We start from the raw sequence: 56,962 nt of genomic DNA, 5'->3' as shown, positions 1-56,962 counted from the left end.
GTACTCCGACGCCTTCGACCGTCTCGCCCCCGAGCCCGGTCGCGCCAGCCGGACGGGCGCGGCCGACCTGGCCGCCCGGCGGGACCTGGCCAACCAGCTGCTCTACGCCGCGATGGTCTCCCGCGCGGACGGGGAACGGACCGGCGCCGAGGACGACATCCCCGGCTCGGAGGACTGGCTGATCCTCGGCGACTGGCGCACCGCCACCCACCGTGACGCCGACGGTGGCCGTCGACCGGGACTGCCACCACGACCGATCACCCCCGAGGAGATCCTCGGCCTGGTCGACGAGAGCACAGAAGGTTCAGGCGGCGGCGGGCAAGACAGTGGCAGCGAGGATCACGGCCGCGACGGTGGCAAGGATGACCGGGACGGTCGAGGGAGGGGATGGACATGCCCCGACGACACGCCACCGCCGTTCTGAGCGGGACCGTGCGCCTGCCGCGGTGCAGTGAACGCGGCGAGGAACTGGCGGAGCAGCTCGGCCGACTGCTCTCTCGGCAGCGCCTCGATGAGTGCCAGCACCATGGTCAGGTCGAGCTCGCCCCCGGCACGGGCAGCCTCGGCCAGCGCCTGCGGATCGGGTATGCCGTGCGGCCCGGCAGGTGCCGTGGTCCTGGCCGTGGTGTCCTGACCGGCACCCCCGGCCTCCGCCCCTTGTCCGCCGCCCGACGACCGCCCGCGCACCTCGTCGGCGGCCTCCCGCAGCGCCACCACCAGGTCGGGGAGCACGTCCTCGGTCACGGGCGTCATCGTCAGGTGCGTGGAGCGGGGGAGCACGGTCCCGTCGGCCTGCGTCATCCCGGGCTGCCCCTGCAGCACGAAACCACGCCTGGCTACCGCGGCGGCCCACGCGTGCGGGTCCACCCGTCGCTCCGGCGGCAGGGCATCGTCCGCACCGACCGCCAGGAGCGGCCCGACCGGGTCGGCGAGCACGCGCAGGCCCTCGACGTCCTCGACCGCGGCCCGCACGGCGGCGGTCGCCCGGACGGTCCGGCCGGTCAGCTCGACGTACCCGTCGGCACCCAGCGCCCCGACCACCGCCCAGGCGGCGGCGAGCGACGTCGCCGAGCGGGTGCCCAGCAGCGTGGGGTTGACGACCGGGTAGCCGGGCCAGCCGGTGAGGGCGAAGTAGCGGGCCCGGTCCAGCTCGCCGTCGGCGAAGAGCAGGAGCGAGGCACCCTTGGGCGCGAAGCCGTACTTGTGCAGGTCTGCGCTGATGCTGCTCACCCCGGGGACGGCGAAGTCCCACGGCGGGACGGGTCCGCCGCCGGCCGCCTCCCACCAGGGCAGCACCAGGCCACCGATGCAGGCGTCGACGTGGCAGGGGATCCCGCGCTCGGCCGCGGCGCCGGCGACCTCGGCCACGGGGTCGACGACGCCGTGCGGGTAGGACGGCGCCGAGACGACCACGAGCGCCACGTCGGGCTGATCGAGCGCCGCGACCATCCGGGCGGCGCAGGGACGGCCCGTCGCCGGGTCGACGGGGACCACGACGACCTCCAGGCCGAAGACGTGGGCAGCCTTGTGGAACGCCGCGTGCGCGCTCGCCGGCAGCACCAGCCGCGGTCGCGCAGCCGTCGCGTCCTGAGCGTTCCGGGCCCATCTCTGCCGCGCCGCGAGGACCGCGAGCAGGCAGCTCTCCGTGCCGCCGGAGGTGACCGACCCGGTCACCTCCGGCCCGTGCAGCATCTCGCGCCCGAACCGCACCAGGTCACCCTCGAGCAGCGCGACCGAGGGAAAGGTCGTCGGGTCCAGGCCGTTGACCCACAGCATCTGTTGGGCAGCCTCGCCCGCCAACCGGTCCAGGTCGGGCCGCCCGCTGTCGTAGACGTAGGACAGCACGCGCCCGCCGTGGGTCGGTGCGTCGTGCGACCGGTATGCCGTGAGCCGCCCGAGCAGCTCTTCGGCCGACGGGTGCGCAGGGTCTGGGTCGAGACCGGTCACAGGGCCACCTCCGGCTCCTCGTAGCGGCGCAGCAGCACCAGGCTCACGGCGACCAGCACCGCCGGGGCCACCGAGAAGGCGAGCACGACGGCCGAGAGGGCTGCGGGCGGCTGCTCCGCCGGCACGCCGGCGGCGCTGGACACGAACCCGCCCAGCGCCAGCATGAGCAGCACGAGCACCGGCCCGCTGGCCAGTCCGGCCGTCTCGCCGGCGGTCCACAGCCCGCTCATCGCACCGCCCTGCTCCCGGCCCGCACGGCTGATCACGTCGGGCAGCATCGCCAGCGGGAAGAGCTGCATGCCGGCATAGGCGAGGCCGGCGACGGCGACGCACGCGTACGCCCACCAGTCCGGTGCCACCGGCATCGCCACCAGCGCGAGCGCGGCACCGATGAAGAGCACGGAGGCCACGGTGAGGGACCGGGCCTTGCCGCGGCGCGCGGCATACCAGGTCCACAGCGGCATGACCAGGAGCGCCGGACCGACGAGCGCCGCGAACAGGAAGGTCAGCGCGGCCTGCGACCCGAGGGTGTAGGTGGCGACGTACTGCGCGGCGGCGAGCATCATGCCGGTCGCCACCGCCTGGAGCACGAACACCCCGAGGAGCACCCGGTATGCCGTGTGCTCGCGCAGGGCGTGCAGGCCCGCCCGGTAGCCGGTGGCCAAGGTCGGCACGGCCTCGCTCCCCGCGTCGTCGGCGGGTGGGAGGTCGGCCCCTGCGACGTCGGCCCCGGCGACGTCGGTCCCTGCGAGATCGGTCCCGGCGACGTCGGTCGGCGCGGTGAGCCCCCGGGTGCCGAGCACCGTGCCGAGCATGCCCACGAGCAGGAGCGCGGCCACGACGATCCCCATCAGCAGGTAGCCGCGCGGGCCGCCACCGGCGGCGTCCCGCACCGCCGGTCCGCCGGCGCCCACGACGAGGATCGTCAGCGCCAGGGCCGCGATCCGCCAGCCGAGCAGCCGCGTCCGCTCCCGGTAGCCGTCGGTCAGGTCGGCCGGCAGCGCGATGTAGGGCACCTGGAACAGGCTGAACGAGGTCGTCGCCAGCAGGAACGCGACCACCACCCAGGCCGCGGAGGCCCACGGGCCCAGCGTCGTCGGCGCCGCGAAGGTCGCGACGAAGCCCACCGGCAGGGTGAGCGCCCCCAGCGTCATCAGCCGGGTCCGCGTCGACCGGCGGCGCAGCTCGTGGTCCGACCACGACCCGACGACCGGGTCGATCGCCACGTCCCAGACCTTGGGCAGCGCGACGGCGACCGAGGCGAGCAGCGCGGGGACGGCGAGGGTGTCGGTGAGGTAGTAGGCGAGCACCAGGCCCGGAAGCGTGCCGAACCCGCCCGTGCCCACGCTGCCGGCGGCGTAGCCCGCGACCGCGCGGCGCGGGACCCGCTCCCGGCGCAGCCCGACGTCCGTCATGCAGCGACCCTAGTGTGCACGGGCTTCCCGACGTCCCATCCGCCGCGACACCTCCTGCGCCGTGCGCCGTACCTTCCCCACGACCTGCTCCCGCGCCGCCCCCGCCAGGTGCGTGCTCTCGGCGGTCACCGCGACGGCGGCGACGGGGTGACCCGCGGGGTCGAGCACCGCGGTGGCGACCGAGTCCAGACCGGGGGTGACGAGTCCCTCCTCCACGGCATACCCGCGGGTCCTGGTCCGGGACAGGTGGGGGCGCAGCGTCGACAGCGACGTGGGCCCGACCCCGTGGCGCTGCACGAAGGCGTCGGCCGACGGGAAGAGCGCCCGCACCTGCGCGGCGGGCAGGGCGGCCAGGATCGCCAGGCCGGTCGCCGTCAGCGAGGCCGGTAGCCGCACGCCCAGGTCGCTGACCAGGGAGGGGCGTCCGGCGACCCGTTCCTCGACGACGTAGACCACGTCGCGCCCGTGGAGCACCCCGAGGTGGGCGTTCTGGCCGGTCGAGTCGGCCAGCCGGGCCAGGACGGGGCGCGCCAGCCGCTGCAGCGGCGCGTGCCGGGTGTAGGCCGACCCCAGCTCGAAGGCCGTCACCCCCAGCCCGTAGCGCCGCTCCTCCGGCAGGTGCAGCACGAACCCGCGGTCCACGAGCACGGCGAGCAGGTGGTAGGTCGTGGAACGGGGCAGTCCCAGCTCCCGCGCGATGCTCGCCGCCGGCAGCGGCGAGGCGTGCTGCGCCAGCAGCACGAGCACGTCGAGCGCGTGCGCCGCGGCGGGTGCGTTGGCCATCCGGTCAGTATGCCGTCGCGCCCCGGTGCCGCGCCGGGTCCGGCTGCTGCGCCGCCGCGGTCGGCTGCACCACCGCCGCGCGGTCGGGGGCACCTTCCGGGCCGGCTCGGGGCCGCCCTCCTAGGATCGGAGGAGGCGCGGACGGTCCGCGGCGAGGACAGGATGGTGCGGATGGCAGGGCTGTACTGCTCGTGGAGCGGCGGCAAGGACTGTGCGGCGGCGCTGCACGAGGTGTGGCGGCGCGAGGACCCCGCCCTGCTGCTGACGATGCTCACCGAGGACGGCGAGCGCTCGCGCTCGCACGGCCTGCACCGCGACGTGCTGGTCCGGCAGGCGGAGGCGATCGGGGTGCCGATCCGCTTCGCGGCGTCGTCCTGGTCGGAGTATGCCCAGGCCCTCCTCGGCCTCGTGCGCGGCGCCGCGCAGGACGGGTTCACCACCGGCGTCTTCGGGGACCTGGACGTCGAGGGTCACCGTGAGTGGCAGCAGCGGCTGGCCCGCGAGGCGGGCACCACCGCGCTCCTGCCGCTGTGGAAGCGCGACACCACCGGGCACGCCCGGTCGGTGGTGGACCAGGGATTCCGCGCGATGATCGTCGCCGTCAAGGACAAGATGGTCCCGCTCGACCTGCTCGGCCGGGTGATGGACGAGCAGGTCGTCGCCGAGCTGCAGGCGGCCGGGGTCGACCCGTCGGGGGAGTACGGCGAGTTCCACACGGTGGTCGTCGACGGCCCGCTCTTCGGGCGCCCGCTCGTCCTCGAGCAGGGGGAGCGCACGCTGCGCTCGGGGATGTGGTTCCTCGACGTGCGCTGAGCGCTCCTAGAGCAGGCCGGCCCGCCTGGCCGCCCGGCGCGCCCTGGCGGGCACGAGCACCACGAAGCGCTCCAGCACGAGCATCGTCCCGTCGGTGAGCTCGTGGTCCGCCGGCGCGTGCTCGCTGAAGAACCGCCGGTGCTCCGCGCGCCACTGCGCCAACGACCCGAACCCCTCGCGCAGGGCGTGCGCCTCGTCGACCTCGCCGTAGGGCACGAGCTCCACGTGCGTCGTCCGGATCAGCGCCCTGGGCACGTCCTGGCCGTCGACCACGATCGACAACGACCCGGGGGCCGGCAGCGCCAGGTCGAGCCGGGTCCTGGTCAGGGTGTCGCCGCCGTGGCCGCGGGCACCGTCCCCACCGTGGTCCACCTCACCGTGGTCCACCTCACCGTGGTCCACCTCACCGAGGTCCAGCTCACCGCCGTCCGCCTCACCGCCTGGCTCCTCCCGCTCGGCCTCCGCCCGGGCGCGCGCCTCCTCCTCGTAGTCCCACAGCGCGCTCGTCGTCGCAGTCTTGCGCCCGGCGAGCACCTGCGCCAGCAGCCGGTCGGCCTCGAGCGGGGCGGCGCCGAACGACCACGCCGGCGGGGGAAGCGTGTCGGCGGCCGTCGCCCCGAGGTAGCCGGCGACCGGGTTGATCCCGCCCCGCAGCCGTGCGTCCGCCCAGAAGGCGCTGATCAGGGCGTCGTCCATGGCGACCAAGGTAGAGGGTGGCCCTGGGAGCGGCGGCACCGGCCGCTGCCCGTACGCAGGGCGCCGGCGCGCCACGCCCGGCGCCGGCGCGCCACGCCCGGCGCCGCCTCGGACGCCGGTCCTGTCTCGCATCCCAGACGGATAGGCCGTCCCCCGCGTCCTTCCTGCGCGCAGGAGGGTGTGGAGTAGAGCCATGACCCGTCTTCCCGGCCCCGCCACCCCGAGCGACGTCGTGGTCGACGTCGGCCCGCTGAGCCACGAGGACGTCGTCGCCGTCGCCCGGCACGGCGCCCGCGTGCGGATCTCCGGGACGGCCCTCGCAGCGATCACGGCGACCCGCGAGATCATCGAGGGGCTGGCCGGCGACACCCGGGCGCACTACGGCATCTCGACCGGGTTCGGCGCCCTGGCCACCACGAGCATCCCCCCGGAGAAGCGGGACCAGCTGCAGCGCTCCCTCGTCCGCAGCCACGCCGCCGGCTCCGGCCCGGAGGTCGAGCGCGAGGTGGTCCGCGCGACCATGCTGCTGCGCCTGTCGACCCTGGCGACCGGACGCACCGGCGTCAGGGTCCAGACCGCGCAGGCCTACGCGGCGCTGCTCAACGCCGGCATCACCCCGGTCGTGCGCGAGCACGGCTCGCTCGGCTGCTCCGGCGACCTCGCGCCGCTCGCGCACTGCGCGCTCGCCGTCATGGGCGAGGGTATGGTGCGCGTCGGCCCCCCGGCCGGTGCGCCGCAGTGGTCGGACCAGCCGGCGCAGCCCGGCCAGGTCCCCGGCGTGGTGGGCGAGGCCACCCCGGCCGCCGAGGCGCTCGCCGCCGCCGGCCTCACCCCGGTCGTGCTGGAGGAGAAGGAGGGCCTGGCCCTCATCAACGGCACCGACGGGATGCTCGGCATGCTCGTGCTCGCCCTGCACGACCTGGACACCCTGCTCGCCACCGCCGACGTCGCGGCCGCGATGAGCGTCGAGGGCCAGCTGGGCACCGACGACGTCTTCGCCGCCGACCTGCAGGCGCTGCGCCCGCAGCTGGGCCAGGCCGTCTCCGCGCAGAACCTGCGCGCGGTCATGGCCGGCAGCCCGATCCGGGACAGCCACCGCGACCCGGAGGCCTGCACCCGCGTCCAGGACGCCTACTCCCTGCGCTGCTCCCCGCAGGTGCACGGCTCGGCCCGCGACACCTGCGACCACGCCCGGTTGGTGGCCGACCGCGAGCTGGCCTCCGCCGTCGACAACCCGGTCCTCACCCTCGACGGCCGCGTGGAGTCCAACGGCAACTTCCACGGCGCGCCGGTCGCCCACGTCCTCGACTTCCTGGCCGTCGTCACCGCCGACGTCGCGAGCATCTCCGAGCGGCGCACCGACCGCTTCCTCGACGTGGCCCGCAACCGCGGGCTGCCGCCCTTCCTCGCCGACGACCCGGGCACCGACTCGGGCCTGATGATCGCGCAGTACACCCAGGCGGCCGTCGTCTCCGAGCTCAAGCGGCTGGCCGTCCCGGCGAGCGTGGACTCCATCCCCTCCTCGGCGATGCAGGAGGACCACGTGTCGATGGGCTGGGGCGCCGCGCGCAAGCTGCGCCGCAGCGTCGAGGGGCTCGGCCGCGTCCTCGGCATCGAGGTGCTCGCCGCCGCCCGGGCGCTGGACCTCCGCGCGCCGCTGACCCCGGCACCGGCGACCGGCGCGGTGGTCGCGCTGCTCCGCGCGGCCGGGGTGGACGGCCCCGGCCCGGACCGCTGGCTCTCCCCGGAGATCGAGACGACGGTCGGCCTGGTCCTCGACGGGCGCGTCCGCGCCGCAGCCGAGGCGGAGGCCGGTCCGCTGCGCTGAGCCGACCACGCGCCGGCCCGTCTGGCATGCGAGACGCAAGAGACGGCATACCCCTGTCGCCGCCGTCCGGGAGACGATCAGATAGGGACATCCGACCGACCGCCCCCCGTCGAAGGAGACACCATGGAAGGCGCACGCCCCGTCCGCGCAGCCCGCGGCACCACCCTCACCGCGAGGTCCTGGGCCACCGAGGCTCCCCTGCGGATGCTCATGAACAACCTCGACCCCGAGGTCGCCGAGCGGCCCGACGACCTCGTCGTCTACGGCGGCACCGGGCGGGCGGCGCGCGACTGGCGCAGCTTCGAGGCCATGGTCCGCACGCTGACCGACCTGCGCGAGGACGAGACGATGCTCGTCCAGTCCGGGCGACCCGTCGGCGTCTTCCAGACCCACGAGTGGGCCCCTCGCGTGCTCATCGCCAACTCCAACCTCGTGCCCGACTGGGCCACCTGGCCGGAGTTCCGCCGCCTGGAGCACCTCGGCCTGACCATGTACGGCCAGATGACCGCCGGCTCCTGGATCTACATCGGCACCCAGGGCATCCTGCAGGGCACCTACGAGACCTTCGCGGCCGTCGCCGCCAAGAGGTATGGCGGTTCGCTCGCGGGCACCCTCACGCTCACCGGCGGCTGCGGCGGGATGGGCGGCGCCCAGCCGCTCGCCGTCACGCTCAACGGCGGCACCTGCCTCATCGTCGACGTCGACGAGGCGCGCCTGCGCCGCCGGGTGAGGAGCCGCTACCTCGACGAGGTCGCGGACGACCTGGACGCGGCGGTCGAGCGCGTGCTCAGGGCGAAGGCCGACAAGGAAGCGGTCTCCGTCGGCGTCGTCGGCAACGCCGCCGAGGTCTTCCCCGAGCTGCTGCGCCGGGGCGTGCCGATCGACGTCGTCACCGACCAGACCTCCGCGCACGACCCGCTGTCCTACCTGCCGACCGGGATCGACCTGGCCAGCTGGCACGAGTACGCGGAGAAGAAGCCCGAGGAGTTCACCGACCGCGCCGAGGAGTCGATGGCCCGGCACGTGCAGGCGATGGTGGAGTTCCAGGACGCCGGCGCCGAGGTCTTCGACTACGGCAACAGCATCCGGGACGAGGCGCGCAAGGGCGGCTACGAGCGGGCCTTCGAGTTCCCCGGCTTCGTGCCCGCCTACATCCGGCCGCTGTTCTGCGAGGGCAAGGGCCCGTTCCGCTGGGCCGCGCTCTCCGGGGAGGAGAAGGACATCTACGCCACCGACCAGGCCGTGATGGACCTCTTCCCGGACGACGAGCACCTGCACGCGTGGCTGCGCGGCGCGCGTGAGCGGGTCGCCTTCGAGGGCCTGCCGGCGCGGATCTGCTGGCTCGGCTACGGCGAGCGCGACAAGGCGGGGCTGCGCTTCAACGAGATGGTGGCCAGCGGCGAGGTCAGCGCCCCGCTGGTCATCGGTCGCGACCACCTGGACGCCGGCTCGGTCGCCAGCCCCTACCGCGAGACCGAGGACATGATCGACGGCTCCGACGCCATCGCCGACTGGCCGCTGCTCAACGCGCTGGTCAACACCGCCTCCGGCGCCTCGTGGGTGTCGCTGCACCACGGCGGCGGCGTCGGCATCGGCCGCTCGATCCACGCCGGGCAGGTGTCCGTCGCCGACGGCACCGACCTGGCCAGGCGCAAGCTCGAGCGGGTGCTGACCAACGACCCGGGCATGGGCGTGATCCGGCACGTCGACGCCGGCTACCCCGAGGCCGAGCAGGTCGCGGCCGAGCGCGGCGTGCGCGTGCCGATGCGCGAGGGCGGCGAGCGATGAGGTCCCCGGCCGTCCTCAGTCCGCGGTGGAGGTCCTGCGCCACCGGCCGAGGGTGAGGAGCACGGCCGCCAGCAGCACCAGGGCGAGGCCGACGAGCAGCCAGGGGACCGGGTCGAGCAGCTCGTGGCCGCCTCCGCCGGCGTCGGTCCGGAAGGTCACGAATCCCGGCCCTCCGCGGTTCTCCCACGCCACCCACAGCAGCGGCAGGGACGTGCCGAGCAGGTAGCCGGGCAGCCACGAACGCCAGCTCAGGACCGCGGCCACGACCGCGGCGAGCGGGAAGCCGACGAGGAGCGCGGACGGCAGCGACAGCCCGAGGAAGGTGAGGACCGCGCCGCCGACGAGCCACCACCAGAAGCCGGCCGGGCCGGTGCGCGGGGTGCTCATGACGGGCCGCCGGCGTCAGGAGCGCCCGCTGCGAGCCGGCCGACGTGCGCCAGGTCGGTGAGGACGTCCTCGGTCCCGGCGCCGTCCTCGCGCAGGTCACGCAGCAGCTCCAGCCCGAGGAAACCGGCCACCACCGCGTGGGCGAGCACCGCCGGGCGGACCGTGCCGCGCAGGGGCGGGGGTATGAAGCGCTGCGCCGCCCGGGCGACGAGGTCCTCCCAGCGGCCGATCCGCCGGGCGACCTGCGCCTTGAGGCCGGGCACGGTCGGGGCGCCGGCCACCAGCTCGACCAGGACCCGCAGGTCGCCGGAGGCGATGTCGTCCGCCGCGATCGTCCGGCCCAGCCGGGCCAGCTGCCGGGGCGTGCGCGCCGCCAGCAGCGGCTCGCGGTAGGCCGCCATCCTGCGGTCGCTCACCTCGTCGAGCACGGCCAGCAGCAGCTCGGGCACGCCCTCGAAGTGGTAGAAGAGGCTCGCCTGCGAGCAGCCGGCCCGCGCCGCGACCGAGCGGGCGCTGGTCCGCGCGAACCCGTCCTGCACCAGCGTCTCGCGCGCGGCCGAGACGAGGGCGGCCCTCGTCGCCGCGCCGGAGCGGTTCGGCCTGCGGGTCTGTGCCGTCGCCACGATGCCTCCTGGAGCTCGGTCCTCCTCCTACTATAGTGCAGAACCTGAGCAGTCGCTCAGATAGGACGTGGACCTGCGAGGACCGCCGGGAGGGGCGAGGATCGGGGCATGGACATCACCGAGGTCATCCTTCACCAGCACGCGGAGCAGCGCCGGATGTTCGGCATGCTCCAGGAGTTCCCCCGGGACGACACCGAGGGCCTGGCCGCCGTCTGGGAGCGGCTGCAGATCCTCCTGGAGACCCACGCCGAGGCCGAGGAGCGCTACTTCTACCCCGAGCTGCTCCGGCTCGGCACCGGCGCCGGGGACGCCGCCTCCGCCGAGGAGGAGGTGCAGGACGCGGTCAAGGACCACAACGACATCCGCGAGGCGATCCGTCAGGTCACCGACGCCGAGCCGGGCTCGGACGCGTGGTGGACCGCGGTCACCGACTGCGACCTGCACAACAGCGAGCACATGGCCGAGGAGGAGCGCCAGGACCTCGCCGACTTCCGCCAGCGCACCAGCCTGCAGCTGCGTCACGAGATCGCCGTCGCCTTCCTGCGCTACGAGTCCCTCAAGGCCGCGACCGGCATCGCGCCGAAGGACAAGGATCCGCAGGGCTACGTCGCCAGGCATGCGGACGAGGGCCCCGGCCCGCTGGCGGAGCGGGCCGCGCAGCAGGCCGAGAGGGCCGAGGGGACCGGGCCGGCCCGGTCGGACAGCTCGAAGAAGGCCTCGAAGGAGGCGGTCGAGGAGGGCAGCTGACCCGAGCCTGGGGACGTGCGGCGACGGGACCGCATACCCTCCCTCGTGTGCCGCCCCTCCTCCTGCTCGCGCTCGCGACGCTGTTCTGGGCGGGCAACTTCACGGTGGGCGAGCTGGCGGTGCGTTCGGTCGACCCGCTGTCGCTGACCTGGCTGCGCTGGACGCTGGCCGCGCTGCCGCTGCTGCTCGTCGCGCACGTCGTGGAGCGTCCGGACTGGCGGGCGGTGGCGCGGCGGTGGAAGCCCCTGCTCGCGCTGGGGGTGCTCGGGATGAGCGGCTACCCGATGCTGCTGTACGCGTCGCTGGAGCGCACCTCGGCGGTCAGCGCCTCGGTCATCAACGCGATCAACCCCGCCGTCATGGTGGTCATGGCCGTGCTGGCCGGACTGGCGCGGGCCGGGTGGCGGACCTGGGCCGGCGTCGGCCTCGGGCTGGTCGGCGTGCTGCTCGTCCTCTCCCGGGGCGAGGTGTCGGCACTGCTCGCGCTGCGCCTCAACGGCGGTGACCTGATCATGCTCGTCGCGGTCGTGGTCTGGTCGGCCTACACCCTCGGCAGCCAGCGCCTGGGGCTGCCGGCGCTCAGCGCGACCGCCCTGCAGGTGGTGGTCGCCGCCGTCGTGCTCACCCCCTTCGCGCTCGCGTCCGGCGTGCAGGCGCCTCCGGACGCGCCGACCTGGTGGGCGGTGGCCTACATCGTCCTCTTCCCCTCCATCGGGGCCTACCTGTGCTGGAACCACGCCCTGCCCAGGGTGTCCCCGGGCACGGCCGGCACCTCGATGAACCTGGTCACCGTCTTCGTCATGGTCCTGGCCGCCCTCCTGGGCCGGCCCCCGTCGCCGGTCCAGGTGCTCGGGGCCGCGCTGGTCGTCGGGGGTGTGCTGCTGGCCACGCCGCGGCGGCCGCGCGGGGGCCGACGTGCACGGCATGCCCCTCCCGGTGTGGCAGCGTAAGGACCGTGCCAGCCTCCTTCCGCCTCTACCAGCGCCTGGTGCACGCCGACCGGTCCGACCAGGAGGCCGACGAGCAGCAGCTGGTCGGCCGCAACGGGCTGCGCTACCTCCTCGCCCACGTCCTGCAGGCGACCGGCGACCAGGTCGTCAACGCCAAGACCGTGCTGCCGTGGGCCCTCACGGCGGTCGGCGCGCCGGCGGCCGCGCTGGCCCTGCTGGTTCCCGTGCGCGAGTCCGGCTCGATGCTGCCGCAGGCGGCGTTCTCCCCGGTGCTGCAGCGCTCGCGCGTCCGGAGCAGGTTCTGGCTCTGGGGCTCGGCCGGGCAGGCAGCGGCGAGCGCAGGTATGGCGTTCGCCGTCGCCACGCTCTCCGGCTGGGCCGCGGGCCTGGCCGTGGTGGTGCTGCTGGGGGTCTTCGCGCTGGCCCGCTCGCTCAACTCGCTCGCCGGCAAGGACGTGCTCGGTCGCATCGTCCCCAAGGGCGAACGCGGCCAGATCAGCGGGATCTCGACCATGCTCTCCGGGGCGGTGGCGATCACGCTGGGTCTGGCCATCCGCATCTTCGGCGGCGAGGACGTCTCGGCGCAGGTGATCGCCTGGCTGCTCGGCGCGGCGGCGCTGGCCTGGATGGTGGCCGTCCTGATCTTCAGCGGCATCCGCGAGCCGGAGGCCGAGTTCGTGGACGACGGGGCGGGCGGCTGGCTCCGAAGCTCCTGGGAGCTGCTGCGCGACGACGCGCCGTTCCGGCGCTTCGTGCTGGCCCGCGGGCTGCTCCTGGTCTCCGCGCTCTCGCCCCCGTTCGTCGTCGTGCTGGCCGCCCAGGAGGGAGGCAACAGCCTGCAGGGGCTGGGACCGTTCGTCATCGCCCAGGGGCTGGCGGCGCTGGTCGGCGGCCGGTTGTTCGGACGCCTGGCCGACCGGTCCTCCCAGCGGCTGATGACGTGGGCCGCGGCGGCCGCGAGCACGACCGTCGTCCTCTTCCTCGCCCTGCACCTGCTGCCGGCGACGAACGGGCGCTGGTGGCTCTACCCGGCGGCCTTCCTCCTGCTCTCGCTGGCGCACACCGCGGTGCGGGTGGGCCGCAAGACCTACGTGGTGGACATGGCCGGCGAGGAGCTGCGGACGAGCTACATCGCCGTGTCCAACACCGCCATGGGGGTGCTGCTGCTCGTCGTCGGCGCCGTCTCCGCAGGGCTCGCGGTGCTCGGCGCCGTGGTGGCGCTGGCCTTCCTGGCGGCGCTCGGCCTGGTCGGTGTCGTCGTGTCGCGGACGCTGCCCGAGGTCAGCAAGGGCACGACGGCCTGAGCTAGCGCTTCTGCCCGGCGGGCTCGGTGACGTCGGCGACCGTCGCGCCCCAGTAGGCGAGCACGGCCTCGGCGTTGACCGTGACGGCGACGCCGTGGGCGCCGCCGCCCACCGAGACGGTCCGGGCCGGATCGCCGCGCAGCGAGGCGTCGGCCACGACGGGCCAGGCCGTGGTGGACCCGAACGGCGTGATCGTCCCGCGCTCGTAGCCGGTCACCTCCTTGGCCACCCCGGCGTCCGGCATCGACAGCCGGCTGACCCCGAGCAGCGCCCGCAGCCTGGGCCAGGCGATCTCGCGGTCGCCGGGCACCAGCACGAACAGGAAGTCGCCCTCGCCCCGTCGCACCACGAGCGTCTTGACGACGTCGCGCGGCTCCACGCCGCGGGCCGCGGCCGCCTCCGCCAGGCTGGCGACCCGGCCGTGCCGGGTCACCGTGTGCTCCAGGCCGCTCTCCGCGACCGCCGCCAGCGCGCGCTCCTCGCTCATGGCTCCGACGGTATGCCGTCGCTGCGCGGCGCGCCCCGGATCGGACCCCGCGTGGCTCAGGAGACCGGATTCGTCCTCAGCGAGGGGAGCTCCCCGGCCTGGCGGACCTCGAGCCGGCCGTTGTGCACGCGCACCTCGAAGCGGGGCTGCGGCCGGGTGGCCGGGCCGTGCATGACGGCGCCGTCGGCCAGACGGAACCGGCTGCCGTGCCAGGGGCAGGTGACGCACCCGTCGTCGAGGGTGCCCTCGTGCAAGGGCGCGCCGCGGTGGGTGCACCGGTCGGCCAACGCCACGATCGTCGACCCGTCGCGCACGAGCATGACCGGGATGCCGTGCGCGCGCACCAGGATGGGCATGTCCTCGCGCACCAGGTCCTCGGTGCCCACGTCCGTCCACTCCTGGACGGCGGACTGGAAGACGGTGGTGTCCACGCCCACCCCGCGGGCATAGGCCAGGTGGCCGCCCAACCACCCGCCCGCCGCGGCCAGCGCCATACCGGTCGAGCTCAGCGCGACCCCGACGCCGTGGTGCCCCCGGCCCCGGACCCACCAGCTGGCGGTGAACAGGCCGAGGCCACCGACGTTGAGCAACGCGTGCACCAGCCCCACCCGCTGCTCCGGACCCCGGGTGTCCATCCAGTCGTTGACGCCGGCCAGCGCCGCCGGCACCGCGGCCAGGCTGCCCACGCCGAGCAGGCGGCGGGCCGCCGCGCGACCTTCCCGGCCGCCGAGGACGTCCAGCGTGGTCGCCGACAGCCAGGAACCCAGCGGCACCATGACCAGCGCAGGATGGAGCGGGTGCCCGGCGGGCGTGCCGCTGAGCAGGTCGTTGACCGGTCCGCGCGGGATCACCGTGGAGGCTGCCGTGGCCAACGGCCCGGCCACGGCGTCCAGGGTCTGTGCTTCCTCGACGGCACCGGTCAGCCGGGCCGCTGCTCGGGACAGGAAAGTCAGCATGGGGACGATCTCCTTCGACGTCGAAGGGCGGGTCCGACGACGATGCGTCATCCGCCCTGACACCACTATGCGGGACACCGCCGCCGCCGTCGTCCCGAAGCGTGGCGAGCCCGGGCCGGGCAGCTGTCCGGGGGCGCTCCAGGTGTGCGGGTGCGGCTGCCGGGCGACACTGAGACATGGTGCGCATGGCGGAGCACGACCCACCGTCCGAGCCGTACGGCGCCGACTCGGTCGAGCCGGGCCAGATCCCGCTGCGCGGCTGGCTGGTGATCCTGCGCCGCGTGGCCCGCCGGGTGGTGGCCGACAAGCTCTCGTTGTACAGCGCGGGTGTGGCCTTCTTCGCGGTGCTCTCCGTCGCGCCCGTCCTGCTCACCGCCCTGTCCGTGTACGGCGCCATCAACACCCCGGCCCAGGCCCTCGATCATCTCTCCGGCGTGGCGAGCCTCATGCCGCCGGCGCTGGGCGACCTGGTCGCCGACCAGCTCGTGTCGATCACCGCAGCCTCCTCCCAGCTGCTCACGGTCCGCGGTCTGCTCGCCCTGGCCGTCGCGCTCGGCACCGCCATGACGGCCACGACGTTCCTGATCGACGCGCTGACCGTGGCCTACCGGGAGCAGGAGACCCGAGGCATGCTGCACCGCAGCGTCCTGGCGCTGTCCTTCGTCCTGGGCGGCGCGGTGGTCCTGGGGGCCGTCATCACCCTCAGCACCCTGCTGTCCCGCCTGCTGTCCGACGCCCCGACCTGGGTGCGGGTGCCCGTTCTGCTGGTGGTCTGGATCGGGTTCGCCGCGCTGGTCGCGCTCGGTGTCGCGGTCCTCTACCGGTTCGCGCCGGACCGCCAGGGCCGGGCCCGCTGGCGGTGGATCGGTGGCGGTGCCACGGCGACGACGGCCCTGTGGCTGGCCGCCTCGGCCGGACTCTTCCTGTACGTGGCCAACCTCGGGACCTACGAACGCACCTACGGCTCCCTGGCCGGTGTGGCGATCAGCATGTTCTGGCTCTGGCTCACCATCCTGCTGCTGGTCCTGGGCGCCGTGTTCAACGCCGAGACCGAGCGGCAGACGGCCCGCGACTCCACCGTCGGCACCGAGCGCGCACCCGGGCAGCGCGGTGCCGTCGTGGCCGACGACGTCCCCCCGTACTCGCAGGATCCACCCTAGAGTCGGTGCCGTGAGCACCGCAGCCGGGAGCACGAGCACCGCCGCCTTCGACAGGATGTGGTCCGACCTCGAGCCGGTCGGACGCGTCGCCGGCGGCGGCTACCGGCGCTTCGCCTGGACGGCGCAGGACCACGCGCTGCGTGAGTGGTTCGCCCAGGAAGCCGGTCGTCGGGGGCTGGACCTGGTGCAGGACCGCGTCGGCAACCAGTGGGCCTGGTGGTGGGAGGGCCCCGGCACCGTGGACGACGCGGCGCGGGCGGGGCGCAGGGGCGTCGTCGTCGGCTCGCACCTGGACTCGGTGCCGGACGGCGGCGCCTTCGACGGGCCGCTCGGGGTCGTCTCCTCCCTGGCCGTGGTCGACCGGCTGCGCGAGCTCGGGGTCCGCCCGGCCGTGCCGCTCGCGGTCACCCACTTCGTCGACGAGGAGGGCGCCCGCTTCGGCATCGCCTGCGCCGGCTCCCGGGTGCTGACCGGCCAGCTCGACCGCGACCGGGCGCTGGGGGTGACCGACGCCGACGGGATCACGATGGGCGAGGCGCTGCGGTCGGCCGGGCAGGACGTCGGGGCCTACGGGCCCGACCCGGAGGCGCTCGCCCGGGTCGGGGCCTTCGTCGAGCTGCACGTCGAGCAGGGACGCGCGCTGGTCGACCTCGACGCACCCGTCGCCGTCGCCTCCGACATCTGGCCGCACGGTCGCTGGCGCTTCGACTTCCCCGGCGAGGCCAACCACGCCGGGACCACCCGCCTGGTGGACCGCCGCGACGCGATGCTCGGCTACGCCGACCTGGTCCTCGGCGCGCGGCACACCGCCACCCGGCGCGGGTGCGTGGCCACCGTGGGCAAGGTGCGCGTGGAGCCCGGCGGCGTGAACGCCATACCCTCCCGCGTCACCGGCTGGCTCGACGCGAGAGGCGCCGAGGAGGACCAGGTGGTCGCGATGGTCGAGGAGCTGACCGCCCGCGGCCAGGAGCACGGGGCCACGGTCACCAGGGAGAGCTGGACGCCGACGACCCGGTTCGACCCCGGGCTGAGCGAGCGGCTGCGGCGCGTCCTCGAGCGCGAGGACGAGGTCTCGGTGCCGGTGCTGGGGACGGGCGCCGGCCACGACGCGGGCATCCTGGCGACCGCGGGGGTGCCGAGCGCGATGCTCTTCGTGCGCAACCCGACGGGCGTCTCGCACAGCCCGGCGGAGCACGCCGAGCGCGAGGACTGCCACGCCGGGGTCGAGGCCCTCGCGGCGTGCGTGGCGGACCTCGTCGCCGGGGAGCGGCCATGACGCGCATCCTGCTCACCGGCATGTCGGGGGTCGGCAAGACGACCGTGCTGGCCGGGCTGCGCGAGCGGGGCTGGCGCACCGTGGACGCCGACGAGGACGGGCTCGTCGACGAGCACCCGGACCGCACCGACCTGCGCCTGCCCGAGCTGGTCGCGATCCTGACCCAGCCGCGCCACGACCGTCCGCTCGCGGTCGCCGCGACCGGTGAGGGGCAGGGCCGGCTCTACCCGCTCGTCGACCACGTCGTCGCCCTCGTCGCCCCGTGGCCGGTCCTGCGGGAGCGCCTCGCCACCCGCACGACCAACCACTTCGGCAAGGATCCCTGCGAGCGGGAGCGCGTCCGGGCCGACCTGGAGTCCTACGAGCCGCTCCTGCGCAGCAGCGCCGACGTGGTCCTCGACACCTCGACGCACTGCCTGGACGCGGTGCTGGACCGGCTCGACTCCCTCATCCCCGCACCCTCGGGCACCGGAGGCCGCCGATGAGCACGACCTACCACGCGCGCTACGCCCACCTGCCCGACGGCCTCGCCCGCGACGTGCGGATCACCGTCGACCACGGGCGCATCACCGACGTCACCACCGGGCTGGAGCTCCAGCGCGGCGACCACGCCCTGCCCGGCGTCGTGCTGCCCGGCCTGGCCAACGCCCACAGCCACGCGTTCCACCGCGCGCTGCGGGGGCGCACGCACGCCGACGGCGGCACCTTCTGGACCTGGCGGGAGGCCATGTATGCCGTCTCCGCCCGCCTCGACCCGATCAGCTACCTCACGCTGGCGCGGGCCGCCTACGCCGAGATGGCGCTCGCCGGCGTGACGGCCGTGGGGGAGTTCCACTACCTGCACCACGGGCCGGGCGGCGCCCGCTACGTGGACCCCAACACGATGGGCCACGCGCTCGTCCAGGCCGCCGCCGACGCGGGGATCCGGCTGACCCTGCTCGACACCTGCTACCTCGCCGGCGGCCTGGGTGCGGACGGGTACGCCGACCTCGAGGGCCCGCAGCTGCGCTTCGGCGACGGCGACGCGCAGACCTGGGCGCTGCGCGTCGACGACCTGCAGGACCACCTCACCGGCGGACCTGCGCACCTGCGGGTCGGCGGAGCGATCCACTCGGTGCGTGCGGTCCCGCGCGACCAGCTCGGCGTCGTGGCCGACGCCGTGCGGGCGCGGCCGCGCCCGCAGACCCGGTTCGGCGCGGGCGACGTCCACACCGGGCCGGTCCCGCTCGTCCCGCCGCACGGGGTGAACCGTTCCGGCACCCCGCTGCACGTGCACCTGTCCGAGCAGCCGGCCGAGAACGAGGCCGCCCTGGCCGCGCACGGACTCACCCCGACCGGGCTGCTCGAGGCCGAGGGCGTGCTCGGGCCGGACCTGACCGCCGTGCACGCCACCCACCTGACCGGCGAGGACGTCGCGCTGCTCGGCGGCCACCGCTCGTGGGCGTGCTTCTGCCCGACCACCGAGCGGGACCTGGCCGACGGCATCGGTCCTGCGGTGGCGCTGCGCGACGCGGGTGCGCGCCTCTCGCTCGGCTCGGACCAGCACGCCGTCGTCGACCTCATCGAGGAGGCCCGGGCGCTGGAGATGCACGAGCGCCTCGCCAGCCTGGAGCGCGGCCGGCTCGCGCCGAGCGAGCTGCTCGACGCGGCCACCGCCCACGAGAGCATCGGCTGGCCCGACGCCGGGCGGATCGAGGTCGGCGCCCGCGCCGACCTGGTCGCGGTCCGCGACGACAGCGTGCGCACCGCCGGCGCCGACCCGGCCCAGCTGCTGCTCGCCGCCTCCGCGGCCGACGTCGACACCGTCGTCGTGGACGGCAGGGTCGTCGTCGAGGCCGGCCGGCACCGCCTCGGCGACGTCGGTCGGCTGCTGCACGAGGCGATCACCCCCCTGTGGAAGGACACCTGAAGACATGAGCATGCTCATCACCGGCATCGCCGAGCTCGTCACCTGCGACGACACCCTCGAGGGGGCCCTCGACGAACCGCTGCACGCGGGCCTCGGCGTGCTGCGCGACGCGGCCGTCGTCATCGGGGGCGGCGGCGAGGACAACGCCCCCACCGTCCAGTGGCTCGGACCCGCGTCGCAGGCTCCGCAGGCCGACTGGGCGGTCGACCTGGAGGGCCGCTCGGTCATCCCCGGGCTCGTCGACTCCCACAGCCACCTGGTGTTCGCCGGGGACCGCTCGGCCGAGTTCGCGGCGCGGATGTCCGGCACGCCCTACGACGGCGGCGGGATCGCGGTGACCGTCGAGGCGACGCGGGCGGCCAGCGACGCCGACCTGCGCGCCCTCCTCCAGCAGCGCGTGCAGGAGATGCGCACCCAGGGCACCACGACCGTGGAGATCAAGAGCGGCTACGGGCTCACCGTGGAGGACGAGGTGCGGGCGCTCCGGCTGGCGCGGGAGGTCACCTCCGAGGTCACCTACCTGGGTGCCCACGTCGTCCCCCCGGAGCGGCGCGACGGCGGCGGGCGCGCGGCCTACGTCGACCTGGTGTGCGGCGAGATGCTGGAGGCGTGCGCGCCGCACGCGCGCTGGATCGACGTCTTCTGCGAGCCGGCCAGCCCGCACGCGTTCGACGCTGAGGAGTCGCGGCGGATCCTCGAGGCGGGGCGCGACGCCGGCCTGGAGCTGCGCGTGCACGGCAACCAGCTCAGCGAGGGGCCCGGCGTGCAGCTGGCCGTCGAGCTGGACGCGGCCAGCGTGGACCACTGCACGTTCCTGTCCGACGCGGACGTCGAGGCGCTCTCCGGCAGCCGGACCGTGGCGACGCTGCTGCCGGGGGTGGAGTTCTCCACCCGGCAGCCCTACCCGGACGCCCGCAGGCTGATCGACGCCGGCGTGCAGGTCGCGATCGCCACCGACTGCAACCCGGGCACCTGCTACTCCTCCTCGATGCCGCTGATGATCGCGCTGGCGGTGCGGGAGACGGGCATGACGCCGGCGGAGGCGCTGCGGGCGGCGACGGTCGGCGCGGCGGCCTCGCTGCGACGCACCGACGTCGGGCGGATCGCGGTGGGGCTGCGGGCCGACTTCGCGCTCGTGGACGCGCCGAGCTGGCTGCACATCCCCTACCGGGTGGGCGTGCCGGTGGTGCGGGCCCTGGAGCTCTGAGGAGGAGCCGCGCGCCCCGCCGCCGCACCCGCCTCAGAGGATGTCGCGGCGGCGGAAGCCGACGAAGGCGACGACCAGGAAGAGCGCGAGGGGCAGGGTCAGCCAGGCCAGCCCGGACCACGCCGGGTCGGCCGCGGACACGACCGGGACGTGGCGCAGAGGACTGATGGACAGCGCCCACCCGGGCAGCCGGAAGGTCGGCCCGAGCAGGGTGAGGCCGAAGGTCGCCAGCACGCCGAGCCACCCCACGACCCGCCGGGAGGGCACCGCGCCGACGGCCGCGGTGGCGAGCGCGACGAGCACCCAGACGGCCACCACGGTGACGAGGGCCTGGGACACCACGTCGGTGGGGGACACGGCGGCGTCCTGGCGGTGGGCCATGTACCCCAGGCCGAGCCCGGAGAGCAGCATCGCGCCCGCGGTGGCGACCAGCGCCAGCGCGAGGTTGGTGGCCAGGTAGGCCGGTCGCCGGACGGCCGCGGCCAGGAGGGGCTCGACGCGGTGGTCGACCTCCTCGGCGTGGATGCGCATGATGATCTGGACGCCGAGGACCGCCGCGACGATGCCGATGATCTGCAGCACGGTCGCGACGAACGCGGCGGAGAGGTCGTCGGTCGAGACCCCGCCGGCGGCGAGGATCGCTGCCATGGCGGGGTTCTGCGCCACGAGGTCGCCGACCGAGGTGACCAGGGTGCCGAAGAGCAGGCCCAGCCCGACGAACGCCAGCGCCCACCCGACCAGGGATCCCCGGTGCAGCGCCAGGGTGAGCCCGGGCAGGCTCGCTCCCCGGCCGCCGTCGGCGGGGCCGGGCCGCTGCGGCACCATCCCGAGCCCGAAGTCGCGCCGCTGCTGCAGGGCGAAGGCCACCGCCGTGAGCAGCACCGCGCACCCCAGCGCCACCAGGAGCGGCCACCACGTGGGGCTCCCGCCCGGGTCGGCCCGCGCGAACCAGCCGAACGGCGTCAGCCAGCCGGTCCACGCCGCCGCCGCGGAGGAGTCGAGGTAGCCGCGCAGCGCGTAGAGCACCCCGAGGGTGCCGATGGCCGTCGCGGTCGCCGCCCGCGCGTCGGAGGCCAGCTGGTTGGTCACGGCTGCCACCCCCGCGAAGACCAGCCCCGAGGCGGTGAACGTCGCGGCGAGGGTCGCGCTGGCCAGGACGCCCCCGCCGCTGGCCCAGGTGAGCAGGAAGCAGACGACGCCGAGGGCCGCCGCGGCCAGGGAGGCCACGAGGACGGCGACGAACAGCCGCGTCTGGCGCCCGACGACGGCGGAGGCGAGCAGCTCGGCCTGGCCGGAGTCCTCCTGGGCCCGGCCGTTGCGGGCCACGATCAGGATCGTCATGAGCCCGGCGAAGAACGCGCCGAGCATCCCGGCCCGCCAGGCGTTGAAGCCGTCCGCGCTGGTCAGGTCGCCGGCCGGGCCGAAGATCAGGGAGAGCGCGGGGTTGAGGCCCAGGCTGGTGGCCAGCGCGGTGCGCTCGGCCTCGCTGGTGAAGATCCAGCGGTAGATGAGGACCGAGGAGGCCGACAGCAGCGAGATGAGCAGCACCCACGGAGCGATGTTGCGCCCGTCCTGGTGCAGCGTGGCCCGGGCCAGGACCGGCGTGCCGGTGACGGCGCTCATGCCCGCCCGCCCCGGGCGTCGGCGCCCTCCTGCCCGTACTCGCGCAGGAAGAGGTCCTGCAACGAGGCCGGCGTGACGGTGAGCCGGCTCAGTCCCAGCGGCGCCAGCGCGGCCATGGCGGCCTCGACGCGGTCCGGCCGGACGGTCGCCGTGAGCCGTCCGCGGTCGTCGAGGTGGTGCTCCTCCAGCGTGGCCAGGGCCGCGGCGTGCGGGGAGCGCGCCAGGGTGGCGGTGATCGAGACGTGGGTGCGGGAGCGCAGCTCCTCCAGGGTGCCGGTCTGCACGATCCGGCCGGCGCGGATCAGGCTGACGCGGTCGGCCAGGGCCTCGACCTCGGAGAGGATGTGGCTGGAGAGCAGGACGGTGCGGCCCTGCTCCTTGACCGCCTCGATCTCGTCCTGGAAGACCGCCTCCATCAGCGGGTCGAGCCCGGAGGTCGGCTCGTCGAGGATGAGCAGCTCGACGTCGCAGGCCAGGGCCGCGACGATGGCGACCTTCTGCCGGTTGCCCTTGGAGTACTGACGCCCCCGCTTGGTCGGGTCCAGCTCGAAGCGCTCGATCAGCTCCGACCGGCGCCTCCGGTCCAGGCCGCCGCGCAGGTTGCCGAGCAGGTCGATCGCCTGGCCGCCGGACATGCCCGGCCAGAGCACCACGTCCCCGGGCACGTAGGCCAGCCGCCGGTGCAGCTCCACGACGTCCCGCCACGGGTCGCCGCCGAGGAGCTCCGCGCGCCCGCCGTCCGGCCGCAGCAGCCCGAGCAGGACCCGGATCGCGGTGGACTTGCCGGCCCCGTTCGGCCCCAGGAACCCGTGCACCTCGCCGGTCCCGACGCGGAGGTCGACGCCGTCCAGCGCGGTGAAAGCCCCGAACCGCTTGACCAGCCCCTCGGTGAGGATGGCGGCCTGCGCCGCAGTCGTCGACGTCATCGCCGGTCCTTCCCGTCGTCCACGCTCGTGTCACTCTACGAGCGTGCGGGACGCCGTGGGGGAGTCCGCCCGGGGCGCGGGCGCGCGGCATACCCTGAGTGCTATGCAGACGCGCACCCTCGGGCCGTTCTCCGTCTCCGCGATCGGGCTCGGGGGTATGCCGCTCTCCCTCGCCTACGGCTCGGTCCCAGACCGCGACCGGTCGCTGTCGACGGTGCACGCCGCGCTGGAGGCGGGGATCACGCTGATCGACACCGCCGACGTCTATGCGCCGACGTGGGACTCGATGGGGCACAACGAGGAGCTGGTGGCCGAGGCGCTGCGGACCTACCACGGCAGCACCGACCGGGTCGTGGTCGCCACCAAGGGCGGCATCACCCGCGGGCCGGGAGAGACGTGGGACCGGGACGGGTCGGCGGACTACCTGCGCAGCCGGGTCGAGGCCTCGCTGCGCGCGCTGGACCGCGACGTGCTCGACCTCTACCAGTGGCACCGGCCGGACCTGAGGCGCGCGTTCGCCGACGTCGTGGAGGACCTGGGGCGCTTCCGGGACGAGGGGCTGGTGCGTGCGGTCGGGCTGTCCAACGTCAACACCGAGCAGATCGCGCTGGCGACGGACATCCTCGGCCCCGGCGGCCTGGCCAGCGTGCAGAACCAGTTCTCGCCCCGCTTCCGCAGCAGCCGGGACGAGCTGGAGCTGTGCGGGCGGCTGGGCGTGGCCTTCCTGCCCTACAGCCCGCTCGGCGGGGAGGGCCGGGTCGGGCTGGTGGCCAGCAGCTTCCCCGTCTTCGCCCAGATCGGCGCCGAGCGGGACGTGAGCCCGCAGCAGGTGGTGCTGGCCTGGGAGCTGGCGCTCGGGGAGCACGTCGTCCCGATCCCCGGCTCCACGCGGCCGGAGTCGATCAGCGACTCCGCCCTGGCGGCCGACCTGCGCCTCACCGACGAGGAGGTCGGGCGGATCGAGGCGCAGTTCACCTGAAGGTGTCCGGCGCCCCGACCGAACCCGTGCACTCGCCCCGGTCCGGTCGGTGCCGGTCGCCCAGGGCCGACCGAACCGGGGCACTCGCCCCGGTCGAGCCGGTCGCCGGCCCAGACGCCGGGCGCGCTCAGCGCCAGCCGAGCGCCGGCGCCACGTCCTGCACCACCGAGCGGAGCACGTGCGCGTTGTAGTCGACGCCGAGCTGGTTCGGCACGGTCAGCAGCAGCGTGTCCGCCTCCGCGACCGCCTCGTCCTGCTGGAGCTGGCGGACCAGCTCGTCGGGCTCGGCGGCGTAGGTCTTGCCGAAGATCGCCCGGCCCCCCTCCAGCATCCCGACCTGGTCGCTGCTGCGCTGCTCGAGCCCGAAGTAGCGGTGGTCCTGCGCCGAGACCAGCGGGAAGATGCTGCGGCTCACCGACGTGCGCGGCTCGAAGCCGTGCCCGGCCTCCTGCCACGCCGCGCGGAAGCGGCGGATCTGCTCGGCCTGCAGCACGTGGAAGGGCACGCCCGCGTCCTCGGTGAGCAGCGTCGAGCTCATCAGGTTCATCCCCTGCCCGGCCGCCCACTCGGCGGTCGCGCGCGAGCCGGCGCCCCACCAGATCCGCTCGCGCAGCCCCTCGGAGTGCGGCTCCACCCGCAGCAGCCCGGGCGGGTTGGGGAACATCGGCCGCGGGCTGGGGCGGGCGAACCCCTCGCCGGAGAGCACCTCCAGGAACCGGGCGGTATGCCGCCGCGCCATGTCCGCGTCGCTCTCGCCCTCGCGGGGGTGGTGGTCGAAGTACCGGTAGCCCTCGACGACCTGCTCGGGGCTGCCGCGGCTGATCCCCAGCTGCAGGCGGCCGCCGGAGATGAGGTCGGCGGCGCCGGCGTCCTCGGCCATGTAGAGCGGGTTCTCGTAGCGCATGTCGATCACGCCCGTGCCGATCTCGATCCGGCTGGTCCGCGCGCCGACGGCCGCCAGCAGCGGGAAGGGCGAGGCCAGCTGCTGGGCGAAGTGGTGGACGCGGAAGTACGCCCCGTCCGCACCGACCTCCTCCGCGGCGACCGCCAGGTCGATCGACTGGAGCAGCGTGTCGGAGGCCGACCGCGTCGCGGACTGCGGGTGCGGCGTCCAGTGGCCGAAGGAGAGAAAGCCGATGCGCTTCATACCCCGTGCAAGCGCGCCCGGGAGCGCGCGCATTCCGCGGGCCCGACGCGTCCTGCCCCCGGTCCTCACGTCATACCCCGGTCGCACCCCGGACCAGACCACGGTCCGACGCCGCCCGACCGACCCGACCGTAGGCTCGCCGGTGATGGACGAGCTGCGCGAGACGATCGGTGAACTCCGGCGCCACCCCTGGGCGCCCGACGTGGCGCTCGTCGGTGCCCTGGCGGCGTGGGTGCTGCTCACCGGCGTGGTCCTCGGCGGCGGGGCGACCCTCCTTGGGCTGGTCCAGGTCCTGCCGCTGTTCGTGCGGCGCCGCCGCCCCCTGACCGCCGCGCTGCTGGTGGCCCTCGGCTGCCTGGTCCAGCTGGCCCTTCTCGACGAGCCGATCCCCGCCAACGTCGCCGTGCCGGTCGCGGTCTACAGCGCGGCGGCCTTCGGCGACCGCCGCACCTCCAGGCTGGGGCTCGCGCTGGGGCTCGTCGGTGCCGTGCTCGCCGGGCTCGCCTGGTCGTTCGGCGGCCCGGAGCTCGCGCAGCAGCTGGCCGCCGCGAGCGTCCAGATGTTCTTCATGGCGACCTTCGTCGGCGCGGCGTGGGTGCTCGGCGACGTCGTCCGGCGGCGCAAGGAGGTCCTCTCCCGCCTCCAGGCGCAGCACCGGGCGCTGGCCCGCGACACCGCGCAGCGCACCCGGCTCGTGGCCCAGGGCGAGCGCGCCTCGATCGCCCGCGAGATGCACGACGTCGTCGCGCACAGCCTCGCGGTCGTCGTGGTCCAGGCCGACGGGGCCCTGTATGCAGCCCGTCAGGCGCTCGACGCACCGCCCGCCATCGGGCCGGACCGGGCGGCGCTGGAGCGTGCGGCGCAGACCCTGGACACCCTGGCGCAGACCGCGCGCGACTCGCTGGCCGACACCCGGCGGCTGGTCGGGGTGCTGCGCGACGAGGACGCGGGGGCCGAGTTCTCGCCGCTGCAGGGACTGGCCTACCTCGACGACCTGGTCCAGCGGGTGCGCGACTCCGGGGTGGCGGTCGACGTCGTCGTGCGGGGCCGCACCGAGGACCTGCCGCGCGAGGTCGACCTGGCCGCCTACCGGGTGGTGCAGGAGTCGCTGACCAACGTGCTCAAGCACGCCGGCCCGCAGGCGCACGTCGACGTCGACGTGATGCGCACCCCCGCGGTGCTGCTCGTGCGGGTCACCGACGACGGGACGGGCGCGCCGCCCGACGCCGACGGCGAGGGGAACGGCGTGCTCGGGATGGCCGAGCGGGCCGAGGTGCTCGGCGGCAGCGTGCACGCCGGACCCCGGGCCCGGGGCGGCTGGGAGGTCGTGGCGACGATCCCGGTGGACGACGACGCGAGCGGGGCGGGCGCGAGGCCGGCCGCGGGAGGAGAGCGATGAGCGCAGGTCTGCCGGGCGAGGCGCCCATCCGGCTGTTCCTCGTGGACGACCAGGAGCTGGTGCGCGCCGGCTTCCGGATGGTCCTGGACGCCCAGGAGGACATGACCGTGGTCGGCGAGGCCGGCGACGGCCTGGCCGCCCTCGACGCGGTCGCGGCCACCCGGCCCGACGTGGTGCTGATGGACATCCGGATGCCGCGCATGGACGGGGTCGAGGCGACCCGCCGGCTGGTGCAGGCCGAGGGGGAGCGGGACGGCGGTGCCAGGGTGCTGGTGCTGACCACCTTCGACCTGGACGAGTACGTCTTCGCCGCGCTGCGCGCCGGCGCCTCCGGCTTCCTGCTCAAGGACGCCGGTCCCGCGGAGCTGCTCTCGGCGATCCGCGCGGTGCACGCCGGCGACGCGGCGATGGCGCCCTCGACGACCCGGCGCATGCTGGAGCGCTTCGTGCCGCAGCTGCCCGACGCCGAGCGCGAGCGGGAGCGGGCCGCCGAGCGCCGCGCCGCCGCCGCCCGGCTCGACCCGCTCACCGACCGTGAGCGCGAGGTCCTCGAGGCGGTCGGCCGCGGCCTGAGCAACACCGAGATCGCCGCCGAGCTCTTCCTCGCCGAGGCCACGGTCAAGACCCACATCGGCCGGGTGCTGCACAAGCTCGGGCTGCGCGACCGGGTGCAGATGGTGATCACCGCCTACGAGACGGGGCTGGCGGGGCGGCCGGAGTAGGGAGGTCCCCGTCAGGTCCGCAGCCCCAGGTCGTGGGCCAGGATGACCAGCTGGACGCGGTCCCGGCTGCGCGTCTTGGTGAGCAGCCGCACCACGTGCGTCTTGACGGTGGACTCCGCGACGAACAGCTGCCCCGCGATCTCCTTGTTGGTCAGCCCCCGGCCGACGAGGGCCAGGACCTCCCGCTCCCGCTCGGTGACGTGCGCCAGGCGGGCCTGGTCGGCCGCCGGCGCCTGCTCCATCCACCTGGCCAGCAGCCGGTGCGTCAGGGCCGGGTCGAGCAGCTCGTCGCCGTCGGCGACCGCCCGCACCGCCTCCACCAGCCGCGCCGGCCGGGCGCTCTTGAGGAAGAAGCCGGCCGCCCCCGCCCGCAGCGCCTCGTAGAGGTTGCGGTCCAGGTCGAAGGTCGTCAGCACCAGCACCTTGGCCGGGCTGCCGCGGCGGGCCAGCTCGGCCAGCGCCGACAGGCCGTCCAGCACCGGCATCTGCAGGTCCATGAGCACCACGTCGGGCACCAGCTCCAGGGTGCGGGCCACCGCCTGCGCGCCGTCGGTCACCTCGGCCACGACCTCGAGGTCGTCCTGCGCCTCGAGCAGCATCCGCAGCCCGCCGCGGAAGAGCGCCTCGTCGTCGGCGAGGAGCACCCGGATCATGCCGGGCCCCCGAGGGGGAGGCGGGCGTGCACGACATACCTGCCGTCCTGCTCTCCTGCGGAGAAGGTGCCGTCGAAGACCGCGACCCGCTCGGCCAGCCCCAGCTGCCCGAACCCGCCGTCGCCGCGCACCGCGCCGGCCGGGAGGTCGTTGACGACCGAGATCTCCAGCGCCGGCCGGGTGCGGCGCACGGCCAGGTCGACCGCCGCGCCGGGAGCGTGCTTCATCACGTTGGTCAGCGACTCCTGGACGATCCGGTATGCGGTCAGGCTCACCGCGGGCGGCACCGCCGCGCCGCCGGTGCGCTCGACGCGCACCTCGTGGCCGGCCCGGCGGACGCGGTCGACGAGCACGTCGAGCTGCTCGAGCGAGGGGAGCGGGGCGACCGCCGCGTCACCGCCGCCCGCCGCCTCGTCGCCGTCGCGCAGCAGGTGGAGCAGCCGGCGCAGCTGCTGCACCGCCTCGTCGCCGGAAGTCTGCACGGTGACCAGCGCCTGCCGGGCGCGGTCGGTGTCGCGCCCGAGGTTGGCCTCGGCGACGCCCGCGTGGACCACCATGACGCCGATCGCGTGGGCGACGACGTCGTGCAGCTCGCGGGCCAGCCCGGCGCGCTCGGCGGCGACCGCCCCGGCGGTGTCGAGCTCGCGGCGCCGCGCCAGCAGGACCGCCTCCTCCCGCGAGGTCTCGGCCCGCCGGCTCAGCACGCCGGGGACGAAGCCCCCGACGGTGAGGATGCCCATGAAGAAGGCGTCGCCCGCGTGCACCCCGCCCTGCACGCCGGCCAGCAGGGTGACGCCCCACAGGGCGAGGCCGAGGAGGGCCTGGCCGAGCGGCAGGTAGGCCCCGCAGGCGAAGACGCCGACCAGCCAGATCGCCAGGTAGAACACGTCGTCCGGGCTGCTGCCCAGCACGAGCGTCTGCACGGCGGTGCAGGCCAGGACGACGACGGCAGGCACGAGCGGGTTGAGGCGGCGGGCGCCCAGCGAGAGGGCGGCGCTCACCTGGAGGGCGACGACCCCCCAGCCCTGCCCCTGCGACCGCAGCGAGAGGACCGACCCTGCCGCGATCGCGGCAGCCAGCGCGATGTCCGTGCCCAGCGGCGCCGGGCGGAGCAGGCTCGCCCGCACACCCGGAACGCTACCGCCGCCGACGGTCGCGCGGGTCCATCCGTGGACGGACGTCCCGGGTCCGCCGGGTGGACGCGGGACGAGGCCCGGGCGCGCCAGCCTGAGATGTCGGCACCACGACCGGCGCCCGGCACCACCACCAGCACGGAGGAGAAACATCATGAGCAGCAGGCTGCTGGCGGCGACGATGATCGCCGCACCCGTCCTCTTCACCGCCCAGGAGGTGACCCGGCTGACCGTCGAGCACGGCCACGCCACCGACGCCTCGATGCTGGCCTCGATCGCCGACCACCGCGGGACGTGGGAGGTGTTCGGCTGGCTGGTGCTGCTCACCGCGCCGGTGTGGGTCGCGGCCATGGTCGGACTCGCGTCCGCGCTCCGCCCGGCCGCGCCGCGCTGGGCGCTCGGCGCCGGGACCGTCGCCGTCCTCGGCGGCGTCGGTCTGGCGATGCACCACGCGATCTACGTCGAGGACGGCGCGATCGCGTCGGGGCTCGGCGACCCGGCGGCGGCGCAGCAGGTGCTCTCGGGGAGCGGGGGGACCCGGATGGAGGACGCGGCCCTCGTCCTGATGATCGGCGGCATGCTGCTCGGCGTGCTCCTGCTCGGCGTCGGCCTGGCGCGCGCCCGGGTGATCCCCTGGTGGGCCTTCGCGTGCCTCCCCGCCTGGGTGGTCGTCACCGCGATGTCCGACGGTGCCGGCCCGCTCCTGGGGCTGGGCAACCTGGTCCTGCTGGCGCCCTTCGCGCTCGCGGCCGTGTCCCTCCTCCGCGGGGCGGACGAGGGTGCGCGCGTTGCTACCCTGGAGGCGGCGCCCTCCGCCTGAGGACCCGCCCCGGACGACGGATCAGTACCCGGTGAGGACACGACTGGCCAGCTCTCGTTGACCATCTCGACCCGCTCAGGAGACACCCATGGACTGGGCCCTGCTCATCGGTTCCGGCGTCCTGGAGGCCGTCTGGGCCACCGCGCTCGGCGCCTCCCACGGGCTGCGCCGGCTGCGCCCCACCCTCCTCTTCCTGCTCACCACGGTGCTGTCCGTGTGGGGTCTGGCGGTGGCGATGCAGACCATCCCCACCGGCACCGCCTACGCCGTCTGGACCGCGACCGGCGCCAGCCTCACCGTCGTCTGGGCCATGGCCCGCGGCACCGAGCCGGCCACGCTCGTGCGGATCCTGCTCCTGCTGGGGATCATCTCCTGCGTCGTCGGCCTCAGGGTGGTGTCCTGACGATGGCGTGGGCGGTCCTGCTGGTCAGCGCGGTGTTCGAGGCGGTCTGGGCGACGGCGCTGGGTGCCTCGGACGGCCTGAGCCGCCCGGTCCCGACCGTGGTCTTCGTCGTCTTCTCCGTGGTCAGCCTCGTCGGCCTGGGCCGGGTCATGCGCACGATCCCCACCGGCACCGCGTACGCCGTGTGGACCGGCACCGGCGCCGTGCTCACCGTCGCCTGGGCGGCGCTCACCGGCGCCGAGCCGCTCACGCTCGTCAAGGGCCTGCTGCTCGCTGGCATCATCGGCTGCGTGGTCGGGCTCAAGCTGGCCACACCCCCGAGCCGGCCGACCCGGAGCAGGCGGAGGCGTCCGCGCCGTAGCAGCGGGGCCGGGTCACCAGGCTCGATGGGTTGTCGTGTCACGCCGGTCGTCAGGGCGACCGCCGTGTCACGACGTCACCTGGCGACCACCCACCCGCACGCGGGCGATCATGGACCGAGCCGGCCTCGAGCGGTCCTGGAGCCACCGCCACGGGGACGGCCGCGTCATACCCGGGTATGAGGAGCCCGCCCCGGGACGGGACCGTCGGGGACGAGAAGGGCGGGGCGGTGCGCCTACCGTCTTCACCATGACGACACACGTGCAGACGCACCAGACCGCCACCGCCTCCCGGGCGGCCCTGGCGGCCAGTGCCACCGACCTGACCAAGACCTACGGCAGCGGCGAGACCGCCGTGCACGCCCTGGACGGGGTGTCGGTGGGCGTCGAGGCAGGACGGTTCACCGCGATCATGGGGCCGAGCGGGTCCGGCAAGTCGACGCTGATGCACCTGCTCGCCGGGCTGGACACCCCGACGTCCGGCAGGGTCTTCCTCGGCGACACCGAGCTGACCTCGCTGTCGGACAAGCAGCTGACCACCCTGCGGCGGCGCTCGGTCGGGTTCGTCTTCCAGGCGTTCAACCTGCTGCCGACGCTCACCGCGCGGCAGAACATCCGCCTGCCCCTCGACCTCGCCGGCCGTGGCGTCGACCCCGGGTGGGAGCGCCGCATCGTCGACGAGCTCGGGCTGGGCGACCGGCTCGGGCACCGTCCCGGCGAGCTGTCCGGCGGGCAGCAGCAGCGGGTCGCGCTGGCCCGGGCGCTGGTGACGCGGCCCGAGGTGATCTTCGCCGACGAGCCCACCGGGGCCCTGGACTCCACCACCGGCGCCGAGGTGCTGGCGCTGCTGCGCCGCTCGGTGGACGAGTGGGGGCAGACCGTCGTCATGGTCACCCACGACGCCGGCGCCGCGGCGGTGGCCGACCGCGTCCTGCTGCTCGCCGACGGCCAGGTCGCCGGCGACCTTGTCGAGCCCGACGCCGACGCCGTGCTCGAGGCCGTCCGCGCGCTGGGGAGGCTCTGATGGCGCGGCGCACCTCGTCGGGCTGGATGACCGCGGGTATGGCGTCGCGCGGCTCCCGCCTGCTCTCCGCCGCCGTGGCGATCGTCATCGGGGTGGCCTTCCTGGCGCTCAGCCTGGCGACGATCACCACCGCCCAGCGCGGGATGGAGGACGCCGTCGGGGCGGGCCTGCGGGACGCCGACCTCGTGGTGACCGGCCAGGACGGCTACCCCGTCGAGGCGTCGACCTACGACGAGATCGCCGACCTGCCCGGCGTGACCGGCGTGAGCGGGGAGGCCGGCGTCAGCGCCGAGACCACCTCGCGCGAGTGGGTCTACGGGACGACCGTTCCCGCCTCGGGCGTGACCCTGCTCGAGGGGACGATGCCGGACGCCACGGGCCAGGTGCTGGTCAACCCCGACCTGGCCGAGGGACTGGCCGTCGGTGACGACCTGACCCTCGTGCCGAGCACCGACGACCCGGACGCGCAGCCCGACCCGGTGACCTTCACCGTCGCGGGCTTGGCCGACTTCGGCGAGATGAACGTGCTCTCCTACGGGCCCGGCTTCGCGGCCGGCGACGCGACCCTGCGCAGCCTCGACCCGCAGCTCGGCTACGACGCGGTCATGCTCGACCTGGCCGACGGCGCCGACGCGTCCTCGGTGGGCGAGCAGGTCGCGGGGCTCTGGCCCGACGCCGTGGTGCAGACCGGGCCGGAGGCCGCGGCCGAGCGCGTCGCCGGCCTCACCGGCCAGACCAACGTGCTCGCCGCGATCCTCCTCGGCTTCGGCGCCGTCGCACTGGCGACCGCCGCGATCGTCATCGCCAACACCTTCACGATCACCCTCGCCCAGCGCACCGGCGAGCTCGCCCTGCTGCGGGCGGTCGGGGCGACCGTGGGCCAGGTGCGGCGCCAGGTCATCCTCGAGGCGGTGCTGCTCGGCGTCGTCGCCTCCGCGGCCGGGGTCGGGCTGGGACTGCTCGGCTCCTGGGGGCTGCTGGCGCTCGCCGGACGTCTCGACCTCGGGATCCCGATGGCGTCCGGCATCGCGGTCACCCCGCTCGTCGTGGCCGTCCCCCTCCTCGTCGGCATCGTCGTCACCGTCCTGGCCAGCCTGTGGCCGGCCGTCCGTGCCACCCGCGTCTCCCCGCTCGCCGCGCTGCGGCCGGTCGGGCCGGTCGGGGAGGGCCGCCGCGTCGGCTGGGTCCGACTGGGGACGGCGGTCGCGCTCGTCGGCCTGGGCACCGCGCTCATGGCGTATGCCGCGACGCAGCGCGACATCCTCGCCGGCGTCGTCGGTGGCCTCGTGTCGTTCGTCGGCGTGCTCGTCGCCGCGGTCGTCGTCGTCCCCGCCGCGGTGCGCGCGCTCGGCCTTGCCGCCCGGCTGGCCGGCGCCCCGGGAAGGCTCGCGGTGGACAACGCCGTGCGCAACCCCGGGCGGGCCGCCTCCACCAGCGCCGCGCTGCTGGTCGGCGTCACGCTCATCACGATGACCTCGATCGGCGCGGCCTCGGCCGAGCGCACCGCGCTCGGCGAGATCGACAGCGCCTACGCCGTGGACTTCATGGTGCAGTCGAACGGCCAGTACCTCGAGCCGGACACCTCCGACGGCGCCGTCGACGGCAGCTCCGACGACAGCTCCTCCCAGGAGGGGCCGGTGACCGACGTGGTGACCGACCCGCTGGGGCCGGGCGTGGAGCCCGGGCTGGCCGCCGCGGACGGCGTGCAGACCGCCCGTGCGGTCGACACCGCATACCTCTCGGTGGACGAGTCGCTGGGCGCGACCGCGACGCTGGGGCTGGACCCCGCTCGGGACGGCGACGTGGTGCGCAGCCCGGTGCTGGCCGACCTCGTGCCCGGGACCGTCGGGATGGGCAACGCGATGCAGTCGATCACCGGGGTCGAGGCGGGTGACGTGGTGCCCGTGCACGGCCCGGGCGGGACGGCGGACCTGCGGGTGGTGGAGCTGGCGGTCGGCTACGACCTCGCGGTCAACGCGGCCGACCTGGCCCGGCTGGGCGGCGACACGCTCGCCCCCGGCGCCGTCCTGGTCCGGCTCGCCGACGACGCGGACGTGGGCGAGGCGATGGCGGCGATCTCGGAGGTGGCCGACGCCGACGGGCTCTCGGTCTCCGGCGCCGCCGCGGAGCGTGCGATGGTCACCCGGGTGCTCGACGTGCTCGTGCTGGTCACGACGGCCCTGCTCGGGGTCGCGGTCGTCATCGCCGTGGTCGGCATCGCCAACACGCTCTCGCTGTCCGTCGTCGAGCGGCACCGTGAGCACGCGCTGCTGCGCGGGCTGGGCCTGACCCGCGGCCAGATGCGCCGGATGCTGCTCACCGAGGGCGTCCTGCTCGCGGTGGTCAGCGCCGGGCTCGGGCTGCTGCTGGGGGTGGGCTACGCGGTGCTCGGCATCCAGACGCTGCTGCCGCCGGACACCGCCGTGCAGCTGGCGGTGCCGTGGACGACGGTCGGTCTCATCGTGGGCGTCGCGCTGGTCGCCGGCGCCGCGGCCAGCGTGCTGCCGGCCCGCAGGGCGGCCCGCGTCAGCCCCGCGCAGGGACTGGCGGCCGCCTAGGCACCCGTCGGCCGGCCCGCGACCGGTAGGCTTCGCTCACCTGTCGGGCCGGCCGCGGTCGGCCCGTCCGCCACCGGAAGGCCTGCCTGTGATCTCTCCCGCCAGCCACAGCCAGCTCAGCCCTCTGCGCTTCCTCGAGCGCTCCAGCAGCGTCTTCCCCGACCGGACCGCCGTCGTCCACGGCGACCGCCGCTACACCTACGCCGACCTCGGTGAGCAGACGCAGCGGCTGGCGCGCGTGCTGCGCAGCCGGATCCGGCCCGGGGACCGGGTCGCCTTCCTGGCGCCCAACGTCCCCGAGCTGCTGATCGCCCACTTCGCGGTGCCGCTCGCCGGCGGGGTGCTGGTCGCGCTCAACTCACGGCTGGCGCCCCCGGAGATCGAGTACATCCTCAACCACTGCCAGGCCTCGATCCTGTTCGTCGACTCCGAGCTGATGACGACGGTCGCCCCGATCGCCGGGTCGCTCCCCAGCGTGACCGAGATCGTGGAGGTCCCGGACCCGACCGTCGCCGCGGTGGAGGTGCCCGCGGGCGTGGCCACCACGACATACCCCGAGCTCCTCGCCCGCGCGGACGACCTGGACCCGGCCCCGCTGCCGTGGGCGGTCGAGGACGAGCGCACGGTGATCTCGCTCAACTACACCTCCGGGACCACCGGCAAGCCGAAGGGCGTCATGTACACGCACCGCGGCGCCTACCTCGCGGCCCTGGGGATGGTGGTGCACAACGGGTTCGACGGGGGGACGACCTACCTGTGGACCCTGCCGATGTTCCACTGCAACGGGTGGTGCACGCCGTGGGCGGTGACCGCGGCCGGCGGCACGCACGTGGCGCTGCGCGCCGTGCGCGCGGACGCCGTCTGGTCGGCCATCGACGACCTGGGCGTGACCCACATGTGCGGCGCCCCGACCGTCTGCACCACGATCGTCAACGCCCCGCAGGCGCACGCGCTGGACCGGCCGCTGCGGATCACCACCGCGGGTGCCCCGCCCTCGCCGACGATCATCGCCCAGCTCTCCGAGCTGGGGATCACGGTCCTCCACGTCTACGGGCTCACCGAGTCCTACGGTCCCTACACGATCTGCGAGCCCCAGGAGTCATGGGCGGACCTGCCCGCCGCCGAGCGCGCCCGCCTGCTGTCCCGCCAGGGCGTGGGCATGGTCCAGGCGGAGGCCGCGCGCGTGGTCGACCTCGAGATGCGGGACGTCCCGGCCGACGCGGTGACGATGGGCGAGATCGTGCTGCGCGGCAACAACGTCATGGCCGGCTACTACGAGGATCCGGAGGCGACCGAGAAGGCCTTCGCCGGCGGCTGGTTCCACACCGGCGACCTCGGCGTCATGCACCCGGACGGCTACGTGCAGCTGCTCGACCGGGCGAAGGACGTCATCATCTCCGGCGGGGAGAACATCTCCTCGGTAGAGGTCGAGCAGGCCGTCGTCGCGCACCCGCAGGTGCTCGAGGCGGCGGTCGTCGGCGTCCCCGACGAGAAGTGGGGCGAGCGGCCCGTCGCCTACGTCACCCTGCGCGACGGCGCGTCGGTCACCGGCGAGGAGCTGATCGCGCACACCCGGACCCTGCTGGCCGGCTACAAGGTGCCGCGGGAGTTCGTCGTCCTCGAGGAGCTGCCGAAGACCTCGACCGGCAAGATCCTGAAGTTCGAGCTGCGCGAGGGTCGGTGAGGCCCGCCTGCCTGGACGTTTTCAACGACCTTATGTAGTAAGGGGGTATGGGTAGCGTCGTGTCGGTCCTGCGCAGGCACCCCGCCGTGGTGCTGGCGCTCGTCGTGCTCGCGGCCGTCCTGGCCCTGATGGTCGCCGGCCAGGGGGTCGTGGCGCAGTGGCTCGGCACCGGCTTCGTGGTCCTGGTCGTCCTGCGTACCTCGGTGGACATGGTGCGCGACGTGCTGCGCGGACACTACGGCCTCGACATCCTGGCGGTCGTGGCGATGGTGGCCACGGTCGCGGTGGGCGAGCACGTCGCCGCCCTGATCGTGGTCGTGATGCTCACCGGGGGCGAGGCGCTGGAGGAGTATGCCGCCACGCGCGCCCGCGCCGAGCTCACCTCCCTGCTCGCCCGGGCGCCGCAGGTCGCCCACCTCGTCCTGGGCGGCTCCGAGCGGCAGGACGGGGAGCCGTCCGTGCGCGACGTGCCGGTGGAGGAGGTGGAAAGGGGCGACCTGCTCCTGGTGCGGCCCGGCGAGGTGGCCCCCGTCGACGGGGAGCTGGTCGGGGAGGAGGGGACGTTCGACGAGTCCTCGCTCACCGGGGAGAGCCTGCCGGTGACCCGCGGCCCGGGGGAGCGTGTGCTCAGCGGAGCCGTCAACGGGCACCGGGCGGTGACGGTGCGGGCCGTGGCCGTCGCGGCCGACTCGCAGTACCAGCAGATCCTGCGCCTCGTGGAGTCGGCCGAGGACGCCAAGGCCCCGACGGTCCGGGTGGCCGACCGTTTCGCCGTGCCGTTCACCGTGGTCTCGCTGCTCATCGCCGGCGTGGCGTGGTGGGCCTCGGGAGACCCGGTCCGGTTCGCCGAGGTCCTCGTCCTGGCCACCCCGTGCCCGCTGCTCATCGCCGCGCCCGTCGCCTTCCTCGGCGGCACCAGCTCCGCCGCCCGGTCGGGCATCGTGGTCAAGGGCGGCGCCACGCTGGAGGCGCTCGCCCGGGCCCGGTCGGTGGCCTTCGACAAGACCGGCACCCTGAGCGTGGGACGGCCGACGCTCGCCCGGGTCGACGCGGCGCCCGGGTTCGAGGCGGACGAGGTCCTGCGCCTGGCGGCCTCGGCCGAGCAGTTCTCCTCGCACGTCCTGGCCGACGGCATCATGCGGGCCGCGAGGGACCGCGGGCTGCGCCTCGGCGAGGGCAGCGGTGGCCAGGAGCACGCGACCCACGGGGTCGCCGCCACGGTCGAGGGACGGCAGGTGGTCGTGGGCAAGCTGGCCTTCGTCCGCGAGACCGACCCCACGGCATACCCCTCCGGGCTCGGACCGGGGCAGACCTCGGTGTCGGTCGCCGTCGGCGGGCGCTTCGCCGGCAACCTCGTCCTGGTCGACCCGCTGCGGCCCAACGCCGCGGCGACCGTCGGCGTGCTGCGAGGGCTGGGGATGCAGGAGGTCGCCCTGCTCACCGGCGACCAGCTGGCGACGGCGCGGTCGCTGGGGCAGGAGGCGGGCGTGGACCGGATCGAGGCCGCGCTGCTTCCGGAGGACAAGGTCCGCATCGTCGGGCAGATGGCGCACCGCCCGGTGATCATGGTCGGCGACGGCGTCAACGACGCGCCCGTGCTGGCCGCCGCCGACGTCGGGATCGCGATGGGCGCGCGCGGCTCGACGGCTGCCAGCGAGGCCGCCGACGTCGTCATCACCCGCGACGACATCGGCAAGGTGGTGCAGGCGGTCGACATCGGCCGGCACACCTACCGGGTCGCGCTGCGGGCCATCTGGCTCGGTGTCGCGCTGAGCCTGGGGCTGATGGTGGTGGCGGCGCTCGGTTACATCCCCGCGGTCGCCGGGGCGCTGACCCAGGAGCTGGTCGACCTGGCCGCGATCCTCTACGCGCTGCTCGCGCTGCGGCCGGGCACCCGGCACCCGGAGGTGCTGGAGAGCGCCGCGACGGACCACCCCGTCGCCGTCGGGACCTGACCGGCGACCGCAGCCGGTCAGCGCAGGTGCTGGGCCAGGAAGTCCACGGTGCGTTCCCAGCGCGGCTCCACCGGCTCGCCGGCGAAGACGTGCTCCGAGCCCGGCGAGACCTCGAGCTCGCTGCGGGCACCAGCGGCGCGGGCGGCCTCGTGCAGGCGCACCGACTGGTCGACCGGCACCAGCGTGTCGGCCTCGCCGTGCAGCAGCAGCATCGGCGGGGAGTCCGGCGCCACCATGCGCACCGGTGACAGCCGCCTGGCCAGCTCCTCACGCTCGTAGGCGGGGGTGTCCGGCCAGAGCATCGCCACCAGGGAGGGAAGCAGGGTCAGGTCGTAGACGCCGTACCAGCCCACGAGAGCGGTGACGCCGGCTGGCCCGTGACCGACGCCGGTGGACCCCAGCAACCACTGGTCGGGGTGCGCCTGGCCGGCGGCCAGGGCGACGACCGCGGCCAGGTGGGCGCCGGCCGACTCGCCCCACAGCGCGAGGCGGGAGGCGTCGACGCCGAGCTCGTCGGCATACCTGCGCAGGTAGCGGACCGCGGCGACGACGTCGTGCACCGGCCCCGGCAGGCTCGACTCCGCCAGCAGCCGGTAGTCGACGGTGGCGACGGCGAGACCGGCGTCCACCAGCCGCTGGAACAGGCGCTGCTGACCCCACTGGAGCGGCACGAGGCGCCGGTCGCCCTCGCGCCAGCCGCCGCCGTGCACCCACAGGACGACCGGTGGGCGCAGGGCCGCCAGCGGCACGTGCAGGTCGAGCACCATCGGGCGGTAGCCGTCGACCATCGCGTAGGTCAGGCCGGTCCAGGTGCGCGCGCCCTCCGGCGGCGGGTGGTCCAGCGGCGGGTGGTGGGTCGCGGGCGGCCAGGGGCCGTCCTCGACGGGCGGGCGCAGGTCACGGACGTCCATGCCTCATCCTGCACCGGGCGGCGCCGTGCCCGCGCGCAGCAACGCCGCGGGCGGGCCGACGTCCTCGGCGGACAACCGCTGCCGCAGGCCGCTCGCCCGCACCACGCGACGCTCCACCGCTGCCCGGACCACGTCCTCGGAGGCGACGACGCGCACCTTCTGCTGGGCGCGCGTCACGGCGGTGTAGAAGAGCTCGCGGGTCAGCAGCGGGGAGTCCGCCTCGGGCAGCAGCACGGTGATCTCGGCGGCCTGGCTGCCCTGCGCCTTGTGGATGGTCATCGCGTGCATCGTCTCCACCTCGCCGAGCCGGCCGGGCGCGAAGCGCTGCGCCCCGGTCGGCCCCTCGATCACGGCCATCCGCACCGGGGTCCCGTCCGGCTTGTGCGAGGCGACGACCACGCCCGTGTCGCCGTTGAGCACCCCGGTCACGTAGTCGTTGGCGGTCACCAGCAGCGGCCGGCCGACGTACATCGGGTCGTAGGAGGCCAGCCCGGCCTCCTCGCGCAGCCAGGTCTCGGTGAGCCGGTTCCACGTCGAGACCCCCTGCGGCCCGCTGCGGTGCGCGCACAGCAGGCGGTGCCGCCCCAACGCCTCGAGCGCGGCCGGGGCGTCCCCCCTGCGGGCCGCGGCCAGCACCTCGCGGGCGTGCCCGGTCACCAGGTCCCGCAGGTATGCGGTGTCCTCCGTCTGGCGCACCCACTCCACCTCGCCGGAGCCCGCGGACAGGGCGCCCACCACGCCGTCCGCGTCGCCCCTGCGAAGCGCGTCGGCCAGCGCCCCGATGGTCTCCCCGAAGCGGTGGACGGTGCGCAGCCGGGTGACGACCAGCGGGGCCCTCCCGCCCGCCCCCTCATCGGTGACCTCGGCGCCCGTCCCCTCACCGGTGACCTCGGCGCCCGTCCCCTCACCGGTGACCTCGGCGCCGGCCAGCTCGGCGCCGGCCAGCTCGGCGCCGGCCAGCTCTGCGCCGGCCACGAGGTCGGCCAGCACGGCGCCGGCGTCGACCGACACCAGCTGGTCGGCGTCGCCGACCAGGACGAGCCGGGCGGTGGGGCGCAGCGCCTCGAGCAGCCGTGCCATGTGCGTGAGCGAGACCATCGAGGCCTCGTCGACGAGCACCACGTCGTGGGGGAGCCGGTTGGTGCGGTGGTGCCGGAAACGGCTGCGGCTGCGGGGGTTCCAGCCGAGCAACCGGTGCAGCGTCATCGCCTCGACGTCCCTGAGCGGCTCGACGACCGCCCGGGTCCGCGGGTCGGTGGTGCGGGCGAGGATCCCGTCCAGGGCGTCGGCCACGGCGGCCCGGACGCGGGCCGCGGCCTTGCCGGTGGGGGCGGCCAGCCCGACCCGCAGGGCACGCTCGCCCGCGGCATCGGCCTGCTCGGCCAGCAGGGCGAGCACCCCGGCCACCGTCGTCGTCTTGCCGGTGCCGGGGCCACCGGTGAGCACGGCCGTCCGGGCTCGCAGGAGGGTGCGCGCGGCGGCGCGCTGCTCGGCATACCCCTCGCCGGGGAAGATGCGCCCCAGCCCCGAGTCGAGCACCGGCTCGTCCACCTGGGGGGCGTCGAGGGCGGCGCGGGTGCGCAGGTCCTCGACGACCTGGACCTCCTGGTGGTGGTAGCGCTGGAGGTACACCAGGCCCTGGTCGACGACGATCGCCCCCTGCCCGACCAGCTTGGAGCCGGTCACCTGCTCCTGCCACTCCTGCGCGTCGGGCCACGGCAGGTCGGGCAGCGCCGCCGCCCCGGCGGCGGCCAGCGCCGCCAGGCTGATCGCCACCGAGCCGGAGCGGACGGCCCGGCTGGCCAGCGCGGCAGCGAGCACCGCGGCCTCGTCCTGCTCGCGGGTGGCGCGGGCCAGCGTCCGGGCGACGTGCACGTCGGCCGCGGTGAGGACGCCTGCGGCGTTGAACCGGCCGAGCAGCCCCTGCGTGGTCTGCGCTAGGCGGCGGTCGTGCTCGTCGGTGGGCTCGAAGAGCTCCAGCGCTGTCATGCCGCTGCTCCCTTCGCCCCGTCGAGCAGGTCGGACACGGCGAGCACCAGCGCGACCGGGGGCTTCCAGGAGAAGACCCCGCAGGGGTGCCCGTCGACGACGGGGGTGTCCGGGCCGCACATCCCGCGCACGTAGAGGTAGAGGACCCCGCCCAGGTGCCGGCCGGGGTCGTAGCCCCGCAGCCGCCACCGCAGGAAGCGGTGCGCGACGACGGCGTACAGGAGGGCCTGCAGCGGGTAGGACGAGTGGCCCATCGCCTCCTCCAGCTTCTCCGGGCGGTAGTCCGCGGCGGTCAGCGGCTCCTCGGCGCGGCCGAGCCAGTTGGTCTTGTAGTCGACGACGAGGTAGCGCCCACCGGTGCGCAGCACCACGTCCACCGACCCGGTGAGGTAGCCGCGCAGCTGCTGGGCAGCCAGCTCGGGGCTGGCGTCGAGCACGTCCGCCCAGGCCCGGACGGGGTCGCCGGTCGGCAGGTGGGCGCGCAGCAGCGGGACGAGGTCGCCGAGGAGGGTGGCCTCCGCCGCCGGTGTGCGGCGCAGGTCGCCGCCGCCGAGCGGCAGCTCGAAGTCCAGCTCGCGCAGCCGGTCCGAGACGGGGACGTCCCGCAGGGTGACGCCGCCGGCGAGCGGCCCGAGCGGGGTGTCGTGGACCGCGACGAGCGCGGCGGTCAGCGCCTCGGGGTCCAGGTCGTGCACCGGCCACCAGGCCGCCTGCTCCGCGACGTGCCCGGCCAGCTCGGCCGGCAGGCCGTGCGCGGCGTCCGGGTCGGCGTGCTCCAGGACCGCGTGCACGAGCGAGCCGAAGGTCGCCCCGACCGGCAGGTCGGCCATCGGGGAGGGGAGGTCGGAGCCGGGGAGCGTCGTCTCCAGCCCCGGCAGCAGCGGGGCCGTGTCGAGGACGGGGTCGACGGTGTCCGGCTCGTCCTCGCGGGGCACCACCTCGGGCTCGCTGCTCACGCCCCCGGTCAGCGCGCCCGCCTCCTCGCGCGGGGTCGACAGCCCGGTGTAGGACGTGCGCCGCCACTCGTGGTCGACGTGCCGGGTCCACGGGGCGAGGGCCAGGTCGCCGGTGCGGTCGGGCGGGGGCACGTCGGCGAGCGGGGCGTGGTCGGCGCGCTCGAGGGCGATCGCTCCGAGGTCGGCCCAGGCCTGCAGCGTGGCGGTCGCGCCGGCGTCGTCGGGGACCTTCGCGGTCTCGGGGACGGCGGCCCCGCCGGGTGCGCGGCCGAAGAGGACCCGGTGCAGGGGGGAGCGGGCGGTGTTGCGCCCGGTCGGTGCCCACCAGGTGACGACCTGGGACTGGGCCCGCGTCATCGCGACGTAGAGCGTCCGCAGCGACTCGCCCGACTCCTCGTCCTTGGCCAGCCGGACCGAGTCCTTCCAGGTCGGGCCCCCGGGGCCGCCGACGTCGAGGAAGCGGCTGCGGCCGGGGTCGGCCTCGTGGCCGCGGGGGATCCGCGGGGTCTCGTGGACGAAGCGGTCGGCCAGCGCGGGCAGGTAGACGACGGGGAACTGCAGCCCCTTGCTGCCGTGGATGGTCATCAGCTGCACGGCGGCGGCGTCGCTGTCCAGCCGGCGGGTGAGCGCCGAGACAGACGTCGGCACGTCCTCCGCCATCTGGGTGCGCAGCCAGTCCAGCAGCGCCGTGAGGCCCAGCTGGTCGTTGCGGCCGGCCTCGTGCAGCAGCTCGGCAAGGTGCACGAGGTCGGTGAGGTCGCGCTCGCCGCCGACCCGCCCGAGCACGCGCGGGGCCAGCCCGCGGACCACGAGCTGCTCCATCACCGCGGCGATCCCCTGCCGGCCGTAGACGGCGGCGAGGTCGCGCGTCAGCCCGGCCAGCTCGTCGTCGACCTCCTCGCCGCCGGCGTCCAGGTCGAGGGCTGAGAACCCGAGCAGGTCGGTGAGGGCGGCGGCCCGGGTGAGCCCGGAGCGGTGCGGGGCGACCATCGCCTCCAGGAGGGCCAGCCAGTCCTGGGCCGCGGGCGTCTGGAGCACCGACATCCCGCCGGCCATCACCGCCGGGACGCCGACGTCGCGCAACGCCTGCTGCGCCAGCCGCAGGTCGCTGCCCTTGTGGGCGAGGACCGCCACGTGGTGCGCCCTGACCGGCTCGCCCTCGAAGGTCGCGCCGGAGCCCAGCAGCGCGGCGACGTCGAGCGCGAGGTCGGGGAAGAGGTGGTCGCGCACGGCGCCGATGCTGTCCGCCCCGCGCAGGTGCTCCCCGGCCAGCACCTGCCGCAGCCGCACGGGTGAGGCGTGCGGCGCCCCCTCGAGCCTGGTGCCCTGCAGCGCCGGCTCGACCGGGTGCACGACGATGTCGTCCTCGCCCAGGGCCGCCCCGCCCAGCAGGTGGCGCAGCGCGGTGACCACTCCGGGGTCCGACCGGAAGTTGCAGGGCAGGGTCTGGCGGTGCTCGGCGGTCGCCGCGGCCGTCAGGTAGGTGACCACGTCGCCGCCGCGGAAGCCGTAGATCGCCTGCTTGGGGTCGCCGATGAGCACCATCGCCCGGCAGTGCCCGGAGAACGCCCGCTCCAGCACCGACCACTGGATCGGGTCGGTGTCCTGGAACTCGTCGACGAGCACGACCTGCCAGCGGCGGCGCATCCGTGCCCGGGCCGGGGAGTCCTCCTCCGCCAGCGCCTCGTCGAGCTGGGTGAGCAGGTCGTTGTAGTGCATGACCTGGAGGCGGCGCTTGCGCACGTCCAGCTCGGCGCGGACCGCCTCGGCGAAACGGGCACGGCGGGCCGGGACGCTCGCGGGATCGTCGACGTCGGCGTCCGTGGGCCGCACCCGGGCGTAGACGTCGTCGACCACGGTGCGCGCGATCTCCAGGGCCTGGGCCCGCCCGAAGGCCGGCGGGCGCGTGCGGAAGGCCCGCAGGTAGAGGTCGTCGACGACCTCGACGAGCAGCTCGTCGAGGTCCTCCACCAGCTGGGCGCCGGCGTCGGTCGCCCCGGCGGCGCCAAGGCTGCGCAGCACCTGCTGGCAGAACTGGTGGACGGTGGCGATCGTGGCCGCGTCGAAGTCGGTGAGGGCCTCGCGCAGCCGCCGGTGGCGCAGGCGCAGCTCCGCAGGGTCGCAGTCGAGCAGCAGGTCGAGGAGCTCGTCGCGCCGGACGTCCGTGACCTCGGTGCCGCCCTGCCGGGCGATCTCGCCGGCGACCGCGCGCTCGGCGAGGAGGAGCTGCTCGCGCACCCGCGCCCTCAGCTCCTGGCTGGCGGCGCGGCTGAAGGTCACCACGAGCATCTCCCGCAGCGGCGTCACCCCCTCGGCCACGAAGCGGGTCACCAGCGCGGCGATCGTCCAGGTCTTGCCGGTGCCGGCGCTCGCCTCGAGGAGCACGGTGCCGGTGGGCAGGTCGCCCTTGATCGAGAAGTCGTCCATCTCAGGGCCTGCCCATCGTCTCGGCGTCCATCAGCGGCGACCAGGCGCGCAACGAGAGCTGGCCGAGCCGGGTCTGCACGCCCTCGGCCCACCGCTCGTCGTCCCCGGGCGTGCCGGCCAGCTCCTCGAGGGAGACCGGCCCGCCCAGCACCCGCAGCCACGAGGGGTCGTCCTGCTCCTTGGGGAACCGGGCCGACGTCCAGCCCTGGAAGGAGGCCTTGGCGCTGGCCGTGCTCTCCCGCTTCGAGCTGCGGAACTGGTCGGCCCACACCCACGACGTCTCCGTCGGCAGGGGGATCACCTCGCTGAGGCCCCGGTCGCGCAGGTCCACGAGCTCGCCCAGGATGCGCGCGGCGTCCTCCGCGGAGGGCGGTGCATAGCTCACGTGCACCGGTCCCGTGTCGTTCCGGCCCCAGGAGTACTTCGCGATGACGTGCGCGTGCGCGCCCCGGCCGGAGCCCGCCAGCGCCAGCGTCCGCAACCAGGCCTCCATCCGGTGCTTGGCCTTCAGGCTGGAGGAGGTCACCCTCAGGGGCTGGTCGACGACGACGTCGCCGACCGTGCCCACGACGTGCCGCCCGTCCGGCAGCGCGACGTCGACGTCGACGCTCGAGCGCTCCAGCGGCTGGCCCCAGCCTCCCTGGTGGGTGGTGCGCCATACCGCCTCGGCCATCGTCTGCACCTCGGTGCACAGGGTGTCCATGACGGTCCTGCCGAGCTCGTCCGGCGGCAGCTCGCCGCGCCACAGCTCGGCGTCCACGGTGGCCGTCGCCTCCGCGCCGGCCAGCACCGAGGTGAGCATCCGCTCGCCGATCTGCCAGCGCTGCAGGCCGTCCAGCTCGATGGGTATGCCGTCGGCGCGCAGCTCGGGCGTCTCGGGCAGCAGCAGTCCCAGCCGGGAGCGGAGGTAGGCGCGGGCGGGGTTGGCGAAGAAGCGCACGAGGTCGTCGAGGGCGACGTCCTCGCGAGGCCACGGACCCAGCGGCTGCGCGGCCAGCGGCACCCGCCCGCCGGCAGCGCGCTCGCGGGCCAGCGCCCCGTCGAGCGCCGCGGGGTCGTGGCTGAACGGCTGGTCCTCGGGAAGCAGGGGCGTGGTCCCGGCGGGAGTGGCGCCCAGGTTGCGCGGGTCGAAGGTCTGCAGCGGGTGCCGGGTGAGGATCCGGTCCACGCCCGGGCCGGAGGCGGTCGCCCGGACCGCGTCGAGCAGCTCGCCGAGCGGCACCGCGGGCGGACGCACCTGGCCGGTGTGCACGTCGAAGCCGGTGTAGGTCACGACCAGCCTCTCGCCGGCCGACATCACGGCGTCCAGCAGCAGCTGGCGGTCCTCGGTCCGCGGGTCGCGCTCGCCGGTCACCGGCCGCCGCGCGAGGACGTCGTCGCCGTCGGGGGTGCTCGACCGCGGGAAGCTCCCGTCGTCCAGCCCGACCAGGCAGACGACGCGGTGCGGCACGGAGCGCATCGGGACCATCGTGCACACGGTGAGCGTGCCGGTGCGGAACCCCGAGCGCGTCGGACGGCCGCCGCCCTGGTCGTGCAGCAGCGCGCGCACGTCGGAGAGCGCGAGCGAGAGCGAGCCGCGCGCGTTGGCCGCGGCGCGGACGCCCTCCAGCTGGCGCTGCAGCTGGGTGAGCTGCCAGGCGTCGGTGAGCGGCACGTCGGCCAGACGCTGCACGCCACGGTCCAGCGCCGTGACCCACTCCTCGACGGTGTCGGCGTCGCGCAGGACCAGCAGCGTGTCGCGCAGCCGGTCCAGCAGCTCGGCCAGCCGGCCCGCCAGCTCGAGGTCGCCGCTGTCGAGGTCGTCGAGCGCGAGGACCTGGCCCAGGTGGGTGGTGTCCTCGCCGTCGACGGCGGCACCGACGAGCAGCCGCTCCACCCCGGCGGCCCAGGTGTTCTGCGCGAGGTTCGCCAGCTGGTAGCGCTCCGCGCGGTGCGTCGCGTCCAGGCCCCACCGCACGGTGGTGGCCTCGGCCCAGTCGGTCAGCCGCTCCAGGTCGTCCTCGTCCAGGCCCCAGCGGCGGCGCACCGCGGGCGCGCGCACCAGGTCGAGCACCTCGTCGGCGGTGGCGCGCGCGCCTGCCAGCTCCACCAGCCGGGAGGCGAGCGCCACCAGCGGGTTGGTATGGAGGGGGGCCCGGTCGGCGAGCCGCACGCGCAACCCGTGGGCCGGGTGCGCGCGGGTGCTGCCGCCGACGATCTCGCCCAGCCCGAAGCCGGCGTGGACCAGGGGCGCGTAGGACTCGATGTCGGGGCACATCACGAGGATGTCGCGCGGCTCAAGGGTGGGGTCGTGCTCGAGCAGGTCGGTGAGCACGTCGCGCAGCACCGCGACCTGGCGCGCCTGGCCGTGGCAGGCGTGCACCTGGATGCTGCGGTCGCTGGCGGGCACGACCCGCCCGCGCCGCTGCGCGTCCGACGGGAGGTGGTCGCCGGAGATGTCGTCCTGGAGCATCCGGAGCAGGCTGGGGGTGGACGTGTCGCCGTCTCCGGCCGTGTCCCTCGTGGCGCCCCTCGTGGCATCCCTCGTGGCGAGGAGCTCGCCCGCGGGCCGGTCGAGCCCGCCGGTCAGCGCGAGCGAACGCTGCAGCTCGCGCGAGTCCCGCCCCAGGCTGGCCAGGAGCGGGTGCTGCACGAGCGTCCCCGACGTGTCCTCGTCGCGAGGCACGGGACCCGTGGCTGTGCCGGCGGCACGGGTGTCCCACGAGGTCGGCGAGGCCTGGGGCAGCCACAGGTGCACGTCGAGGTGCTCGCCCAGGGCGGAGACGACCTCGATCTCGCTGCGGGCGACCCGCGTGTGCCCGAACAGGGAGAGCCGCCCGGGCAGCTCGAGGTCGGCACCCAGGCGCAGCCCCTCCGTGCCGGCCTCGCGCAGCGCCGCGACCACCCGGTCGTGGCGCACGTCCGGCGGCTCGGTCCCCACCTCCTCCAGCACCCGGCGCCACAGCTCCGGCTGCCAGGCGAGGTCGTCGGCGACCTGCCCGCCCAGCCCGTCACCGGCGCCGCCCGCCCGCCAGTCCGCGAGCATCGCGGGCCGCTGGGCGGCGTAGTCGGCGAACAGGCCCGCCAGGCGGCGGGCGACGGCATACCTGCGCCCGCGACGCAGTCCGCCCTCGGTGCCGGTCATGCCGTAGCCGAGGTGGGTGGCGAGGGTGGCGGCCCACGGCTCGCCCAGGCTCGCGTCGACGGCGCGCAGCACGGCCCACGCGAGCCGGTCGGGGTGCCACGGGTCGTCGCGGTCGACCCCGAGGACGAGGGAGACCAGCGAGTGCGGGTTGAGGAAGCGCACGCCGGCGCAGACGCCGTCCCCCAGCGGTCGGCCGGCCGTGTCCTGGCCGGCGCCCAGACGGTGCGAGAGCCGTTGGGCGAGCCAGCGCTCCACACCCTTGGCGGGCACCGCGACGACCTCCTCGGCGAAAGGGTCCTCCAGCGGCGTCGCGAGGAGCTCGGCGAGACCGTCGGCCAGCTGTCCGGTGCTGGCCGCGCGGTGCACGTACAAGGTCACGTCAGCGACCCTAACGGCCGTCGCTGACAGACCGTCCGGGCGCCTCTGTCGGGCCTCGCCGCTAGGCTGCCGGAGCAGGCCCTCGGGAGGGAGGTGCGGAGGTGGTCGACCTCGAACAGCGACGGCAGATCATGCGCACGACCTACGACTACCTGCGCTGGCTGCTCGTCCTGCTGCCGGCGCTCCTCTTCGTGGTCACGGTCGCCACGTCGGTGCAGCAGGGCCGTCTCGAGCCGTCGATCAGCGCCTACTACGGCGGCCCGGTGCGGGACGTCTTCGTCGGGTGCCTCGTCGCGATCGCCGCGCTGCTCGTCGCCTACCAGGGGGTGGGGCTGCTGGAGGACTACACGCTCAACGGTGCCGGGTTCTACGCGGTCTTCGTGGCCTTCGTGCCCAGCAGCTTCGCCGGGATGATGGACGAGCTCGCGCGCGGGCCCGGCCCGGACGGCCTCGGGGTCGCCGACCACGTCTGGTTCCTGCGGATCACCCTGACCTCCGTGCTGGTGCTGTGCGCGCTGCTCTTCGCCCGTGAGATCCGGGTCGGCAACCTGCCCCGGCTCTTCCGCTCCGACACCGGGCGGCGCCTGGCCGACCTGGTCAACCGCGCGTTCGTGGTGCTCACCCTCGGTGTGCTCGTCGCCTACCTCGCGCTCGTCATGCGGCAGCTCTGGCTGGTGCCCGCGGCCGACGTCCGGCTGCCGGGCCTCGTGCTCGGCCCGCTCCGGGCGAGCGTGCACGACCTGGCGGCGATCTTCATGATGTGCTCGCTAGCCGTCGCGGTGCTGACCAACACCTGGCCGTTCTACCGGTTCTCCCACCTGCGCAGCGCGGGGCGGCTGGCCTACCTGGTGATCTTCGTGCTCATGGTCGCCGGACCGTTGGTGGCATGGGGTCTGGCCCGGGTGTTTGCGCCCGGTCACGTGGTGATCCTGCTGGAGTGGTGGGAGATCGCGCTCTTCTCGGTCTTCTGGGCCCTGGAGACGCGGCGGATCATGCGGGTCCGCAGCGACAGCATCGTCCGCGTCCCGGATCAGGGGCCGCTGCGCGAGCCGCTCCGCGACCCTGCCTCGACCGGGGACGACCGCGCACGGGCATGAGCTCGGGGTCGTGGCCGTCACGAGGGTGCGACCGAGGCACGTCCGTGCGCCGCCGGGCTCAGCGCACGCGCGCGACGGTGCCGCCGGTGAGCGCCACCAGCTGCCCGAAGGTCAGCGGGACGACCGTGTCAGGCGTGCCCGCCGCGGCCCAGATCTCCTCGTGCGCCCGCAGGTCCTCGTCGACCAGCGTGCGCAGCCGCCGAGGGTGGCCGGTCGGGGCGACGCCGCCGATCGCCTGACCGGTCGCCGCACGCACCTGGTCGGCGCGGCCTTGGCCACGGAGGCGGCGCCGACGGCGGTCGCCACCACATCGGTGTCGACCCGCGCCGCGCCGCTGGCCATGACCAGCAGCGGCTCGTCGTCGGCCATGAAGACGAGGCTGTTGGCGATGGCCGCGACCTCGCAACCCAGCTGACCTGCCGCCAGCGCTGCGGTCCGGGCGTGCTCCTCGAGCACGACGATCCGGCTCTCGATCCCCGCCGCGCGCAGGGCGTCCTGGACCTCGACGTTCCTGGGGTGCATGCCCCGGAGTATGCCGCACGGGTCCGGCGACGTCCGGCTCACCGGGCGCGGCGTGACGGGCAGACGGACCACACCTGGCCGGGGGTGCGGGAGGCTGCAGCGGGCCGCCTACACTGCCCGGATGGTGCCAGAGCGAGTCTGCGACCGACCACGTGGTGTCCGTCGAACCGTCCGGACCTTCCTGACACTGACGATGTCCGCGCTGATCATCCTGGGCGCCCTGCCCGGCACCGCCCTCACCGGGGATGAGGACGACCTCGGCGCCCGTGCTCTGCACGAGGACAGCTGGAGCACGCCGGTCCTCGGGCCAGACGACCTGACCCGCCACGGCCCCGTGCACCCCGCTTCGCCCCCGGCCGACGCCGTCCTGGGCGAGCAACCCTCCTACTACGACGACGGCTGCCACGTCGGGACCCGCGGCACCGACGTCCTGCCCGGTTGCCTCTACGGCGACCCCTCGAGCAGCGTCGAGGTCGCGATGGTGGGCGACTCGCACATCGGCCGGCTCTTCCCGGCCCTGGAGGAGATTGCGGCCCGCGAGCAGTGGGCGCTGCGGACCTACACCAAGAGCGCCTGCGCGTTCGTCGACGAGCCGCGCGGCACCGCGTACCAGGCCTGCGACGACTACAACGCCGCCTTGCGCGCGCACCTCGCGAACGATCCCCCCGACATCGTCCTCACGCTGGCCAAGCGGCAGAAGGTCGCCGACGGCTACGTGCGGACCTGGTCCTGGCTGCAGTCGATCGGCGTCGAGCACGTGGTGGCGCTGTGGGACTCGCCCCAGCCCGCCGGCCTGGTGCCGGCCGAGTGCGTCGCCGACGCGATCTCCAGCGGTACCGACCTGACCACGTGCGCGATGGAGCTGCCAGACGCGGACAGCGGCAACCCGTCGATGCGGACGGCCGCCGAGCAGGTGCCGGCGGCCCGCTTCCTCGACCTGCGAGACTGGGTGTGCCCGCAGTCGCGGCTCAGCCCGAGATGTCCGGCCGTGCTGGGACGTGCGCAGGTCTACGCGCTGGGGTCGCATCTGGCGACAGTCTTCGGGGACACCCTCGCCGACCCGATACACCAGCGGCTGCACGAGATGGGCGTAGCGACCTACCGCCCCTCCGTCGACCGCGTGGGTGGTGCCGACCGTTACGAGTCTGCTGCGTTGCTGTCCCGCGACGTGCGACCGGGAGGCCGGGTGTTCGTGGCCAGCGGGAGCGACTACCCCGATGCGCTGGCCGCCGCGGCTAGGGCGGGAGACGGTGGGGCGGTGCTGCTCACCCGTCGCGCCTCGTTGCCCGCAGCGACGCGGACGGCCCTGGTGCGGCTGCAGCCCTCGCAGATCCTCGTCGTGGGAGGCGCTTCGGCGGTCGACCGCTCGGTGCTGACCGACCTGCAAGCCCTCGGCGGCGAGGTGCGCCGGGTCGCCGGGGACGACCGCTACGACACGGCCGCCGCGGTGGCCGGGCTCGCGCCGGCCCAGCACGGCGGGACCGTCTACGTGTCCAGCGGCGCGGGATTTGCCGACGCCCTCGCGGCAGCCGCCCAGGCCGGGCGGGTGGACAGCCCGATCCTCCTGGTGCGTCCCGGCTCCGTCCCTGAGGCCACGGCACGGGCGCTCGACCAGCTGACCCCCCGCCAGGTGGTGGTCGTGGGCGGCGTCGCGGCCGTGGGGGACGAGGTGCTCGACCGGGTGCACGCCCTCACAGGCGCCAGGACGACCCGCGTGGGCGGGGCAGACCGCTACGCCACGGCGGCGCTCCTGGCCGGGGGCACGGCAGCACGGAGCGAGCTGTACGTGACCTCCGGGACCGTCTTCGCCGACGCCCTGGCCGCCGCGCCGGCCGCCGCGGCCGTCGACGGAGCGGTCCTTCTCGTGCGCCCGGGCAGCGTGCCCGCCCCGACCAGCGATGCCGTCCGGGACCTCGACCCGGCACGGATCGTGCTGGTCGGCGGTCCGGCCGCGGTGACCGACACGGTGCAGCGCACGCTCATCCGCCTCGTGCGCTGACGCCCCGCCCGCGCATCGACGATCCGCGACATCCGCCGAAGAACGGGGGTGCCCCCTGCGGGCGACGCCTCAGAGGTCGGCCAGCAGTGCCGCCGGCTGCTCCACGCGGTCGGCCACCTGCCGCAGGAACCCGCCCGCGGTCCCGCCGTCGCACACCCGGTGGTCGAAGCTGAGGCTCAGCTGCGTCACCCTGCGCACTCTGAGCTTGCCCTTGTGCACCCACGGCTTGTCCACGATCCGTCCGACGCCGAGCATCGCGGCCTCGGGGTGGTTGATGATCGGCGTCGAGCCGTCCACCCCGAACACGCCGTAGTTGTTGAGCGTGAACGTCCCGCCGCTCAGCTCGGCGGGCGTCAGCTTGCCGTCGCGGGCCTTCTCGGTCAGCGCGCGCAGCGCGCCGGCCAGCTCGGCCGTCGTCATCGACCCGGCATCCTTGACGACCGGCACGACGAGACCTCGCGGGCTCTGCGCGGCGAAGCCGAGGTGGATCCGGCCGTGCTGCACGATCTCGCCGGCCTCCAGGTCGACCGAGGAGTTCAGCGCCGGGTATGCGGTGAGCCCGCTGACCACGATCCGCGCCAGCAGCGCGAGCACGCCGATGCCGGCCTCGGGGCGGGACGCCCTGAGCGCGTCCTTGGTCTTCATCAGCCGGGTCGCGTCGACGTCGACCCAGGTCGTCGCGTCGGGGATCTCGCGGCGGGCGGTCGTCAGCCGCTCGACCATGATCCGCTGCACGCCCTGGATCGGTATGCGGATCTCCTCCCCGAGGGGGGAGGGAGCGGTGGCCGGGGCGGTCTGCGCGGAGCGTCGGAAGGCCTCCAGGTCGGCCCGCCGGATCACGCCGGTGGGACCGGGCCGGACCGAGGCGAGGTCCACCCCCCACTCCGCCGCCAACCTGCGGACCAGCGGCGAGATGACCCGGACCGCCTGCGTCGGCTCCTCCTCAGGCACGCGGGGCTGCGCCTCCACCGGCGTCTCCGTGGACGGCGTGCCGGCGCCGCGGCGCCGCCCGGTGCGACGACGGGCCGGACCCTCCCCGGCTCCGTAGCCGATGAGCGGACGTTCGGGTGCGTCGTCCTCAGCCGACCCCTCGGGGGTGCGGGCGCCGGCGCGCTCCTCGGTGCGGTACTGCTCGCCCGCACGGTCGCCCTCGTCGGCGGCGTTCGCCGGGCCGGCGGCGTCCGGGCTCGTGCCGTCGGAGATGGTGATGAGGGGGGCGCCGACGGCGAGCACCGTCCCGGGCTCGGCGTGCAGCTGGGCGACTGTGCCGGCATACGGGCAGGGCACCTCGACGGCAGCCTTGGCGGTCTCGACGGTGACGACCTCCTGGTCGACCCCGACCTCGTCCCCGACGCGCACCTGCCACTGCACCACCTCGGCCTCGGTGAGGCCTTCGCCGAGGTCAGGAAGCCGGAAGACCTTGGCCGGCGCGCTCACGCGTGCACCGCCTGCGTCCCGGCCGCCTCGTGCGTCAGGTCCGGCTCGTCGTCCCACTGCAGGCGCGCGATCGTGTCCAGGATCCGGTCCACGCCGGGCAGGTAGGTGTGCTCCAGGATCGGGGGCGGGTAGGGCATGTCCAGCCCGCTGACCCGCAGCACCGGCGCGGCGAGGGAGTGGAAGCAGCGCTCGGAGACGCGGGCGGCGACCTCGGCGCCCATCCCGGCGAAACCCTGCGCCTCGGCGAGCACCACGGCCCGACCGGTCTTGCGCACGGAGGCGGCGACGGTCTCGTCGTCGAAGGGGACCAGGGTGCGCAGGTCGACCACCTCGACGTCCCAGTCCTCTTCGGCCGCGGCGATCTCGGCGGCTCTGAGGGCGTTGGGCACCTGCGGGCCGTAGGTGATGAGCGTGACGTCCGACCCCACGCGGCGCACCGCCGCCCGCCCGAACGGCTCGGTCCGGGTCGGCAGCTCCAGCTCGGCCTTGGACCAGTAGAGCGACTTCGGCTCGAGGAAGACGACCGGGTCGTCGGAGGCGATCGCCTCGCGCAGCAGGCTGTAGGCGTCGGCCGGGGTCGAGGGGCTCACCACGTGCAGGCCCGGGGTGTGGACGTAGTAGCCCTCCGAGCTGTCGCAGTGGTGCTCCACCCCGCCGATGCCACCGGCGTAGGGGTAGCGCAGCACCATCGGCAGCGTCAGCTGGCCCCGCGTGCGGTTGCGCATCTTGGCCACGTGCGAGACGACCTGCTCGAAGGCCGGGTAGCCGAACGCGTCGAACTGCATCTCGATGACCGGCCGGAAGCCCTGCATGCACAGCCCGATCGCGAAGCCGGTGATCCCGGCCTCGGCCAGCGGGGTGTCGAAGCAGCGCTCCTCGCCGAAGTCCCTGGTCAGCCCGTCGGTGATCCGGAAGACCCCGCCCAGCGCGCCGACGTCCTCGCCGAAGACGAGGACGGACTCGTCCTGCGTCAGCGAGTCGCGCAGGGCGGTGTTGAGGGCCTGGGCGTAGGTGGTGGGCCGGCTCATCGGGTGGCCTCCTCGGTCTCGGGCACGGGGTGGGCGGCGTGCGCCGACCCGGCGATCTCGGCGCGGACCATCTCGGCCTGCTCGCGCAGCTGGGGAGTGGGCTCGGCATACACGTGCTCGAAGAGCGCCATCGGGTCGACCTTCGGCTCGGCGTGCATCCGGGTGCGCACGTCGGCGGCGAACGCCTCGGCCTGCTCGCGGACCTCCTCGATCCGCGCCTCGTCCAGCGCGCCGCGCGCGACGAGGTAGGCCTGCAGACGCACGACGGGGTCCTGGCCGGTCCAGTCGTCCACCTCCTCGGAGGTGCGGTAGCGGGTCGCGTCGTCGGCGTTGGTGTGCGCCTCCATCCGGTAGGTGTGCGCCTCGACGAGCACCGGGCCGTGGCCGGCGCGGGCGTGCGCGTAGGCCGAGCGCATGACCGAGAGCATCGCGGCCGGGTCGTTGCCGTCGACCTGCTCGCTGCGCACGCCGTAGCCGACCCCCTTGTAGGCCAGCGCCGGCGCCTTCGACTGCTTGGCCAGCGGGACCGAGATCGCGTACTTGTTGTTCTGCACGAGGACGACCAGGGGGGCGTCGAAGACCGCGGCGAAGTTGAGGCCCTCGTGAAAGTCGCCCTCGGACGTCGCGCCGTCGCCGATGAAGCCGAGCGCGACCCCCCCGGTGCCACGGCGCCGCATGCCGTCGGCCGCGCCGGCGGCGTGCACGATCTGGGTCGACAGCGGTGTGCACTGCGGGGCCGTCCTCGTGGCCACCGGGTCGTAGCCGCAGTGCCAGTCCCCGCGCAGCAGCGTCAGCGCCTCCACCGGGTCGATCCCGCGGGTGACCAGGGCCATCGAGTCGCGGTAGGTCGGGAAGAGCCAGTCCTGCTCCCCCAGCGCGAGCACCGGCGCGACCTGGCAGGCGTCCTGACCGCGCGAGCTCGGGTAGACCGCCAGCCGCCCCTGCTTGGTCAGCGCGGTCGCCTGGGTGTCGAACCGGCGGCCGATCACCATCCCCCGCCACACCGCGAGGAGGTCCTCCTCGGCGGGTATGGAGTAGCCGCGCGCCTCCAGGGTCGCGGCGGTCCCCGGGTCGTGCTCCGTGGTGCTGCCGTCGGGGTCCAGGAAACGGACCGGCTGCGGGCACGGCAGCAGGCTGGTGATGTCGCTCATCGTCGAGTCCTTCGCAACGCTGGGGCAGACGTTCGTCCCCTCTATCGTCCCGCAGGCTAGACGGGACAGCAGGTGCGCACGTATCGGTCGAGACGTCTGGCACGATAAGGCCATGGATGAGCGCAGTTCGTCCACCTCCGACCGGCGCACCTCGCCGGTGGCGAGACAGGTGGCGCACCTCGACGACACGGACCGGGCGATGATCGACGCGCTGCGTGCCGACGGGCGGCTGTCGGTGCGGGCCCTGGCCGACCAGGTGCACATCTCCCGGGCCAACGCCTACGCCCGCCTGGAGCGGCTCCGGCGCGAGGGCGTGATCACCGGCTTCACCGCGACCGTCGACCCGGACCGGATGGGCCTGGGGACCGCGGCCTTCGTCTCGGTGAGCATCGAGCAGGACAGCTGGCGGCGGGTGACCAGGGCCCTCTCCGAGCTGCCCGGCGTCGAGCGCATCTCCCTGGTCGGCGCGGAGTTCGACATCCTCGTGCAGGTCCGCGCGCACGACAACCACGAGCTGCGCGACGTCGTCCTGGGCCAGATCCAGTCGGTGCCCGGCGTCCGTGGGACGCGGACCTGGCTGATCTTCGACGAGGTGGACGTCCGTGCAGGAGCCTGACCGGTGAACACCCCCTACCCCCTCCGCCCGGGCGGTAGTGCGCCTCCTTGAGCGGAGTGGAGGCGGACCGCGCCCCCGAGCAGCCTCACTTCACGCGCGGCAGCGTCTGGTCGTGGTGCAGCACGCCGGAGAACAGGTCGCCCTTCTCGGCCAGCCGGTCCAGCACCGTGCGCACCGTCCACCGGTCGGGCCGCAGGTGCGGGTCGTCCAGCTCCTCCCACGTGATCGGCGTCGACACCGGTGCGCCGGGCGACGGGCGTGGTGAGTACGGCGCCACGAGCGTCTTGTTGACCGCGTTCTGCGTGTAGTCCAGCCGCGCGAGACCACCGCGCTCCTTCACCGACCACTTCCAGCTGACCAGCTCGGGCACGACCGCCCCGATCGAGCGCGACACCTTCTCGGCCCACCTCCGCGTCTCCTCGAAGGTCGGCCCCCGACGGATCGGCACCCAGACCTGGAGGCCGCGCCGCCCGGTCACCTTGGGACAGGCCCGCACCCCCAGGTGCTCGAAGGCGGTCCGGTGCAGCTGGGCCAGCTCCAGCGTCTCGTCCCACGTCGTCCGCTCGCCGGGGTCGATGTCGAACATCACGTAGGACGGCCGGTCCGGCGCCTCGGTCGGCGAGGTCCACGGGTGCCACTCCAGGGCCCCGAAGTTCGCCGCCCACACCAGGGCCGCCGGCTCGTCGACCACCAGGTAGGTCTGCGTCTCCCCGGGGTCGGCCGCGGGGTTGTCCCAGCGCGGCAGCCACTCCGGCGCGTGCTCGGGCACCTCCTTGTGCCAGAAGCCCTTCCTCTCCGCGCCGTTCGGGTAGCGGTGCAGGTTGAGCGCCCGTCCGGCCAGGTACGGCAGCGAGACCGGGGCGACGAGCGCGGCATACCTGACGAGCTCGCGCTTGGTGACCGGCTCCTCGCCCTGGCGGCCGGGGAAGAGGACCTTGTCGAGGTTCGTGAGCCTCAGCGCACGGCCGAAGACCTCCCACGTGCCGGAGGCGCCCAGCTCCTCCAGGGCGCGCAGCTCCTCCTCGGTCGCAGGCGGTGGGACCGGGGCCCGCAGCGGCTCCGCGGCCTCCCCGACCGGCCGGTCGGAGTGCCACAGCGCGTCGGGGTCGGCAGCGACCTCCTCGTTGGTGCGGCCGCTGAGCACCGAGCGCGGGTGGTCCTCGGCGTCCCAGCCCTCGACCGCGTGCTCGTCGTGCTTGTGGAAGAGCAACCACTGCTCCTTCCTCCCTTCCTGCCGGGCGGTGCGCACGAGCATGAACTCGCCGCGCAGCTTCTCCCCGTGCAGGCGCACGTGGAGGGTCCCCGCGCGGATCGCCGCGGCGGCGTCCTCGTCGTGGGAGTCCCAGGTGCCGGTGTCCCAGACGATGACGTCCCCGCCGCCGTACTCGCCCGCCGGGATGACCCCCTCGAAGTGGAGGTACTCCATCGGGTGGTCCTCGACGTGGATCGCGAGCCGTCTGGTCTCCGGGTCCAGCGAGGGTCCCTTGGGCACCGCCCAGCTGGCCAGGACACCGTCGACCTCGAGCCGGAAGTCGTAGTGCCGCGCCGTCGCCCGGTGCCGTTGCACGACGAAGACCCGCTCGCCGTCCTGACGTGCAGCCTCCAGCAGCGCGCCGCCGCTCGGCTCGGGGGTGCGCCCGAAGTCGCGCATCAGCCGGTAGGTCTC

46 protein-coding genes, 1 pseudogene and 1 riboswitch (2 of these 48 cut by a window edge) are annotated in these 56,962 nt (G+C 74.9%); of the genes and pseudogenes, 25 read left to right on the top strand and 22 right to left on the bottom strand.

Going from position 1 to position 56,962, the window contains the following annotated elements:
• A protein-coding gene (locus tag DV701_RS10395) for an HNH endonuclease signature motif containing protein (protein ID WP_114928243.1) crosses the window boundary here: on the top strand, positions 1-424 show its 3' end. The gene continues 1,949 nt to the left of window position 1, outside the view; 424 of the gene's 2,373 nt are visible here — the last part of the coding sequence; its start codon lies off the left edge, out of view; it ends in the stop codon at positions 422-424.
• Here DV701_RS10395 and DV701_RS10390 read toward each other — a convergent pair.
• Genes DV701_RS10390 through DV701_RS10380 form a run of 3 tightly spaced genes read right to left on the bottom strand, consistent with a single transcriptional unit; the run spans position 340 to position 4,145 of the window.
• A complete protein-coding gene (locus DV701_RS10390; protein ID WP_114928242.1) occupies positions 340-1,947 on the bottom strand; it encodes a pyridoxal phosphate-dependent decarboxylase family protein in 1,608 nt (535 codons plus the stop codon). The two genes, DV701_RS10395 and DV701_RS10390, sit on opposite strands and share 85 nt — an antisense overlap.
• Positions 1,944-3,362: an MFS transporter gene (locus DV701_RS10385; RefSeq protein WP_114928241.1), complete on the bottom strand. Its 1,419-nt coding sequence runs from the start codon at positions 3,360-3,362 to the stop codon at positions 1,944-1,946. The genes DV701_RS10390 and DV701_RS10385 overlap by 4 nt, the downstream gene beginning before the upstream one ends.
• A gap of 9 nt (positions 3,363-3,371) precedes the next feature.
• Positions 3,372-4,145, bottom strand: a complete 774-nt coding sequence (locus DV701_RS10380) for an IclR family transcriptional regulator (RefSeq protein ID WP_114928240.1) — start codon at positions 4,143-4,145, stop codon at positions 3,372-3,374.
• 171 nt (positions 4,146-4,316) lie between these two features.
• On the opposite strand from DV701_RS10380, the gene DV701_RS10375 reads away from it, so the two are divergent.
• Positions 4,317-4,958 (top strand): Dph6-related ATP pyrophosphatase, encoded by a 642-nt coding sequence (locus DV701_RS10375; RefSeq protein WP_162802961.1) that lies wholly within the window; start codon positions 4,317-4,319, stop codon positions 4,956-4,958.
• 6 nt (positions 4,959-4,964) lie between these two features.
• Here DV701_RS10375 and DV701_RS10370 read toward each other — a convergent pair whose 3' ends face one another.
• The gene (locus DV701_RS10370; protein ID WP_162802960.1) at positions 4,965-5,654 is read right to left on the bottom strand and encodes an ASCH domain-containing protein; all 690 of its coding nucleotides are present in this window, start codon (positions 5,652-5,654) and stop codon (positions 4,965-4,967) included.
• Positions 5,655-5,847: 193 nt separating this feature from the next.
• Here DV701_RS10370 and hutH point away from each other — a divergent pair, with 193 nt between their 5' ends.
• On the top strand, positions 5,848-7,482 hold the full coding sequence (gene hutH / locus DV701_RS10365; protein WP_114928237.1) for a histidine ammonia-lyase: 1,635 nt from the start codon (positions 5,848-5,850) through the stop codon (positions 7,480-7,482).
• A 123-nt stretch (positions 7,483-7,605) separates the two neighbouring features.
• Positions 7,606-9,270, top strand: coding sequence for a urocanate hydratase (gene hutU / locus DV701_RS10360; protein ID WP_114928236.1), 1,665 nt, complete (start codon positions 7,606-7,608; stop codon positions 9,268-9,270).
• Positions 9,271-9,285: 15 nt separating this feature from the next.
• Here hutU and DV701_RS10355 read toward each other — a convergent pair whose 3' ends face one another.
• Positions 9,286-9,657: a hypothetical protein gene (locus tag DV701_RS10355; RefSeq protein WP_114928235.1), complete on the bottom strand. Its 372-nt coding sequence runs from the start codon at positions 9,655-9,657 to the stop codon at positions 9,286-9,288.
• The gene (locus DV701_RS10350; protein ID WP_162802959.1) at positions 9,654-10,280 is read right to left on the bottom strand and encodes a TetR/AcrR family transcriptional regulator; all 627 of its coding nucleotides are present in this window, start codon (positions 10,278-10,280) and stop codon (positions 9,654-9,656) included. Before DV701_RS10350 ends, DV701_RS10355 begins: the two co-directional genes overlap by 4 nt.
• Positions 10,281-10,388: 108 nt before the next feature.
• On the opposite strand from DV701_RS10350, the gene DV701_RS10345 reads away from it, so the two are divergent.
• The 3 genes from DV701_RS10345 to DV701_RS10335 are packed head-to-tail and all read left to right on the top strand — an operon-like array spanning position 10,389 to position 13,281.
• Positions 10,389-11,027, top strand: coding sequence for a hemerythrin domain-containing protein (locus DV701_RS10345; RefSeq protein WP_114928233.1), 639 nt, complete (start codon positions 10,389-10,391; stop codon positions 11,025-11,027).
• A 47-nt stretch (positions 11,028-11,074) separates the two neighbouring features.
• Complete coding sequence (locus tag DV701_RS10340; RefSeq protein WP_114928232.1) at positions 11,075-11,977, top strand: DMT family transporter; 903 nt, start codon at positions 11,075-11,077, stop codon at positions 11,975-11,977.
• Between the two features lie 5 nt (positions 11,978-11,982).
• Positions 11,983-13,281: an MFS transporter gene (locus DV701_RS10335; protein WP_114928231.1), complete on the top strand. Its 1,299-nt coding sequence runs from the start codon at positions 11,983-11,985 to the stop codon at positions 13,279-13,281.
• 1 nt (position 13,282) lies between these two features.
• On the opposite strand, the gene DV701_RS10330 is transcribed toward DV701_RS10335, so the two are convergent.
• Positions 13,283-13,768 (bottom strand): aminoacyl-tRNA deacylase, encoded by a 486-nt coding sequence (locus DV701_RS10330; protein WP_114928230.1) that lies wholly within the window; start codon positions 13,766-13,768, stop codon positions 13,283-13,285.
• Positions 13,769-13,824: 56 nt separating this feature from the next.
• Entirely contained in the window at positions 13,825-14,724 is a 900-nt protein-coding gene (locus DV701_RS10325) for a Rieske 2Fe-2S domain-containing protein (protein ID WP_114928229.1), read from the bottom strand.
• 185 nt (positions 14,725-14,909) lie between these two features.
• Between DV701_RS10325 and DV701_RS10320 the strand changes: the two genes are divergently transcribed.
• Genes DV701_RS10320 through hutI form a run of 5 tightly spaced genes read left to right on the top strand, consistent with a single transcriptional unit; the run spans position 14,910 to position 20,276 of the window.
• The gene (locus DV701_RS10320) at positions 14,910-15,884 is read left to right on the top strand and encodes a YihY/virulence factor BrkB family protein (RefSeq protein ID WP_202863499.1); all 975 of its coding nucleotides are present in this window, start codon (positions 14,910-14,912) and stop codon (positions 15,882-15,884) included.
• A 10-nt stretch (positions 15,885-15,894) separates the two neighbouring features.
• Positions 15,895-17,160, top strand: a complete 1,266-nt coding sequence (locus DV701_RS10315; protein ID WP_267874110.1) for an allantoate amidohydrolase — start codon at positions 15,895-15,897, stop codon at positions 17,158-17,160.
• Complete coding sequence (locus DV701_RS10310) at positions 17,157-17,645, top strand: AAA family ATPase (protein WP_202863498.1); 489 nt, start codon at positions 17,157-17,159, stop codon at positions 17,643-17,645. The genes DV701_RS10315 and DV701_RS10310 overlap by 4 nt, the downstream gene beginning before the upstream one ends.
• A complete protein-coding gene (locus tag DV701_RS10305) occupies positions 17,642-19,069 on the top strand; it encodes a formimidoylglutamate deiminase (RefSeq protein WP_114928227.1) in 1,428 nt (475 codons plus the stop codon). The genes DV701_RS10310 and DV701_RS10305 overlap by 4 nt, the downstream gene beginning before the upstream one ends.
• Positions 19,070-19,073: 4 nt before the next feature.
• Complete coding sequence (gene hutI, locus DV701_RS10300; RefSeq protein ID WP_114928226.1) at positions 19,074-20,276, top strand: imidazolonepropionase; 1,203 nt, start codon at positions 19,074-19,076, stop codon at positions 20,274-20,276.
• A gap of 33 nt (positions 20,277-20,309) precedes the next feature.
• Here hutI and DV701_RS10295 read toward each other — a convergent pair whose 3' ends face one another.
• Together DV701_RS10295 and DV701_RS10290 are read right to left on the bottom strand one after the other, a co-directional pair.
• Complete coding sequence (locus tag DV701_RS10295; protein ID WP_114928225.1) at positions 20,310-21,899, bottom strand: ABC transporter permease; 1,590 nt, start codon at positions 21,897-21,899, stop codon at positions 20,310-20,312.
• A complete protein-coding gene (locus DV701_RS10290) occupies positions 21,896-22,825 on the bottom strand; it encodes an ABC transporter ATP-binding protein (protein ID WP_114928224.1) in 930 nt (309 codons plus the stop codon). The genes DV701_RS10295 and DV701_RS10290 overlap by 4 nt, the downstream gene beginning before the upstream one ends.
• Before the next feature lie 103 nt (positions 22,826-22,928).
• Between DV701_RS10290 and DV701_RS10285 the strand changes: the two genes are divergently transcribed.
• Positions 22,929-23,804: an aldo/keto reductase gene (locus DV701_RS10285; RefSeq protein ID WP_114928223.1), complete on the top strand. Its 876-nt coding sequence runs from the start codon at positions 22,929-22,931 to the stop codon at positions 23,802-23,804.
• Between the two features lie 127 nt (positions 23,805-23,931).
• Here the strand turns inward: DV701_RS10285 and DV701_RS10280 are convergent, their stop codons facing one another.
• Positions 23,932-24,951: an LLM class flavin-dependent oxidoreductase gene (locus DV701_RS10280; RefSeq protein WP_114928222.1), complete on the bottom strand. Its 1,020-nt coding sequence runs from the start codon at positions 24,949-24,951 to the stop codon at positions 23,932-23,934.
• 145 nt (positions 24,952-25,096) lie between these two features.
• Here DV701_RS10280 and DV701_RS10275 point away from each other — a divergent pair, with 145 nt between their 5' ends.
• Positions 25,097-26,350, top strand: a complete 1,254-nt coding sequence (locus tag DV701_RS10275; RefSeq protein WP_162802958.1) for a sensor histidine kinase — start codon at positions 25,097-25,099, stop codon at positions 26,348-26,350.
• On the top strand, positions 26,347-27,072 hold the full coding sequence (locus DV701_RS10270) for a response regulator transcription factor (RefSeq protein ID WP_114928220.1): 726 nt from the start codon (positions 26,347-26,349) through the stop codon (positions 27,070-27,072). The genes DV701_RS10275 and DV701_RS10270 overlap by 4 nt, the downstream gene beginning before the upstream one ends.
• Before the next feature lie 11 nt (positions 27,073-27,083).
• Here DV701_RS10270 and DV701_RS10265 read toward each other — a convergent pair whose 3' ends face one another.
• Positions 27,084-27,725: a response regulator gene (locus DV701_RS10265; RefSeq protein WP_114928219.1), complete on the bottom strand. Its 642-nt coding sequence runs from the start codon at positions 27,723-27,725 to the stop codon at positions 27,084-27,086.
• On the bottom strand, positions 27,722-28,852 hold the full coding sequence (locus tag DV701_RS10260; RefSeq protein WP_162802957.1) for a sensor histidine kinase: 1,131 nt from the start codon (positions 28,850-28,852) through the stop codon (positions 27,722-27,724). Before DV701_RS10260 ends, DV701_RS10265 begins: the two co-directional genes overlap by 4 nt.
• A 160-nt stretch (positions 28,853-29,012) precedes the next feature.
• On the opposite strand from DV701_RS10260, the gene DV701_RS10255 reads away from it, so the two are divergent.
• From DV701_RS10255 to DV701_RS10225, 7 genes are all read left to right on the top strand, one after another.
• Positions 29,013-29,678 carry a hypothetical protein gene (locus tag DV701_RS10255; RefSeq protein ID WP_162802956.1) on the top strand — a complete coding sequence of 222 codons (666 nt, stop codon included), beginning with the start codon at positions 29,013-29,015 and terminating at the stop codon, positions 29,676-29,678.
• Positions 29,661-29,730: riboswitch (guanidine-III (ykkC-III) riboswitch) on the top strand. Its footprint overlaps the gene before it by 18 nt.
• 36 nt (positions 29,731-29,766) lie before the next feature.
• Positions 29,767-30,081 carry a DMT family transporter gene (locus DV701_RS10250; protein ID WP_114928216.1) on the top strand — a complete coding sequence of 105 codons (315 nt, stop codon included), beginning with the start codon at positions 29,767-29,769 and terminating at the stop codon, positions 30,079-30,081.
• Positions 30,082-30,083: 2 nt separating this feature from the next.
• A complete protein-coding gene (locus DV701_RS19245; RefSeq protein WP_114928215.1) occupies positions 30,084-30,623 on the top strand; it encodes a DMT family transporter in 540 nt (179 codons plus the stop codon).
• A gap of 67 nt (positions 30,624-30,690) precedes the next feature.
• On the top strand, positions 30,691-31,464 hold the full coding sequence (locus DV701_RS10240) for an ABC transporter ATP-binding protein (protein WP_114928214.1): 774 nt from the start codon (positions 30,691-30,693) through the stop codon (positions 31,462-31,464).
• Entirely contained in the window at positions 31,464-34,022 is a 2,559-nt protein-coding gene (locus DV701_RS10235) for an FtsX-like permease family protein (protein ID WP_114928213.1), read from the top strand. Before DV701_RS10240 ends, DV701_RS10235 begins: the two co-directional genes overlap by 1 nt.
• A gap of 88 nt (positions 34,023-34,110) precedes the next feature.
• Positions 34,111-35,706, top strand: coding sequence for an acyl--CoA ligase family protein (locus DV701_RS10230; protein ID WP_324616584.1), 1,596 nt, complete (start codon positions 34,111-34,113; stop codon positions 35,704-35,706).
• 47 nt (positions 35,707-35,753) lie between these two features.
• Positions 35,754-37,661 (top strand): heavy metal translocating P-type ATPase, encoded by a 1,908-nt coding sequence (locus DV701_RS10225; RefSeq protein WP_114928211.1) that lies wholly within the window; start codon positions 35,754-35,756, stop codon positions 37,659-37,661.
• A 17-nt stretch (positions 37,662-37,678) separates the two neighbouring features.
• On the opposite strand, the gene DV701_RS10220 is transcribed toward DV701_RS10225, so the two are convergent.
• From DV701_RS10220 to recC, 4 genes are read right to left on the bottom strand one after another with little or no spacing between them, the layout of a single operon-like run.
• The gene (locus tag DV701_RS10220) at positions 37,679-38,572 is read right to left on the bottom strand and encodes an alpha/beta hydrolase (RefSeq protein WP_114928210.1); all 894 of its coding nucleotides are present in this window, start codon (positions 38,570-38,572) and stop codon (positions 37,679-37,681) included.
• A 3-nt stretch (positions 38,573-38,575) separates the two neighbouring features.
• Positions 38,576-40,561 (bottom strand): exodeoxyribonuclease V subunit alpha, encoded by a 1,986-nt coding sequence (gene recD, locus DV701_RS10215; protein WP_114928209.1) that lies wholly within the window; start codon positions 40,559-40,561, stop codon positions 38,576-38,578.
• The gene (locus DV701_RS10210) at positions 40,558-43,944 is read right to left on the bottom strand and encodes a UvrD-helicase domain-containing protein (protein ID WP_114928208.1); all 3,387 of its coding nucleotides are present in this window, start codon (positions 43,942-43,944) and stop codon (positions 40,558-40,560) included. The genes recD and DV701_RS10210 overlap by 4 nt, the downstream gene beginning before the upstream one ends.
• Before the next feature lies 1 nt (position 43,945).
• Positions 43,946-47,446: an exodeoxyribonuclease V subunit gamma gene (gene recC, locus DV701_RS10205; protein WP_114928207.1), complete on the bottom strand. Its 3,501-nt coding sequence runs from the start codon at positions 47,444-47,446 to the stop codon at positions 43,946-43,948.
• A gap of 101 nt (positions 47,447-47,547) precedes the next feature.
• Here recC and DV701_RS10200 point away from each other — a divergent pair, with 101 nt between their 5' ends.
• Positions 47,548-48,543, top strand: coding sequence for a hypothetical protein (locus DV701_RS10200; protein ID WP_114928206.1), 996 nt, complete (start codon positions 47,548-47,550; stop codon positions 48,541-48,543).
• A gap of 58 nt (positions 48,544-48,601) precedes the next feature.
• On the opposite strand, the pseudogene DV701_RS10195 reads toward DV701_RS10200, so the two are convergent.
• Positions 48,602-49,065, bottom strand: a pseudogene (locus DV701_RS10195) (YbaK/EbsC family protein).
• Positions 49,066-49,258: 193 nt separating this feature from the next.
• Between DV701_RS10195 and DV701_RS10190 the strand changes: the two are divergent.
• Positions 49,259-51,064 (top strand): cell wall-binding repeat-containing protein, encoded by a 1,806-nt coding sequence (locus tag DV701_RS10190; protein ID WP_114928205.1) that lies wholly within the window; start codon positions 49,259-49,261, stop codon positions 51,062-51,064.
• A 69-nt stretch (positions 51,065-51,133) separates the two neighbouring features.
• On the opposite strand, the gene DV701_RS10185 is transcribed toward DV701_RS10190, so the two are convergent.
• The 3 genes from DV701_RS10185 to DV701_RS10175 are packed head-to-tail and all read right to left on the bottom strand — an operon-like array spanning position 51,134 to position 54,680.
• Positions 51,134-52,501: a dihydrolipoamide acetyltransferase family protein gene (locus DV701_RS10185; RefSeq protein ID WP_114928204.1), complete on the bottom strand. Its 1,368-nt coding sequence runs from the start codon at positions 52,499-52,501 to the stop codon at positions 51,134-51,136.
• Complete coding sequence (locus DV701_RS10180) at positions 52,498-53,529, bottom strand: alpha-ketoacid dehydrogenase subunit beta (protein ID WP_114928203.1); 1,032 nt, start codon at positions 53,527-53,529, stop codon at positions 52,498-52,500. The genes DV701_RS10185 and DV701_RS10180 overlap by 4 nt, the downstream gene beginning before the upstream one ends.
• Positions 53,526-54,680, bottom strand: coding sequence for a thiamine pyrophosphate-dependent dehydrogenase E1 component subunit alpha (locus DV701_RS10175; RefSeq protein ID WP_114928202.1), 1,155 nt, complete (start codon positions 54,678-54,680; stop codon positions 53,526-53,528). The genes DV701_RS10180 and DV701_RS10175 overlap by 4 nt, the downstream gene beginning before the upstream one ends.
• 112 nt (positions 54,681-54,792) lie before the next feature.
• On the opposite strand from DV701_RS10175, the gene DV701_RS10170 reads away from it, so the two are divergent.
• On the top strand, positions 54,793-55,296 hold the full coding sequence (locus DV701_RS10170; RefSeq protein ID WP_114928201.1) for an Lrp/AsnC family transcriptional regulator: 504 nt from the start codon (positions 54,793-54,795) through the stop codon (positions 55,294-55,296).
• Positions 55,297-55,381: 85 nt separating this feature from the next.
• Here DV701_RS10170 and ligD read toward each other — a convergent pair whose 3' ends face one another.
• Positions 55,382-56,962 carry the 3' portion of a non-homologous end-joining DNA ligase gene (gene ligD / locus DV701_RS10165; RefSeq protein WP_114928200.1) on the bottom strand. 57 nt of this gene lie beyond the right edge of the window, so only the last 1,581 of its 1,638 coding nucleotides appear in the window; the start codon falls outside the window, past its right edge; it ends in the stop codon at positions 55,382-55,384.

Origin of the sequence: Ornithinimicrobium avium, from assembly GCF_003351765.1 — a bacterium.
GTDB lineage: Bacteria > Actinomycetota > Actinomycetes > Actinomycetales > Dermatophilaceae > Ornithinicoccus > Ornithinicoccus avius.
The sequence above is the reverse complement of the archived record's forward strand: the minus strand, read 5'-3'. Positions and strand labels throughout refer to the sequence as shown.

Bases quoted from the DNA above. Each gene is read 5' to 3' on its own strand.
- DV701_RS10320 (WP_202863499.1), top strand. From the start codon at position 14,910: ATGGCGGAGCACGACCCACCGTCCGAGCCGTACGGCGCCGACTCGGTC.
- DV701_RS10325 (WP_114928229.1), bottom strand. From the start codon at position 14,724: ATGCTGACTTTCCTGTCCCGAGCAGCGGCCCGGCTGACCGGTGCCGTC.
- DV701_RS10270 (WP_114928220.1), top strand. From the start codon at position 26,347: ATGAGCGCAGGTCTGCCGGGCGAGGCGCCCATCCGGCTGTTCCTCGTG.
- DV701_RS10250 (WP_114928216.1), top strand. From the start codon at position 29,767: ATGGACTGGGCCCTGCTCATCGGTTCCGGCGTCCTGGAGGCCGTCTGG.
- DV701_RS10375 (WP_162802961.1), top strand. From the start codon at position 4,317: ATGGCAGGGCTGTACTGCTCGTGGAGCGGCGGCAAGGACTGTGCGGCG.
- DV701_RS10280 (WP_114928222.1), bottom strand. From the start codon at position 24,951: ATGAAGCGCATCGGCTTTCTCTCCTTCGGCCACTGGACGCCGCACCCG.
- DV701_RS10310 (WP_202863498.1), top strand. From the start codon at position 17,157: ATGACGCGCATCCTGCTCACCGGCATGTCGGGGGTCGGCAAGACGACC.
- DV701_RS10225 (WP_114928211.1), top strand. From the start codon at position 35,754: ATGGGTAGCGTCGTGTCGGTCCTGCGCAGGCACCCCGCCGTGGTGCTG.
- DV701_RS10370 (WP_162802960.1), bottom strand. From the start codon at position 5,654: ATGGACGACGCCCTGATCAGCGCCTTCTGGGCGGACGCACGGCTGCGG.
- DV701_RS10170 (WP_114928201.1), top strand. From the start codon at position 54,793: ATGGATGAGCGCAGTTCGTCCACCTCCGACCGGCGCACCTCGCCGGTG.
- DV701_RS10240 (WP_114928214.1), top strand. From the start codon at position 30,691: ATGACGACACACGTGCAGACGCACCAGACCGCCACCGCCTCCCGGGCG.
- DV701_RS10210 (WP_114928208.1), bottom strand. From the start codon at position 43,944: ATGGACGACTTCTCGATCAAGGGCGACCTGCCCACCGGCACCGTGCTC.
- DV701_RS10265 (WP_114928219.1), bottom strand. From the start codon at position 27,725: ATGATCCGGGTGCTCCTCGCCGACGACGAGGCGCTCTTCCGCGGCGGG.
- DV701_RS10295 (WP_114928225.1), bottom strand. From the start codon at position 21,899: ATGAGCGCCGTCACCGGCACGCCGGTCCTGGCCCGGGCCACGCTGCAC.
- DV701_RS10385 (WP_114928241.1), bottom strand. From the start codon at position 3,362: ATGACGGACGTCGGGCTGCGCCGGGAGCGGGTCCCGCGCCGCGCGGTC.
- DV701_RS10235 (WP_114928213.1), top strand. From the start codon at position 31,464: ATGGCGCGGCGCACCTCGTCGGGCTGGATGACCGCGGGTATGGCGTCG.
- DV701_RS10190 (WP_114928205.1), top strand. From the start codon at position 49,259: ATGTCCGCGCTGATCATCCTGGGCGCCCTGCCCGGCACCGCCCTCACC.
- DV701_RS10220 (WP_114928210.1), bottom strand. From the start codon at position 38,572: ATGGACGTCCGTGACCTGCGCCCGCCCGTCGAGGACGGCCCCTGGCCG.
- DV701_RS10285 (WP_114928223.1), top strand. From the start codon at position 22,929: ATGCAGACGCGCACCCTCGGGCCGTTCTCCGTCTCCGCGATCGGGCTC.
- DV701_RS10175 (WP_114928202.1), bottom strand. From the start codon at position 54,680: ATGAGCGACATCACCAGCCTGCTGCCGTGCCCGCAGCCGGTCCGTTTC.
- DV701_RS10305 (WP_114928227.1), top strand. From the start codon at position 17,642: ATGAGCACGACCTACCACGCGCGCTACGCCCACCTGCCCGACGGCCTC.
- DV701_RS10180 (WP_114928203.1), bottom strand. From the start codon at position 53,529: ATGAGCCGGCCCACCACCTACGCCCAGGCCCTCAACACCGCCCTGCGC.
- hutU (WP_114928236.1), top strand. From the start codon at position 7,606: ATGGAAGGCGCACGCCCCGTCCGCGCAGCCCGCGGCACCACCCTCACC.
- DV701_RS10330 (WP_114928230.1), bottom strand. From the start codon at position 13,768: ATGAGCGAGGAGCGCGCGCTGGCGGCGGTCGCGGAGAGCGGCCTGGAG.
- DV701_RS10275 (WP_162802958.1), top strand. From the start codon at position 25,097: ATGGACGAGCTGCGCGAGACGATCGGTGAACTCCGGCGCCACCCCTGG.
- DV701_RS10290 (WP_114928224.1), bottom strand. From the start codon at position 22,825: ATGACGTCGACGACTGCGGCGCAGGCCGCCATCCTCACCGAGGGGCTG.
- DV701_RS10355 (WP_114928235.1), bottom strand. From the start codon at position 9,657: ATGAGCACCCCGCGCACCGGCCCGGCCGGCTTCTGGTGGTGGCTCGTC.
- DV701_RS10255 (WP_162802956.1), top strand. From the start codon at position 29,013: ATGAGCAGCAGGCTGCTGGCGGCGACGATGATCGCCGCACCCGTCCTC.
- DV701_RS10380 (WP_114928240.1), bottom strand. From the start codon at position 4,145: ATGGCCAACGCACCCGCCGCGGCGCACGCGCTCGACGTGCTCGTGCTG.
- DV701_RS19245 (WP_114928215.1), top strand. From the start codon at position 30,084: ATGGCGTGGGCGGTCCTGCTGGTCAGCGCGGTGTTCGAGGCGGTCTGG.
- recD (WP_114928209.1), bottom strand. From the start codon at position 40,561: ATGACAGCGCTGGAGCTCTTCGAGCCCACCGACGAGCACGACCGCCGC.
- DV701_RS10345 (WP_114928233.1), top strand. From the start codon at position 10,389: ATGGACATCACCGAGGTCATCCTTCACCAGCACGCGGAGCAGCGCCGG.
- hutH (WP_114928237.1), top strand. From the start codon at position 5,848: ATGACCCGTCTTCCCGGCCCCGCCACCCCGAGCGACGTCGTGGTCGAC.
- hutI (WP_114928226.1), top strand. From the start codon at position 19,074: ATGAGCATGCTCATCACCGGCATCGCCGAGCTCGTCACCTGCGACGAC.